Here is a 56,780-nt window from a genome sequence, read left to right as displayed (position 1 = left end):
GCGGGGGATGCTCGGTGGCGCGATGGATGGCAAGCGTCTGTCCGACGCCTCCGCGGCTGTCGCCGAACTGCCCGAGCGGGCGCCGGTGCGACTGAAGGATGTGCTGGTGCGCGTCTCGACCGTGCTGGTCGAGACCCTGGTGGAACATCCGGAGGAGCGGTTGGTCCTCGGTGGCACCGCCAACCTGACCCGCAATGCCGCCGACTTCGTCTTCCCTGGTTCGCTGCGCGATGTGCTCGAGGCATTGGAGGAGCAGGTGATCGTGCTGAAGCTGCTCGCCGCCGCGCAGCATCCGGGTACCGTCACGGTGCGCATCGGCGAGGAGACCCAGGTCGAGCAGATGCGCGGAACCTCGGTGGTGTCGACCGGCTACGGCGCTGCCGGTGCGGTACTCGGCGGTATGGGCGTGCTCGGTCCGACCCGGATGGACTATCCGGGGACCATCGCATCGGTCGCGGCCGTTGCCCGTTATATCGGTGAGGTGCTCGCGGAGCGCTGAGAGGCCCGGTCGCTGATACGCTCGATCCTCCGGCGGATAAAGTTGAGTGCATCCGACTAATGCTGTTGCAAACCAAGGACTAGAGAACTCAAGTGGCACGGGACTACTACGGACTGCTCGGCGTTGCGAAGAACGCGACCGACCAGGAGATCAAGCGCGCCTACCGCAAGCTGGCGCGGGAGCTCCACCCCGACGTCAACCCCGACGAGGCGGCGCAGGCCAAGTTCAAGGAAGTGTCGACCGCCTACGAGGTGCTGTCGGACCCGGAGAAGCGGCGCGTCGTCGATATGGGCGGCGACCCGATGGAGTCCGGTGCCGGTGGCGCTGGCTTCACCGGCGCCGGTTTCGGTGGACTCGGCGACGTCTTCGAGGCCTTCTTCGGCGGTATGAGCGGTTCCACCGGGACGCGCAAGGCGCGCGGCCGGGTGCAGCCCGGCGCGGATTCGCTGCTGCGGACCAGGCTCAGCCTGGCCGAATGCGCGGTCGGTGTGACCAAACACCTGACCGTCGACACCGCCATCCTCTGCGATATCTGTCACGGCGCCGGAACCAACGGCAAGTCCAAGGCGGTGCGCTGCGAGACCTGTGGTGGTGCGGGTGAGGTCCAGTCCGTGCAGCGTTCGTTCCTCGGTCAGGTGCTGACCTCGCGTCCGTGCCCGACCTGTCGCGGTGCCGGTGAGACCATTCCCGATCCGTGCCACAAGTGCGGTGGCGACGGTCGGGTGCGGGCGCGTCGCGAGATCGCCGCGCCGATTCCGGCCGGTGTCGCCAATGGCATGCGGGTGCGGCTGGCCGCGCAGGGCGAGGTCGGGCCCGGCGGTGGGCACGCGGGCGATCTGTATGTGGAGATCGTCGAGCAGCCGCACGATGTCTTCGTCCGCGACGGCGACGATCTGCACTGCACCATCCGGGTGCCGATGGTCGATGCCGCACTCGGCACCACCGTCGTCATCGACACCATCCTGGACGGCCCGACCGAGCTGACCATTCCGCCGGGCACCCAGCCGGGTGAGATCTCGGTGCTGCGTGGCCACGGCATGCCGCGCCTGCGCTCGGGTGCGCGCGGTGACCTGCTCGCGCATTTGGACATTGTGGTGCCGACCAAACTCGACGCCAAGGCCACCGATCTGCTGCGCAAGTACAAAGGCATGCGCACCGGTGAACGCGCCGAGGTGATGTCGGCGCAGTCCGAGCACAACAGCGGCCTGTTCGCCCGGCTGCGAGCGTCGTTCAGCGGGCGATAGTCGTTGGCCGCCACGGTCTTCTATCTCTCCCAGATTCCGGAGCCGGGTGCCATCGCGGTGCTGGACGGTCCGGAGGGACGCCATGCCGCGACGGTACGCCGCATCCGGGTCGGCGAGCCGATCACGCTGTCCGACGGCTCCGGTCTGCTCGCAGCATCGGAAGTCGTTGCGGCGCAAAAGGATCGGCTCGAGCTGAAGGTGCTAGACCGGGTGCTCGCCGCGCCCGCGACGCCGCGGGTGACCGTCGTGCAGGCGCTGCCCAAGTCCGATCGCTCGGAGCTGGCGGTCGAGCTGATGACCGAGGCGGGCGCCGATGTCATCGTCCCGTGGCAGGCCGCGCGCTGCATCGCCAACTGGGAAGCCAAGGCGGGCAAGGCCGTTGAGAAATGGCGCGCCGCCGCCCGCTCGGCCGCCCGGCAGTCCCGTCGCGCCTACATCCCCGAGGTCGCCGACCTGCACCGCACCCGCGACCTGCTCGACAAGATCCGTGCGGTCGTGGCCGCGGGCGGCATCGCGGTGGCCCTCCACGAATCCGGCACCGCCCGCTTCGTCGAGCTGCCTTTCGACAAGGCCACCGAAATCCTGCTCGTCGTCGGCCCAGAAGGCGGTCTAGACGACGCCGAGCTCACCGCCTTCGATGCTGCGGGCGCCGACATAACCCTGCTCGGCCCCACCGTCTTGCGCACCTCCACTGCCGCCGCCGTCGCCCTCGGCGCCTTGGGGGCGTTGACCTCCCGCTGGTAGCGGGGCGGGTCGGTACGGCACTGTGAAGATCGCGAACACGCAGAGTGTCGCGACCGCGAAGCACGCCAGCGCGTACCACAGATTCCCGATGGGGTCGCCATTGCTCGTCGAACCGTCGACGGCGGCGAAGTAATCGGGCAGCGCGCTCACCCACAGCAATGCCATCACGGCCAGATAGACGACGCTGTAAACCCGCACGAATCCGTTCGTGTAATCCGAGCGGTCGTGCCGTAGACGCAGCCACTGTCGAGTAAGAACCGGAATCGCGACGAGGCTGACGATGACCAATTCGGCCGCGTAGAGGAATCCACGCACCGACGTGCTCCCGGCACCGAAAACCGTTGCAGGTATCGGCAATACGCCGGTTCCCAAAGACCCGAGTAGGCCGATGACGACAGTGCGCCACACCAATTGCGGTCCGGAGAAGTTGCGCCCCTGGTCGACGTGGCGACCGACGAACAACTGGACGAAGAACGCCAGCGACATCGGCCACAGGGCGGCAAAGGCCACCACACTCGGCAGCGGTACCGAATCGAACATCGGTTGATTGAGCGAGTTTTCGATCGACCACTCCCACCAGCGCAGTTGCGGTCCGATATGGTCGAAGATCTCATAGAAGCCGTGGTGCACGAAGCCAACGCAGACCGCGCCGACGAGAACACCGTATCGCCGGAAAACGCCGAGCATTCGGACGATTTCGAAGGCCAGTGTGGCCATCAATGGGTAGATCGCGACGATATAGAGGGGTAGTCGACCCCAGAGGAAATCCACGGTGAAGACGTTGTGCGCGAACATCGTGTCGACGTGCGCGTCGATGCCGAAGGCGGCGGGGAAGTACAGCGGCGGTTCGATAATGAACAGGTATGCCGTCGCGCCGAACCAGACCACGAGATTGGTGGGATCGCCGTGCCGACGCAATCGCAGAATCGCATAGACCAGCGCCAGCACCGCGCCGAGAACGATGGTGAATTCGAGGATCGGCAGTGTCCAGTTCTCCAATGCGAAAGGGTTTCGCACCTCGACGAGTCCACCGGCCTCCTGACAGGAAAAGCCGAGCGCCTTCGCGAGTTCGTCGAAGGTGGGTGCGCAACGATCGGACATCAGTCCCCCTGCGCCGCGACGGAATCGGCTGTGTACCAGTACGTTACGTCGTAACCGGCGTTATAGCGTTCGAACCACACATCGGCGAGCGCGGGCAGTTTCTCGTGATCAGGGTTGTGCCTCGGCAATTGACTGCGGATGATGCCGACCAGCGCGATCAGCTGTTCGCCGAGTCGTAGGTCGTCGAATGCGCGCGACATCGGGCCGTTGTCCTCGACGGGCAGCCGCAGCAATTTCCGCAACTTCTGCTTACCCCGGTGCGTCGCGAACATCGCCAGTGCGTCGATGCGGCGATCCTCCAATGGCACATGCTTATTGAAGCCCGCGCAGGCCACCTTGATGACCTTCATGACGTGCCGGAAGATCGACGGCGCCATGCGCATGCGGTAGGCATCGCTGCCGACAATGGAATCGAAGATGATCAGCGCCGAACTGCGATGTTCGACTTCCTCGACGAAATGCCAGATGAACAGCGATGCGACCCGGTCGTCTCCCGGCCGGAACAGGGTCGAATCGTTGTCGAGCATCAGTTTGAATACCGGAGTGAAGGTGGCCTCCAGATCGGCGGTGTAGGCCAGCCGGTATTCCAGGGAGGTGTGCACGGTGAGGCGGTCGAATTCCGCGATTACTTCGTTGAGGGTCTCCTGGAGCCCCGGGTATCGCCGGATCAGACCGTTGGCGTGCTGGCGGTGCGCGGTCGAGTGCTGCCCCTCCTGACGCACGAACGCGTCGGCTTCCTCCGCGACCTCGGTATCGGTTATCCGCGGCATTGCCTCGCGAATCATGTTGACGATCATCTTCTCGAAGCCGATCGCGAGGAAGGACACCGCATTGGCCATGGACGAGAAGGCCGGATTCTGTTCGTTCCACAGGAACGGTACGTCGTAATCCGCGAACGCGAATCGCATCTTTCGGACTTGTAGATCGGTCACTTGGCTGTACCTCGTATTTCGAAAGGGAGCTGTAGCCGTGTTCGGACGCGGCGAAGCGTCGATTCAGTGATCATACACAGATCGGTCCAAGTGTATGATGAGACTGGCTCGAGCTGGGACAACGACGGCCCTGTGGTAGCGTCGAGTCCCTGATCTGGACGGTCGGCCGGGTTGTCCCGCTGTCGATTTCGCACGCGACGGACATGGTTCGAGTCGAGGAAGCGAGCAGTGGCAGGAAGGCGCGGGTGGGGCGGGAGTCCGCCGGATAGCGATGAAGAGGCGTCCCGTCGAATAGTCGCCACCGCGGTCGAGCTGATCGGGCGGACGGGTTCGGAGATCAGCATCGCCGACGTCGCGGAGTCGCTGGGGGTCATCCGTCAGACGGTGTACCGATACTTTCCCAGTGCGGACGCGCTGATGCAGGCCGCGGCGATCGCGTCGGTCGATGGTTTTCTGGATCGGCTGACCAAGCAGGTCAGCGGTATCGAGGACCCGGTCGAAGCCATGACCGAGGCCGTGGTCTACACGCTGGCCGAGGTGCGTCGAACACCCCACCTGGGCATTCTGCTCTCGAGCACATATTCGAATGTGCACCCCGAGAGCCTGACCTCCGAAGAGGCGCAAACCTTCGGCATGACGATGATCAAACGCTTCGACGTCGATTGGGAGCGCTACGGATACGACGACGCATCGCTGCACGAACTCGTCGAATACATCCTGCGAACAATGCAGTCCTTCTTCGTTTCTCCGGGCAATCCGCCACGCAGCGGCGATGAGCTGCGTCGGTATCTACGACGGTGGATGGGGGCCGCGATCATCGCCCAGCCCAGGGCACATGGACGACGCGGGGATTGACCCGTTTTCGACTCACGGGTTCGTGGGGTCTGTATTGCTGGCGATCCTGCGGGCCTCGGCGGCGACACGGGCGTCTATCTCCCGGACGGCACTGCTGCTGTACTCGACCGTGTCGTATTCGTCGTCGAGGCTGGCGAGGGTTTCGGCAAGCGGTAGTTCGTGACCGAAGGCTCGGTGGGACTGCCGAGTGAGCTGACGGGGTGTGAGCGTGCCCGCCAGCAGTTGGCGGGCAAGAGCGCGAACGGCTGCCTCGCGTGCTGATGCGGAGTCCCGGTCGTAGAACTCGAGACCTTGCTCCTCGAGCGCAGCCGGGAGGTGTTCGGACAGGTCGTAGCCAGCGTCATGCAGGGAGATGCTCGCGAGGACCCGCAGCGCCGGACCGTCGAGACCGGCGACCAGTGCGTCACAGGCCGCCATCACCACATCGGCTGCCGAGCCCAGTCCCGCGCTCCAGAGGGCCGTGGTGTCTTGGAGCGCGGTGGTGGCTGGGTGGGTTCGGGTCAGCGCTGCCACCGTTCGTTCGGCCCGCTGGGGGCGGGCGGCTGCCACGGTGCGTTGGGTGCGCCAAGAGCGGGTTGGGGCTGCCAGTTGGTGTTGAGGGCGGGGTGCTGCGGGTGGGCGCTCGGGCCGGGCTGCTGGGGCCACTGGCCGTAGGGCTGCTGACGCTGGGGGGAGCCCATTTTCTCGGCATTGGCGCGTGCGATGAGGTTGGTGACCTGAGGTACCGCGAGCGGTGTCGATGCGCCGCACCAGGTGCATTCCATGTAGTGCTTGTTGCCGAGGGGGAGGATCGGGATGAAGAAGACTGTAAATGTGGTGGCGAGTCTGCGCAGCGCGTGTGCGGCGGGATTGCCGCAGCGGCCACAGACCAAGGTGATCATGGCGAGGGTGTGGAGACGCCTCTGCCAGCCGAAGATCAGCATGTGAAACCCCCGAAGAAAGAGAATCTGATGTCGGTCACGCTAGTAGATCGGCCAGGTGCCCCAGTTAGTTAACAGACGGCCATTCTCGCGGTCGGCCTATTATGTCCAAGTGCTGCGCTTTTACGTGCGGGGTGGCATCCGAAGCCGTTGCTTTCAGATTGCTGGAGCATCCGGAGTTGGTTCAGGCACGTGCATCGGTTCGCTCTCGGCGGCAGCACCGAGACCGTGTTGGCCCGCGATCTCGCGGTCATGAGCGTAGACAGCGCAGGTGACCGCCGGATGTCACGCCGTCGACGTGGCGCACACTTCGGAAGCGGCAAATCTTTCGAATCCGCGACGAGTGTGAATCGTCAAGTACCACACCAGAACTGCGGCAACAACAATCAACGCGCCAACGCAAGCCGCCAGACCGGCCCATCCGCCCTTCGCATATGCGATACCTGCCGTACCGCCGATGATGGCGCTGCCGAGGTAATAGGTGAACAGGTACAGCGACGATGCGGCGCCGCCGGGAGCAATCGCGCCCACCCAGGTACTCGCCACCGCGTGGGCACCGAAAAACCCTGCGGTGCATAGTGTTATCCCTACGATCACGGCGATCAACTGGTCCGGGATGCTGACCAGGACGCTGACCCCCATCACTGCGACCGATGCCGCGAGTACGCGGTGCTTGCCGATGCGATCGGCGCAACGTCCGGCGGCGGCCGAAGCGAGCGTGCCCGCCAGATACAGCAGGAACACCGAACCCGCGACGGCCGCAGGCAATTCGAACGGTGGTCGGGTCAGCCGGTAGCCGAGGAAGTTGTAGATCGATACGAAACCGCCCATCAGAACGAAGGCCAGCCCGAACAGCGCGAGCAGCCCGCCGTGGCGCAACGGCGCGCCGATATCGCCAAGTACGGTGCGCATTCCGGTGGGCCGAGCGACGAACCCACGCGATGGCGGCAGCCCACGCACGAACCAGACGGTGCAACCGGCCGCCGCCACCGCAATCGCGGCCTCGGCCCAGCGCCATGAGGTCAGATCCAACGCGAATGCCGGAAGCAGCCGCCCGGACAACCCGCCGATCGATGTGCCCGCGACATAGACACCCATCGCAGCGCCCAATCCGTCCCCGCCGATTTCCTCCGCCAGATACGCCATCGCGACCGCGGGCACCCCGGCCAACGCCATCCCTTGCAGCGCGCGCCCCGTCAACAGCACCTCGAGCGATGGACTCAGCGGCAGCAGCAGGCCGATGACCGCCGACATCACCGCCGACCAGGTCATCACCCTGGTCCGCCCGATACGCGCGGACAACGCGCTCACCGGCACGATCGCCAAGGCGAGAAATCCGGTGGTCAGCGACACGGCAAGCGCGGCCTGCGCCGGGTCCACCCCGAAGGCCGCCGACAGACTCGGCAGCAATGCCTGCGCGCTGTACATCGACGCGAACGTGGTCAGCCCCGCGGCGAACAGCGCGGTGGTGATCCGCCGTTCGTGCGTGGTATCCGTGCTGGTCATGGCACCAGAATCGGCGCAGGCCCTTAAGAAGGGAAATGAATAGTAATCTGGTTCCTAATGCATCAGAAGCATAAGGAGAGGTCCGCACGTGCTGGGTGACGACCTACTGTGGTTCACGACACTCGCCGAGCTGGAGCGCGTCGGCGCGGCCGCCGAACGGCTGCACATCGCCCAGCCGACGCTCTCTCGCATGCTGGCCCGCCTCGAACGCCGACTCGGTGTCGAACTCTTCGACCGCCACGGAAAACGCATTGCGCTGAACGAGTATGGCCGGATCTACTACGAGCACGCCCGCCGCGCCCAGTCCGAACTCGACGCCGCCGCCCAAGCCGTCGCCGACCTCGCCGATCCCGCGAAAGGTGTTGTCCGCCTGTCGTTTCAGCATTCCTTCGGCAGCTGGCTGATCCCGCAGTTGATCGGCGGCTTCCGGCGCGGTTCGCCCCGCATCTCGTGCACGCTTTGGCAGGGCGCGTTCGATGCGGTCATCGATCAAATAGTCGAGGGCACAGCGGATTTGGCGATCGTCTCGCCCCGTCCTTCGGTCGCGGGCCTCGGCTGGCGCAAACTGCTCGCGCAGCCGCTCGTGCTGGCCGTGCCCGCGGAACATCGGCTCGCCGCCCGCCGACAGATCCGGCTCGCCGATCTCGGCGACGCCGAATTCATAACCATGCATCCGGGTTTCGGTATGCGCCGCATTCTCGACGAACTCTGTGCCGCCGCGAATATCCGCCCCCGCATCGCCTTCGAATCGAGCGATCTGCTCACCGCCGCGGGACTGGTCGCGGCCGGACTCGGCGTCGCGCTGCTGCCGCTGGAAGATCCCACTCCCGCAGCCGGTTCGCTATCGGGCATCGTGACCGTCCCGCTCGCCGATGCCGGAGCGGCCCGCGATGTGGGGCTGATCTGGTCGGCGACCACTCCGCCATCGGATGCGGTGCGTCGGTTTCGTGACTTCACCGAGGATTGGGCACGTCGGCGAGGGGGAATCCAGATGCCGAGACGGTAGATAGCGATCAGCAGGCAATCCGCCCCCGAGGTAGCCGTTTATTCAATGCGTGTTGTCAGTGGGGCGCGTTAAACTTTCATCAACGACGCAGCAATTCGAGACCGGAAAGCAGGCTATAGCCACTTTTGAGAACACAAGGCGAGATCGGCGACCCGACTACACCCACTGCAGGGATCGGTGCGGACAACGGTTCGGGCCCGGCAGCACGCACCGTGCGTTCCAGCATCGAACTCGCTCCCGAATCCGTGTTCCCCTTCCTCGGTTCGGCCGACCAGAACCTGCGTGAACTCGAGCAGTTGCTGGATGCGGATATCCATGTCCGTGGCAATTCCGTCACCCTCACCGGCAAAGCGGCCGATGTCGCGCTCGCCGAGCGGGTGATCGAACAGCTCGTCGCGCTGACCGGTCGCAATCGAGTGGTGACCCCGGAGGCGGTGCGCCACACCGTATCCATGCTCACCGAGGGTTCCTCGGAATCCCCGGCCGAGGTGCTGAGCCTGGACATTCTGTCCCGGCGCGGTAAGACCATCCGGCCCAAGACGCTCAACCAGAAGCGCTACGTCGACGCGATCGACGCCAACACCATCGTGTTCGGCATCGGCCCCGCGGGTACCGGCAAGACGTATCTGGCGATGGCCAAGGCCGTGCAGGCATTGCAGACCAAGCAGGTCAACCGGATCATCCTCACTCGACCGGCCGTCGAGGCGGGTGAGCGGCTCGGCTTCCTGCCCGGCACGCTCAACGAGAAGATAGACCCGTATCTGCGTCCGCTCTACGACGCGCTGCACGACATGATGGATCCGGAGGCCATTCCGAAACTGATGGCGGCCGGTGTCATCGAGGTCGCGCCGCTGGCGTACATGCGCGGTCGCACACTTAACGATTCGTTCATCATCCTCGACGAGGCGCAGAACACCACGGCCGAGCAGATGAAGATGTTCCTCACCCGGCTCGGCTTCGGCTCGAAGATCGTGGTCACCGGTGACGTCACCCAGGTCGATCTGCCCAATGGCGCGCGCTCGGGTCTGCGTGCGGCGAGTGAGATCCTGACCAGTATCGAAGATATCCATTTCGCCGAGCTCACCAGCAGCGATGTGGTTCGGCACCGGTTGGTCTCCGATATCGTCGACGCCTATGAGCGGGCCGAGGCCGAGCGGGTCACCCAGGTCGGACCGCACTATCCGGGCAACCGCGCACAGCGTCGCGCCGCGAGCCGGGGAGATCGGCGATAGTGCGGCGGACGGGTCCGGGCCAGCCGCGCGGTGCGGGCCCGGGCACACCGAATACCCTGTTCAGGTGAGCATCGAGATCGCCAACGAATCGGGTATCGACGTACCCGAAGAAGACCTGGTCAGTGTCGCGCGATTCGTGATCGGCCGGATGGATGTGCATCCGGCCGCCGAGCTGTCGATGGTGCTCGTCGATCTCGACACCATGGCGGATCTGCACATGCGCTGGATGGACCTACCCGGCCCGACCGATGTCATGTCCTTCCCGATGGACGAACTAGAGCCCGGCGGGCGCCCCGACAGCGCCGAACCGGGTCCGTCCATGCTCGGCGATATCGTGCTGTGCCCCGAATTCGCCGCAGGTCAGGCCCGCAAGGCCGGGCACTCGCTCGATCACGAACTCGCGCTGCTCACCGTGCACGGCGTGCTCCACTTGCTCGGCTACGACCACGCCGAGCCGGAGGAGGAGAAAGAGATGTTCGCGCTGCAGGCCCGGCTGCTCGAGGAGTGGTACGAGAGCCTGCGCGAGGCGCAGCGGCGCGCCGAATTGGCCGAACGCGACGCCCGGCTGCTGGGGAAGGCCGGTTTCACAACGCCCGGTGAGGCGCTAGGCCCCGCGTGAATTCGCTGACCCTGATCCTGCTGGCGATTCTGCTCGTCCCCGTCGGCGGGGTGTTCGCCGGAGTCGACTCGGCGCTGAACACCATCTCACCGGCGCGTCTGGACGATATGGTCCGCGCGGAGCGGCCCGGCGCGGTGCGGCTGACCAGGATCGTGGACGACCGGCCGCGGTATGTGAATCTGCTTGTGCTGCTTCGGATTCTGTGCGAGATCTGCGCGACGGTGCTGTTGGCGGCGGCACTGATCCCACTGTGGGACGACAATTGGGCGCTGCTGTTCGCCGCCGCCGTCATGGTGCTGGTGGACTATGTGGTGATCGGGGTCGGTCCGCGCACACTCGGTCGTCAGCACGCCTACTCCATCGCCCTGGCCTCGGCACTGCCGCTGCAGTTCATCGGCACGGTGCTCGGTCCGGTCAGCAGACTGCTGATCCTCATCGGTAATGCGATCACGCCGGGTAAGGGATTTCGCAACGGTCCCTTTGCATCCGAGATCGAGTTGCGCGAAGTGGTCGAGATGGCCAGTGAACGCGGTGTGGTGGCCGACGATGAACGCCGGATGATCCAGTCGGTCTTCGAACTCGGTGATACCACGGCCCGCGCGGTCATGGTGCCGCGCACCGAAATGGTCTGGATCGAGGCGGATAAGACTGCGGCACAGGCGATGTCGCTCGCGGTGCGCAGTGGGCACTCGCGCATTCCGGTGGTCGGCGAGAACGTCGACGACATCCTCGGCGTGGTGTATCTGAAAGACCTTGTGCCGTATTCGGATAGAAGTCGCAAGGTGCAGGTGCGCGATGCCATGCGCCCGGCGGTGTTCATGCCCGACTCCAAACCGCTGGACAGCCTGCTCGACGAAATGCAGCGCCGCAGAAACCATATGGCGCTGCTGGTCGACGAATACGGCGGCATCGCCGGTCTGGTGACCATCGAGGATGTGCTCGAGGAGATCGTCGGTGAGATCGCCGACGAATACGACACCGACGAAACCCCGCCGATCGAGGACCTCGGCGAGGGCCGATACCGGGTTTCGGCGCGGCTGTCGGTCGACGATCTGGCCGAACTGTACGGCCTGGAAATCGAGGAGGAGGACGTCGATACCGTCGGCGGCCTGCTCGCACACGCACTGGGCCGGGTGCCGCTGCCCGGCTCCAAGGCCGTTGTGCACGGTCTGGTGCTGCGTGGTGAAGGCGGGGCGGACGCGCGGGGACGGGTGCGGGTGCACACCGTTGTGGTGCGCAAGGCGTCGGAGAAATCGCATGCCGAGAAGTCCAACGGCAAGGGCAAAAGTAACGGATCCGAGCGGGGAATCCCGTCCGATCGTGATGAGAACGGAGATGGCGAATGACCGAATTGAATGCCGAGGACACCAAACTCGTGGTGCTGGCCAAGGGCGCGCTCGGCCGCACCGGCGGCAACTCGGGCGCGGCCATCCGTGATACCGACGGTCGTACCTACGCGGCCGCTGATGTCGCCCTGGACTCCCTGCGCCTGACCGCGCTGCAGGCGGCGGTCGCGGCCGCGATCTCGAGTGGCGCAGAGGGGTTCGAGGCGGCCGTGGTCGTCGGTGGCAAGCTATCGGATGCGGGTGTCTTCGCGGTCCGCGAGGTTTCGCCCGAGGCGCGCATCGTCTTCACCGATCGCTCGGGTGCGGTCTTCGAGATCGTCGACGATGCCGCGGGCGCGGAGGTGCAGGGTGGCTGATACGACCACCGAATTCCGTTCCGGCTTCGTCTGTTTCGTCGGGCGGCCGAATACCGGCAAGTCGACGCTGACCAATGCGCTGGTCGGGCAGAAGATCGCGATCACCTCTTCGCGCCCGCAGACCACCCGCCACACCATCCGCGGCATCGTGCACCGCGAGCACGCCCAGCTCATCCTGGTCGACACCCCGGGTCTGCACCGGCCGCGCACCCTGCTCGGCCAACGTCTGAACGACCTTGTCCGCGATACGTATTCCGAAGTCGACGTGATCGCGCTGTGCATTCCGGCCGACGAGAAAATCGGGCCGGGCGATAAGTGGATCCTGCAGCAGATCAAGCAGATGGCGCCGAAGACCACCCTGCTCGGTGTGGTCACCAAGATCGACAAGGTGAGCCGCGACCAGGTCGCCGAACAGCTGATGGCGCTGTCGCGACTGCTCGGTCCGGACCACGATGTGGTGCCGGTCTCCGCCGTCAAGGGCGAACAGGTCGAGGTTCTCGTCGACGTCATCGCCTCGAAAATGCCGGAGGGTCCGGCGTTCTACCCCGACGGCGAGCTCACCGACGAGCCCGAGGAAACCCTCATGGCCGAGCTCATCCGCGAGGCCGCCCTGGAGGGCGTGCGCGATGAGCTCCCGCATTCGCTCGCCGTGGTCATCGAAGAGGTCCTCCCGCGCGAAGAGAACGAAGACATGCTCGACGTGCATGCCCTGCTCTACGTCGAGCGTCCGTCGCAGAAGGCCATCGTCATCGGCAAGGGCGGCGCCCGCCTCAAAGAGGTCGGCACCAACGCCCGCAAACAAATCGAACACATCCTCGGTGTCCGCATCTACCTGCACCTGCATGTCAAGGTAGCCAAGGATTGGCAGCGCGACCCGAAACAACTTGGCAAGCTCGGGTTCTGAGGGCAGGGACCCCAGTAATAGGGGCATTCGCGTCCGCTGTGGCGATGCGCCCGCACTGCTATAGTCGGCCCGTTGGCGGCGGCTCTGTGACGACTCCGGGCGACCGCATCGCGTCGGAAGGGTCCTGACGCTGCTCGGCTGGTTGGAGGCTCGGCTGTGGACGTGGGTGCGGTATTCGCCGGGTACCGAATCGAACGTCGGCTCGGGTCCGGCGGTATGGGCACCGTTTACCTTGCCCAGCATCCGCGGCTCCCGCGCAAGGATGCCCTGAAGCTCCTTTCCGACGCGCACACCGATGATCCGCAGTTCCGGGCGCGATTCCTGCGCGAGGCCGAAATCGCCGCGCAGCTACAGCATCCCAATCTCGTCGCCGTGCGAGATCGGGGTGAGCACGACGGGCAACTCTGGATCGCCATGCAGTACGTGGACGGCAGCGACGTAGCCGAGTTGATCAAGCGGGGTCCGGACCGGCTCGGCATCGAGCGCGTCGCCGGAATCGTCGCTGCGGCGGCACACGGCCTCGACGAGATCCACCGGGCCGGCCTGTTGCATCGTGATGTGAAGCCCGCCAATATCTTGATCGCCGAACAGGACGGCGGGCCGGATCGGGTGCTGGTCACCGACTTCGGAATCGCCAGGGCCGCAGACGATTCGACGACACTCGCGGCCAGCGGTGCGACCACCGCGACGTTGGCCTATGCCTCGCCGGAACAGATCAGCGGTGATCCGATGGACCGGCGCGGCGATGTCTACGCATTAGGTTGCACGCTGTTTCAGCTGTTGACCGGCTCGGTTCCATTTCCACGGGACAGCCCGGGGGCGGTAATGTACGCGCATCTGAACGAGGCGCCGCCACGTCCGTCGCTCGTGCGGCCCGGCGTGCCGAGCGCGTTCGATGCGGTCATCGCGACGGCGATGGCCAAGAATCCGGAAGACCGGTACCCGAGTTGTGGCGCGCTCGCGGCGGCGGCGACTCGTGCCGCCCTGGTGAGCGGTGACCTCACCGACCGTATGTCGCAGATCGGCCGCAGCCGCGCTCGGCGGCGGGGTCCGCTGGTCGCGGCGGCAATGCTGGTGATCACCGTTGTGGCGGTGCTGATTTCGACATTCCTCATGGCCGGTGCCGACCCACCGGTCACGACCCCGGCGATCACCACCGACACCCCGCGTCCGACGAGTGTGAATGCCGCCGAGTGGGGCGCCTACGCCTATATCGTGCAGGCATTTCCGGAACTGCTGCCGCCCTCGCCGCTGGCATCAGGCTATCGAGATGCCGCCGGGTGTGTGCCGTTGGATAATGACAACAATGCCGTTTCCTTCGATGAGACCGCCGCACAGGGCAGGATTTTCTGCATCGGGACCTGGGATCCGGTGCGAACCATGGCGGTCACCTGCAACGCCGATCGGTCGCCGATGTATCCGGGACATTTCTTCGCCAGAGTCGAGGGCGACGAGCGTTGGGTGCGCCCCTCCGGTAGCGGCTGGGTGAACTGGGGTACCGATATCGAATTCGACGGCAAAATCATGGGACAGTTGGAGGTGTATTTCGACGATCCGGGCCGCAACTTCTGTGCTGTGCGGATACACGGCGGTACGTCGGGTACCGACTTGCACGACAAGTGGTGGACCGATGCGCCACTGTGACGATGAGCGGAACCGAATCTTGCGGATACTTACTGCCGTGGCCGTTTCGGTGTCCACGGTGGCCCTGATGACCGGCTGCACGATATCGGGTCAACCGACGCGGGAACGACTCGACTTGCGTTCGCTCGTCGGCGGATACAGTCTCCAACCACTCGGCGCGCCGTCGGTCGCCAGCGAAAGTTACGGCCGCACACTCGAATCGGTGCGGATGGGGGAAGCGGCCGTCGATCCACTGGCGGTGGATCCGGCACTGACCTTCGGCTTGAACGGCTTTCCCGCCGTACCGGTGCCGACCCCGGCCATAGCTGTCGCCTTTTTGGCGGCGCCGGTTCGAGCCGTCCTCGAGAAGCGCAGGATGCTGGCCGGTTTCGCGATCGGGGCCAGCGATAGGGCGGCCGATCGCGTACCCGCGGTCGGCGCAGCCCGGTTGCTGACCGTCGTGTTGCTGCGCTTCCCGGATGCCGACGCCGCCAGGCAGGCTGCCGAGGAGATCGACGCCGTCGACGCCGCGGTCAGTCCGGAGAATGTGGCCGTAACCATCCCGGAATATCCGGCCGCGCACGGTCATTGGCGGCCGAATGTGCCGACGATCGCGGCATCGCTGGCCCACGAATCATTCGTGATCACCTTGCTCGCCGGGCATACCGCCGCGGATCTCGGAGCCTTGACGGGTGCGGCGCGCAAGGTATTCGACGCACAGTTGCCACTGCTCGGCGAGTTCGCGGCCACGTCGCCCGTCGAATTCGCGGGACTGCCACTCGATCGCGACGGCATGCTCAGCCGTATGGTGCCGAAAGCGCCGGGACGGTGGCCGTATCCGGCCGTTACCTTCGGCACCCGACAACAGAATGCGGGCTGGGACAGCCAGATTCAGGCCAGTGGCGTCGTATACGGCCCGCGCGCGACGCAGTTGTTCCGTGGCACCGCCAAGCCGGGTGCGCCGGAGTCGATCGCCTTCAACGGGTTGGATGCGCTGGTGCGCTTTTCGAATGCCGCGGCCGCGCGCCAGTCGTTCGAAAAAGGGAAGAAGGCGGATACCGAGCAGGGGCTGCGCGGTATCGCCGGTCCGGCCGGTGTACCCGATATCTCCTGTACGCAGGCGGCCGCGGCCAGTGCCACCTACCCGTTCAACCTGATCTGCCGGATTCTGTACGGGCGTTATGTCGCAACGATTTTCGGTAGGCAATTGACCGACTTCCAGCAGCGGGCCGCGGCACAATACGCCGTCCTGGCAAACAGCGAGCCCGCGACATGACGTTCGTACCGGGCACGGTGTTCGCCGGGTACATCATCGAGCGCGTGCTGGGTGCGGGCGGGATGGGGACGGTGTACGTCGCGCGCCATCCCAGGTTGCCGCGCCGCGACGCACTGAAAGTGCTGTCGGACACGCACAGTGGTGATGGCGAGTTCCGTGCCAGATTCATTCGGGAAGCCGAACTGGCGGCCCGGCTGGACCACCCCAATATCGTCGCGGTGCACGACCGGGGCGTTGCGGAGGGTCATCTCTGGATCGCGATGCAATTCATCGACGGTTTCGACGCGGCCGCGCTCATCCGCCGCGGCGCCGCCGAACTGCCGCCCGAACGGGCAGTGCATATCGTCGTGGAGGCCGCGCGCGGACTGGATGCGGCGCATCAGGCCGGATTGCTGCATCGCGACGTCAAGCCGGGAAATATTCTGCTGCACGCTCAACCTGGACAGCCGGATCGGGTGCTCGTCACCGACTTCGGTATCGCCAGGTCCGCCGGGCAGGCGACGGTACTCACCGAGGTGGGTTCGGTACTGGCGACACTCGCCTACGCCGCGCCGGAGCAGCTCATGGCGGGCGTGGTCGACCACCGTGCCGATGTGTACGCATTGGGCTGCACGCTTCACGAATTACTCACCGGCACAAAGCCTTTCCCCCGTGATAGCACCGTCGCGGTGATGCAGGCGCATATCCAGGACACGCCACCGCGACCGACAGCGATGAATCCGGCACTGCCACCGGCGATCGACGATGTGGTTGCCCGCGCGATGGCGAAGAATCCGGACCATCGATTTCCATCCTGTGGTGCGCTGGCGGATGCGGCGGTAGCGGCTCTGCACGGTCGGCCGACCGAACCGGCGCCCCCGATACCGCCTCCGGCGCGCAAGTCGCGGCGGAAGTTCGCGGTCGCCGGTGTCGTTGGGGCGGTCATCGTGGCACTCGCCATTGTGGGTGCGGTTGCGCTGCGCGGCGGTTCATCCGGCCGATCCTCCGGTCTCGCCGCCCCGGTGCCGAGCACGTCGATGCCGAGCGCTATATCGGCGACCGGAACGGCGTCATGGGGCAATTACAGCTATATGGCTCAGGCGTTTCCGGCACTCCTGCCGTCGAGTCCGTTCAGTAGCGGGTATCAGGGCATCCGATGTGTCGCAGTCGATGCGAACGATAAACCCGTCGACGTGAACCGGCCCGCCGCTGCCGTGGGTCATCTGTCGTGCACCGGTAACCGGGATCCTGTCGTGATGATGTTGTTGTCCTGCAATACGAATCGAGATCCGAGCACCGTGCAGCCGTTCACGGATGCGGTCACGGTCGGTGATGAGCACTGGCAGCGCTCATTCGGGGACGGCCGGTTGATCTGGTCCGATACGACTACCGCGCCGAATGATCCCAACGGCGGTAATCGGCCGATGGGTGTCATGCAGGTCCAATTCGACGATCCGGCCCGCAAGTTCTGCCGGTTGCAGGTCTATGGCGGTAATTCCGGGCGGGACCTGCACGACCGCTGGTGGCCGGACGCACCGATCTAGTGGTAGGTCTCACCACCAAGTATCCGGACGGTGGCACTCCCAGCGAAGTTCTGATTCCAGTTGTGCCGCAACGGAAACCAACAGCGGCTCGGTGTTCGCGGTGCCCATGAGTTGCGCGCCGACCGGTAGCCCGTTGTCGGTGAAACCGGCGGGGACGTTCACCGCGGGCCAGCCGAGTACATTCCAAGGCCAGGTATACGGGCAGGCAGCCGTGATGAGGTCGTTGGTGGCGTTGACTCCGATGCCGTCGATTTCTTCGGCGCGCGGTGGTGGAGTGGCGGTGGTCGGGGCGAGCACCAGATCGTAGTCTCGGAAGAAGCCGCCGATTCGCTTGTGCAGCAACGTTTCCGCCTGCCGCGCCGCGAACAGCGCGGGGCCGCTGAGCGCGCGGCCGAACCAGACGTTCGCCGTGGTGCGCGGGTCAACTTGTATGCCGGGCATTTTGTCGTAGACGTGGCTGACGCCCGCCAGCGAACGCGGCAGGAAGGACGCGCCGATCATGATGCCGTAGTGCAGGTCCGCCACCGTTACCGAATGACCGAGGCGACGCAATGTGGTGGCGATGTGCTGCACCGCGACCTGCACTTCTGGATGCAGTGCGGTTCTGGTGGCGGTGAACGGGATTCGCAGCGAAAGGGCGATGCGCAGTCGGCCCGGATCGCGGCCGACGGCATCGGAGACGGTGAGCGGTTCGGGGGTGTGCAGGTCGCCGGGATGTGGTCCGGCGGCGGTGTCGAGCAGCAGTGCGGCATCGGCGACTGTGCGGGCCAGTGGTCCGTTGACGGTGAGGCCGTGGAACGCCTCGGCCGCTGGCCACGTGGAGATGCGGCCGCGCTGTGGTTTGATGCCGACGAGGTTGGTCCATGCGGCCGGGATGCGGACCGAGCCCGCACCGTCGGAACCCAGTGCGGCGGGTACCAATCCGGCCGCGACGGCGGCCGCGGAACCGCCGGATGAGCCGCCCGGTGTGTATTCGGCACCCCATGGGTTGCGGGTGTGGCCGAAGGCTGCGCCGCTGGTGAACGGCAGTTGGCCGAGTTCGCAGGTATTGGTCTTGCCGACGATCACCGCACCGGCCGCGCGCAGCCGTCGAACCGCTTGCGCGTCTTCGGTTTTCGGCGGGAGATCGCCGCCGCAGCCGAATGCCGTCGGCTCACCGGCGATATCGGTGTCGTCCTTGATCGCGATCGGCACACCCAGCAGGGGGAGCCGTTCACCCGCGGCCAAGCGCTCGTCGGCAGCGGCGGCCTCGGCGAGCGCCTTCTCGCGCCGGACGATGCGGAAGGCGTTGAGGGTCGGCTGGCTCGCCTCGATCCGGTCCAGGGCGGCGCCGACCGCGGCCACCGAGCTGATCCTGCCCTGCGCGAGTGCGGCCGCGAAGTCGGCGAGGCCGAGTTCGGCGGTCTCGAATGGGCGCAGGCTTGCCTCGGGCACCGTCATGTGAGCTCTGTCTCCTTCGATCTTTCGTTGCACGGTAGCGCGGAGCTGGTCAACCGTCCACATCGGCTGCCGAATTTCCACCCCAGGTAGGAGACCGAGGGGTGGACATACATACGGTATGTATGTAATGGTGGACGCACTGCCAACACATGGAGGAACCATGGGAATCAGTACGTCACTCGGGCGCCCGCATGAGGTGGATCTCCCCGGCGGCCGCATTCGGTATCACGACACGGGGGAGGGCGCGCCGGTCGTTTTCGTGCACGGCCTGCTCGTGAACTCCGATCTCTGGCGCAATGTCGTCCCCACCGTCGCGGCGGCGGGTTATCGCTGTCTCAGTCCGGACCTGCCGCTCGGCTCGCACGAAATCCCGGTCCCCGCAGCGGATCTCACGCCCACCGGGGTCGCCGATCTGATCGCCGACTTTCTGGAGCGACTCGACCTCACCGACGTCACCATTGTCGCCAATGACACCGGCGGCGCGATCACCCAACTGTTGCTGACCCGTCGACCGGAGCGGATCGGCCGCGTCGTGCTGACCTCATGCGACGCCTACGAAGCATTCTTCCCGCCTGCCTTCGCGGCGCTGCCGGTATTGGCGCGGGTGCCAGGCTCGCTACGGCCGCTGACCGAGTTGATGCGGATTCGTCCGCTGCATCGGCTGCCGATTGCCTTCGGCTGGGTGACAAAGCGCCCGGTCCCGCCGCAAATCGCCGACTCCTACCTGCGGCCGAGTCGGAATTCGGCGGCGATCCGCAAGGATCTGCGGCGGTTTCTGAAGACCGTGCATCGCCGCTACACCCTCGACGCCGCCACCCGATTCCCGTCGGTGCGGGTTCCGGTGCTGATCGTCTGGGCCCGCGAGGACAAGATCTTCCCGGTGAAGTTCGCCGAACGCCTGGCCGCGGACCTGCCGAACGCGACCCTGAAGTTCATCGATGACTCCTACACCTTCCTGTCCGAAGATCAGCCCGAGTTGCTCTCCGAAACGATTCTGGAGTTCACTCGGGCGCATGCAACGCCGTAGTCAGGAGGATCGCTCCCGTGCCACCAGAGCCGCGCTCGAACAAGCCGGTCGCCGGTTGTTCGCCGAGCGCGGCTTCGCGGCGACCTCGGCCGAGGAACTCGTGACCGAGGCGGGGGTCACCCGCGGCGCCCTGCACCACCACTACGGCGATAAGCGCGGCCTGTTCCTGGCCGTGCTCGAACAGATCGAGGTCGAGACCACGCAGGAAATCGAAAACGCCATCGGCGCAGGGGATCCCGAGGACATTCTCACCTCGATGGCCATCGGCCTGAATGTCTTCCTGGAGATCTGTCAGCGCCCGGAAATGATCCGTATCACGCTGTATGACGGTCCTGCGGTCCTCGGCTGGCAGGCGTTTCGTGAGTTCGAGGCGCGGCACGGGCTGGGCTTGGTCATCGCCGAATTGGAACGCGCCCGCGACGCCGGACTGATCGCGGATGCGCCGATTCCGGTTCTCGCCCAGCTGATCTTCAGCGCGGTCACCGAGGCGGGGTTGATCGTTGCGCACGCCACCGATAAGGCGGCCGCGCAGGCGCAGGCTCAGCAGTCGCTGATGCTGCTCATTGGTGGAATTCTGCGAACGCCCTAGTGGATGGGGAAGTCGAAGTAGGTATTCGGGAAGGGTTCGTTCTTCAGGGTGAAGTGCCACCATTCCTCGGCGAGATTGGTGAAACCGTGCTCGGCCATCACATTGGTCAGCAATTCCCGCATCGCGCGCTGGGTGGCGCCGACCGAGAGGTTGGCCGTGTGGGCCAGCGGATCGAAGCAGTCGTAGCCGGTCCCGAAGTCCAGGCTGTTGTCGCGGAAGCGCTGGTCGGCGGGCAGTGTGCAGGCGCGCAGCGGATCACCGGCGTGATACTGCTCCTGATCGGCGGGCGGCAGCGCGACGATCGTGAGATCCACAGTGCTGCCCCGGCTGTGCCCGGACTTCTCCGCAATGTATCCGTCCCGGAACAAATCGGCCTTGTCGACTGTCGGATAGAACTCGGCGCGCATCTTGGTATCGCCGAGATCCTTTGCCCAACTGACGAATTGGTCCACCGCGCGCTGCGGTCGATAGCAGTCGTAGGTCTTCAGCCCGAGCCCCATCGGCCGCAATTCCCGCTGCACTTCCGCAAGCGCCCCGCCCGTCTCCTTCGTCAACAAGCACTTGGACGCCTCATACCCATTGATCGGCCCACCGATGAAGTTGTGCTCCCCGAAGTACCGCGCATCGACAACGATCGTCGGATCCAACTCCGTCACCGAAACGAACGCCGTCTCATCGGCCGCGGGCGCATTCGGGTCGCCTGCACAACTCGCAGCGGCGACAACCGCCAAAACCACTGAGCAGAACCGAATTCCGCGCATCCGCAGAGCATACCGTGGTGGGGCAGCGATACCGTCCGATCAGTCCGCGATGCCGAGGAATACTACGAGATATCGGTCTATGCGCAGCATGTCTGGTTTCGATGCTTGTCCGATGCGGTGCCTCAGCTTGTCGCGCGGTGCAGTCGTGACCTTGTCGACCATGACGTAACTCGTCTGGCGCAGGCCGTTCTCCTCACTGGGTTCCATCATCACGCGAGCCAAGGGTGCGTCGATGCTGTCTGAGGTGATCGGGCAAACCGTCACCGATGCGGTGCCATCGAAAGCATCGCTTTGGACGATGATCACCGGGCGGGGTTTCCCTGTGTAGCCACTGCCGGTGGCGATGGTCCAGAGCTCTGCGCGCCTCACTCGTCATCCAGCGGATAACTGATGGCGTCGACGAATGCCTGGTCTTCGTGCTCGTACGGATTATCAGCGAGTAGCACTGATTGCCGGTGCGCCTCGTCCAGGAACTGGGGGCTGCGGGTATCCGGGACCCAGATTTGGATAGGCCGGAGTCCTTGTTCGCGCAACCGGTCACGGTGGGCTTGTACCCGATCCTTTGCCGCCATAGGTTACATGTTACGCCGGAAAGGTGGGTGCTCGAATGCGCCGTGCCCGGGGGTCGGGGGTCGGGGGTTCGTGGGAGGATGACGGTGTGCGGTTGTACAGAGACGAGGCGGTAGTGGTTCGCCAGCACAAGCTGGGGGAGGCGGATCGCATTGTCACGTTGTTGACACGGCAGCACGGGTTGGTGCGGGCGGTGGCCAAGGGGGTGCGGCGGACCAAGTCGCGGTTCGGGGCGCGGTTGGAGCCGTTCGCGTATGTGGACGTGCAGCTGCATCCGGGGCGCAATCTCGACACGATCACCCAGGTGCACACCATGGAGGCGTTCGCCGCCGATATCGTCGACGACTATGGCCGCTACACCACGGCCTGCGCGGTACTGGAGACCGCGGAGCGGCTGGCCGGTGAGGAACGCGCGCCCGCACCCAAGCTGCACGCATTGACCGCGAGCGCGCTGCGGGCGATTGCCGCCAAACAGCGCCCGCACGAGCTGATCTTCGACGCATACCTGTTGCGCGCCATGGGTTTTGCCGGTTGGGCCCCCGCGCTGGACGAATGCGCGCGCTGTGCGACACCCGGCCCGCATCGCGCCTTCCACGTCGCCGCCGGTGGCGCGGTCTGCGTGCACTGCCGCCCACCCGGTTCGGCCACCCCGGCCACGGGCGTGCTCGACCTGCTGATCGCCCTGCTGAAGGGGGAGTGGGATTACGTCGAGCAGGTCCCCGAACAGGTCCGCAGGCAGGCCAGCGGCCTGGTCGCGGCGCATCTGCAATGGCACCTGGAACGTCAGCTGCGCACCCTGCCGCTGATCGAGCGGTCGACCGCGGAGTCGGTGACCGCTGGGTAGGTGGGCTGACGGCTCCGTGCTCCGGCGATCAGGTGCGTTGGGTGAGCGCCCATTTCTCTGGCCATTCGGAGGACTCGAACGGGTCTGCCCCGAACACCACACACTTGGGCTGACCTCGGCACAATCTCTCCACAACCATCGGGCAGGATAGTTGCCGTGATCCTCCGTCGAGACTCTGCCGCGCCGACCAGGTCGACCAGCGCACGGTCGGGTGCCGAACGCACCGTCCGTCCGCCGTCGCCGCATCCATCGGGGGCGACGCCGCCGGAACTGCCCGCGGAGTTGGTGCCCAAGCATGTGGCGCTGGTGATGGACGGCAACGGTCGTTGGGCGCAGGAGCGCGGGTTGCCGCGCACCGCGGGGCACGAGCGCGGCGAGGCGGTCCTGATGGACACCGTCGAGGGCTGCATCGAGATCGGCGTGAAGTGGCTCTCGGCCTATGCCTTCTCCACCGAGAACTGGCGGCGCAGCCCGGAGGAGGTGCGCTTCCTCATGGGATTCAACCGGGATGTCATCCGCCGCCGCCGCGACGAGATGCACGAAATGGGTGTGCGGGTGCGCTGGGCGGGGCGGCGACCGCGCCTGTGGCGCAGCGTGATCAACGAACTCGAGACCGCGCAGGAGCTGACCAAGGACAACACGGTGATGACCCTCACCATGTGCGTCAACTACGGCGGGCGTGCCGAAATCGCCGATGCGGCAAGGGAAATCGCGCGCCGGGTGGCAGCGGGCGAGATCGATCCGGAGCGGGTGACCGAGGCGACGGTCGCCAAATATCTGGACGAGCCGGATATGCCGGACGTCGATCTGTTCCTGCGGCCCTCCGGCGAATTCCGCAGTTCGAACTTCCTCATCTGGCAGTCGGCCTACGCCGAATACGTCTACCAGGACACGCTGTTTCCCGATTTCGACAGGCGCAACTTGTGGGAGGCCTGTCTCCAGTACGCTTCGCGTGACCGCCGCTTCGGGGGGACCAAGTGAACGGCGGCAGCAAATGAACGGCGGCACCGAGATGGACGCAGCAGTCACCCCCGAACAAGAGCTACAGGCCCGCGCCGGTGCCTGTCTATCGCTCTATGACGTCGACGTGCGGGTCGACCCGGAGGGTTCACTCGGTTTCGAGTACGAGGGCGCGCTGTGCTCGTTGCGCGCGGTGACCCTGGCGCCCGGCCTGGATGTGCTGACGCTGACCTGTGTGCTGGCCTGGGATCGTCCGCTCAAGCCGCAGCTGCACAAGCGAGTCGCCGAGCGCAACAGCGCGATTCAATTCGGTTCGATCACCCTGATCACCCGCGGCAACCAGGCCGATGTCATGTTGCGCTACACCTTCCCGGCTGCCGGGCTGGACGATCAGGCACTGGCCACCATGCTGCTGCTCGTGCTCTCCGGCGCGGGTAAGGCGAGGCAGGGACTGCTGCCCTGAACCGCTGACCGCATGACAGATGTCATGGCGGGTTCGTGACACTCGTGCGAGGTATCGGACCCCGGTTCGCGTGACCGTTGAGTCATGACATCGACACTGACATCCACGGCCCTGTTCGCCGCGGCGGGCGGCTCGGGCAGGCACCGGGCAATCGAACTACGCGACCTGCACAAGAGCTTCCGACTCCCCGGCGGCGGCGAGGTGCGTGCCGTCGACGGACTCGACCTTATGGTCGCGCCGGGGGAAATCGTCGCTTTCCTCGGCCCCAATGGCGCGGGTAAGACCACCACCATCGATATGCTGCTCGGACTGGCTACGCCGGACTCCGGCAGCGTCCGGGTCTTCGGCGGATTACCGTCGGAAGCGCTTGCGGCAGGCCGCATTTCGGCCGTCCTGCAATCCGGCGGGCTATTGCCCGATCTGACCGTCGCCGAGACCGTGCGACTGGTGGCCACGCTGCACGCGCATCCGCGGGCGGTCGATGAGGTGCTCGCGCGGGCCGGTATCGCCGATATCGGCGGGCGGCTGGTCGGCAAATGCTCGGGCGGGCAGAAGCAGCGCCTGCGCTTCGCGCTCGCGCTGCTGCCGAATCCGGACCTGATCGTGCTCGACGAACCGACCACCGGCATGGATGTGGAAGGTCGCCGCCAATTCTGGAATGCGATGCGCGAGGACTCCGATCGCGGCCGCACCGTCGTGTTCGCCACCCACTACCTCGACGAGGCCGACGCATACGCCGACCGAATCGTGCTGGTGCGCGCGGGCCGGGTGGTCGCCGACGGCAGTGCCGCCGAGATCAAGAACCTGGCCGCGGGACGATCCGTCAGCGCGACCTTGCCCGCTGCCGATCCGGCCCGGCTGCTCACCGTCCCCGGCATCGATGATGTCGAGCTGCGTGGCGACCGAATCATCGTGCACACCAAGGATTCCGATGCCGTCGCGCGCTACCTGCTCACCCAGACCGCCGCGGTCGATCTGGAAATCACCTCGCACAATCTCGAATCCGCATTCCTTGCGCTCACCACCGGAGACAATTGATATGACCATCCTTGCCCCACAAGCCGTTCCGGCGCGTCACCCGCTCGGTGGCTTCAGTCTCGGCTTCCTGCGTCTGGAACTGCGCCGCATGCTGCGCAATCGCCGCACCATGATCTTCACGCTCGTCATGCCGCCGCTGTTCTTCGTCATCTTCGGACTGCAATCCGATTACCGGACAGAGTCTTTCGGCTCGGGCAATGTGACCGGCTATGTGATGGTGTCGATGGCGGTGTACGGCGCGATGCTGGCCACCACCAGCGGCGGCGCGATGGTCGCGATCGAACGCGCACAGGGGTGGAGTCGCCAACTGCGGCTCACTCCACTGCGTCCCGTCGCTTACATCGCCACCAAAGTCGCGGTCGCGATGGTGCTCGGCTTGGCCTCGGTCACCGCGGTCTTCGTCATCGGCGGAATCTTCGGTGCCCACCTGACCGTCACCGCCTGGGTGAGCTGCTTCCTGCTCGCATGGATCTGCTCACTGGTCTTCGCGGCCTTCGGCCTTTTCGTCGGCTACCTGCTGCCCTCGGAAAATGTCATGCAACTGCTCGGCCCCGTCCTCGCGGGCCTGTCCTTCGCGGGCGGCCTGTTCATGCCGCTGCACGGCTGGTTCGAAACGGTCTCGAAGATCTTCCCCACCAACGGCGTCGCCACCTTGGCCCGCATGCCCTTCGGCGACACCGGCGCCGGATCGATCGCCCTGGCCATCCTCAACGTCATCGCGTGGGCCACGATCTTCGTCTTCGGCGCCGCCACCCTGTTCCGCCGTGACACCGCCCGCTGAACTATCTGACGCCTGCCCCGGCCGCCTGCCTTTCATGGGTCGGCGGCTACGCCGGGCGACTCGTTCGGCGCCGGGCGGCTGTGCTGGCCATGCGATGCCAGGCCCACGCGAGGGCGGGCGACCGCGCGGTGCGCAAGCCCGGCGAATCGACCGTGCGGCATGCGGGACTGTGGCGACGATTCAGGGTGGCGGTCGGCCGTGCCGCCCGGGCTGGCCAAACGATGCCCGGCGGCCATGTCGTGCCGTGCGGTCCGGGAAGTCCGGTGCGATTCGACTATGCGGCGCGGGGGGCGTTATGAGGGCGCTGAAGGGGCCGGTCGACGGGGGCCGGTCGTGCGGGGCGACTTGGCCGCGCGATGCCGGGCGGCTGTGCGGCGGCGAATGAGGGTGACGTCATGCGAGTGATTCGGGCTAGGCCAGGGGTACCTGCGGTGTCGGGCGGTGCATGTTCGGTAGCGTCGAGCCTTGTGATCGACCACTGTGCGGGCAATCTGGGCCGAGATTCGGCGTGCGCGCTGTCGGTGTGGGAGTGGGCGTGAAGTCGGTGCTGCGGGGTGGTGTGGCCGCCGAATTGCTCGATCGGGTGGTGCGGGATGGGGGGATCGGGGCGAATGTCAAGCGGCGCGGGTGGTTCGGCGGGTTCATGTCGGTCATCTGGCTGTCGTACATGGTCGGACCGATCATCCAGAGCTGGCAGGACGCCGATCAGCCGACCGCGAGTCTGGCGACCGCGGCGCTGCTCGTGTACGCCGCGCTGATCGTCGGTTCCTTCATCGTTTTCCAGCGCACCAACCGCCCCAGTCCGTTGATAGAGCTGCCGGTCGACCGGCGCATATGGCCGGTGCTCGCCGGTATGACAGCCTGTAGCGCGGGGTTGGTGGCGTTGCTCGGCGCGATCGGGTTGCCGACCTTGATCTTTATCGGCGTGATCGCGATCTTTCATATGCCCTCGCGCGAATCCGGCTATGTCGCGTTCACGGTGACGCTCGCGATGTTGCTCGTTCCGGTGCTGTTGCCTGGGCTGTCCGGGACGCCTTTCTACGTGTCGTTCGTGCCCGCCCTGATCTGGGTGGCCAGGCAGCTGGGCCTGCGCGGCGAGCGGTTGGCCGAGCTGGCCCGGCGGCAGCAGGCCGAACTCGCGATCGTCGAGGAGCGCAATCGGGTCGCGCGTGACGTGCACGATATCCTCGGCCATTCGCTGACCGTGATCACCGTGAAAACCGAACTCGCGCAACGCCTTATCGAGGTGGATCTGACGCGGGCGAAGTCCGAGTTGGCCGATGTCGAGCGGTTGGCGCGCGAAGCGTTGGCGGGAGTGCGAGATACCGTCGGCGGTCTGCGCGAGGTATCGCTTGGCGGTGAATTAGCCAATGCGCGGACCGCATTGGCGGCCGCCGATATCGACGCCGACCTGCCGGATTCCGTGCCCGATACGCGCCACAGTGAATTATTCGGTTGGGTGCTGCGCGAGGCGGTCACCAATGTGATCCGGCACAGTGCCGCACGACACTGCACCGTCACGGTGACCGATACGAGCATCGAGGTAGTCGACGACGGTCGCGGGCTGGGAACCGGCGAATCCGGGTCCGGACTGTCCGGCCTGCGCGAACGGGTACGAGCCGCCGGGGGAACATTGACGCTGTCGTCCGAGGGAGGTGTACGTATTCGTGCAACTGTGCCCGAGTAATCCGGAAACGGGCATGCACTTTTCGCGCCATGATTCGGCCGAAAGTGCCCGCCCATTCACGTCGACGAAGGACCACCTCGCATGATCCGCCTGCTCCTCGCCGACGACCAGGCACTTGTCCGCGGCGCACTCGCCGCACTGCTCGGCCTGGAATCCGATCTGGAGGTTGTCGCGGAGGTCGGTCGCGGTGACGAAGTCCTGGACGCGGTCGCGCGCACCACACCCGATGTGGTGCTGCTCGATGTGGAGATGCCCGGTATGGACGGCATCGCGGTCGCGGCGCAACTGCATACCGCCCATCCGGATGTCCGCATCCTGATGGTCACGACCTTCGGTCGCCCCGGCTACCTGCGGCGCGCAATAGATGCTGGCGCAAGCGGATTCGTCGTGAAGGACACTCCCGCCCGCGAGCTCGCGGATGCGGTGCGTCGAGTCCACATGGGCCTACGTGTTGTCGATCCCGCCCTCGCCACCGAAACCCTGACCGTCGGCACCTCGCCACTGACCGCCCGCGAACGCGAGGTCCTCGCCGCCGCTGCCGACGGTGCCACTGCGGGCGCCATCGCCAAACAGCTGCACCTATCGGAAGGCACCGTCCGCAACCACCTTTCATCCGCCATCGGCAAAACCGGCACCACCACCCGCGCCGAAGCGGTCCGCGCCGCCGAACGCCACGGCTGGCTCTGAAGACCGCTCCCGCACAACCAGTGACTGCCTCGCACAAGGTGTGCCTTATGCGAGGCAGCCACTGGATATGCGACGCCTAGGAATCGACCGGCTGGACGGCGGGCTCGCCATAGGGCAGCAGCGCGGCTACGCCGCGAGCCAAGGTTTCCGGGTTCACATCGCCGACGATCAAGTGCTGCAACATGAATCCCGGCACCAGGCCGATGATCGCCGTCGCGACCGCGTGCACATCGGTATCGGGCGGTAGCCAGCCGACCTCCACCATGCGCTCGGTGTACTCGGTCCACCGATCCCGCATCGCGAGCACGGCGGATTTGACGTATTCGGCCGCCTCGTCGTCCACCAGTGCCAGCGCCCACGCCTGTGGCGCGAGCCGGACATGACCGTCCGGACCGCTGTGCGCGACCATGTGCTCGGCGACGATCCGGAGCACCTGGGCCGGGGTCGGCAGCGGATCGGACCGGATCGCCCTGGTCATGGTGGCGCGTAGCTCGACCGTGGTATCGGTGGCCAGTGCGGCGATGATGTCGTTCTTGCCCTTGAAGTAGCGGTAGACCGCCCCGGCCGACAGACCCGATTCGGTGAAAATGTCCTGCATCGAGGTCTCGTAGAACCCCTTGCGGGCAAAACAGAGCTGCGCGGCGTCGAGAATCTGCTGCCTGCGACGTTCCAGGTGTTCTTCGCTGACTCGGGGCATGGCTCCAAAGTAAAACGAATGCTCGTTCTTGACAAGCGGGATGGGCCGTGCGACGGTATCCACATCGAAAGAGAACGGTCATTCGATTTTCGGGAGAACGTCATGAATACGATCCAGCGGGCGGTCGGTGTCGGCGTCGCCGCGGCCTTGCTCCAGGCATTGATGTTGATCGCCTTCGCCTGGCCCGCAGCCCATATCGCCCCGCGCGATCTGCCCATCGCCGTCAGCGGCCCGCAGGCCGCAGTGGTGGCCGACAAACTGACCCAGCACGATCCGGATGCCTTCGATATCAGCAACCCGGCCGACGAAGCGGCGGCACGCGCGGCGATCGAGAACCGGGACGTCTACGGCGCCATCATCACCGGCGGTGGCGCCCCGCGGGTATTGGTCGCCTCCGGTGCGAGTCCTGTTGTGGCACAACAGCTCACCGCGATCGCCCAGCAGCTGTCCGGTGCGCCGGTGACGCCGGTGGAGGATGTGGTGGCCGCCGATCCGGACGATCCGCGCGGGGCCGCTTTCGGTGCGATGGTCTTGCCGCTGGTGATGTCCGGTATCGCGGCGGGTGTCGTACTCAGCCTGTTGATTCCGTCGGTCGGCGGTAAGGCGATCGGCCTGATCACCTTCGGCATCGCGGGCGGGCTGTTGAGCATCGTGATCATTCAGACCTGGATGTCGGTGGTCCCCGGTTCCTACCTGACGCTGGCGACCGTCGCCGGTCTGGTGTCCTTCGCGGTCTCCGGTACGGTCGTCGGCCTGTCCACCGCGATCGGCCGCGCGGGCATCGGCGTCGCCGCATTAACCATGCTCCTGGTCGGCAACCCGTTCTCGGCCGCGACCTCGGCTCCGGAACTGCTGCCGCAGCCGTGGGGCGCCGTCGGCCAACTGCTGCCGCCCGGTGCCGCCGCCTCACTGCTGCGCTCGGTTGCCTTCTTCGACGGTGCGGCCGCCACCAAACCGCTTGTGGTCCTGACTATCTGGGCTCTCGCAGCCCTGGTCCTGCTGGGTTTCGGCGCACTTCGCGGACGGCGTCCGAGTGCGGAACCCACTCCGGTCCGCTCCGGCGATCCGGTCGCCGTCTGATCCTGAAATCGACTGCAGGCCACCACTACTCGGCAGTGGTGGCCTGCATCGTCGGATGGTCAGGAGATGGTGAAGGAGAAGTTCGGGGCGCTCCCCTCACCCTTGTTTGCGTCGTAGGTCACCACGTAGGTGCCGGTGGCCGGGGACGGAACCACGAATACGACGTAATTCTTCGCGTTGTCGATGGTTTCGTTGGTATTCAGCAGTTCGTTGATCGGTCCGCGGATATCGGCCGGAATCGTTTGGCCGTCCGGGGTCTTCACAGTGAAATAGTCGTAGAAGACATTCAGCCCGCCCGCGGAGATCCCGGGTCCGCCAATGATCTTGATGCGCAACGACAGATCCATCTTGTCGCGCTCGTTCTTGGTGTAACTCGGAGCCAGTGTGCCGCCGGTGATTTCGATCGTCGTCTGATCCTGCACCAATTTGCCGGTGACATTCAGCGTCTTCGGTGCGACACCTTCGACCTGGGCCGAGGCCTTCAGCGGAATCTTGGTCTGGTTATCCGAGGCCTGTCCGTAGATCACGGTAATGGTGTCGAGCAGGTGCTCGGCATCGTGCAGCGTCTTGACCGACGTGGTGACTTTGCCGGTGGCCGAACCCTTTCCGGGCACGGTCGGCGAGTCGAAGCTCGCGCCGCCGTCGACCTCCTTGTCGACCTGCAGGTAGGTGTTGTTGCTAATCGTCTTGTTGTCGGGGGTGGTGTTCTGGTAGGTGATATCGATCAGCACCTTGGCGCCGCCGAATTCGTCGGGCACCACGGTCGCCTTGTCCACCGTGATATCGAAGCCCTCGTACCATCCGGTCTTGCCGATAGCCCGAACGGTCGACTGACCGTTTTTCGCGCCCGGCTGACCCTGTCCGATGGTGCTCTGCGCGGACGCCGTCGTGGTCGGCCCGGACGTGGGGTCCTTGTCGTTGCACGCGGTCATGAGCAGGGCGGAACTGCCGATGAGCACGGCCACCCCGGTTGTGGTGAATTTCCGGCGTTTGTCCGCCGCGAAAATGGTCGATCGCACGCTGCCTCCCAGAAGATTTCGATCTCAGTGCGCGACGCCCGGAACCCCCGGACGTTATGTGAGTCGCAGTGAAATCTTCCTCGGCGCCAGTGCTGTTAACTATGTGACCACGGTCACACTCGGGAGCGGTCCACTTTCGCGCACTCGCAGCAGGTTCCGAAGATCTCCATGGTGTGGCTGACCTCGGTGAATCCGTGCTCGCCAGCGATGGTGTCGGCCCACGCCTCCACCGTAGGGCCCTCGACCTCGACGGTGCGTCCGCAATGTCGGCAGACCAGATGGTGATGGTGTCCGGTGGAGCACTGGCGGTAGACGGATTCGCCGGTGTCGGTGCGCAGTACGTCGACGAGTCCGGCATCGGCCAGTGACTGCAGGGTGCGGTAGACAGTCGTCAATCCGATGCCCTCGCCGCGGCGGCGCAACTCGTCGTGCAACTCCTGCGCGGAGCGGAACTCTTCGATATCACCGAGCAGTGCGGCGATCGCACTGCGCTGGCGGGTACTGCGAATGCCAACCGGCTTTTCCGGCAAGGCCGTCTTATCTGGCACGATCACCCTTCCTCGGCATGGGCCACGGCATCGACCACGATATGCGCCAGGTGGTCGTCGACGAGTTCGTACAACACTTCGCGGCCGGAGCGTTCCCCGTGCACCACGCCCGCCGACTTCAGGATCCGCAGATGCTGGCTGACCAACGGTTGGGTGACACCGAGAACATCGACCAATTCGTGCACGCAGCGCGGCGATTCGCGCAATTGCAGCACAATGGCGATGCGCACCGGGGCGGCGAGGGCGCGCAGCAGCTCGCCCGCGTCCTCCAGCACGCTCCGCGTCGGCACCGGCACCGGCGCGGGTGATCGGTACGGGTTGTGCGGGTGGGCGGTGGCGGTCTCAGCGGTCATCGAACCAACTCCTTATTGGAAAGCGATTCCATTTTGATATGCACAGTTGCGCATGTCAAACGAGCACGCCGACTGACGCCGCAGAACTGACCGATTCGAGTCGGCGAATCACGTCGGCGACTACTAGACGTGTGCGGTGGAAGATCGCTCGGCCCCAGCCGATAAGCTATACCGAATCCTATTAGTTACGGCGTACAGAGCATCGGGCCTGCCCGATCCTGCCGATCCGAATCCGACTCGTAGTGGATGGAGAATTCTCGAGTGGCACCCAAGTCGAAGGTGGACACCGTTGCCAACCTCGCCAAGCGCCGGGGTCTGGTGTACCCGTGTGGTGAGATCTACGGCGGCACCAAATCGGCGTGGGACTACGGTCCGCTGGGTGTCGAGCTCAAGGAGAACATCAAGAAGCAGTGGTGGCGTTCCATGGTCACCAGCCGCGAGGATGTGGTCGGCCTCGACTCGTCGGTGATTCTGCCGCGTCAGGTGTGGGTCGCCTCCGGCCACGTCGGCGTGTTCAACGATCCACTGGTCGAATGCCTGAACTGTCACCACCGGCACCGGCAGGACCACCTGCAGGAGGCCTACGCGCTCAAGCACAAGATCGACGATCCGGACTCCGTCTCGATGGAGCTGGTGGTGTGCCCGGACTGCGGCACCGTCGGTCGCTGGACCGAGCCGCGTGACTTCAACATGATGCTCAAGACCTACCTCGGCCCGGTCGAATCCGAAGAGGGTCTGCACTACCTGCGCCCCGAAACCGCGCAGGGCATCTTCATCAATTTCGCCAATGTGATGACCACCGCGCGCAAGAAGCCGCCATTCGGCATCGCGCAGATCGGCAAGAGCTTCCGCAACGAGATCACCCCCGGCAACTTCATCTTCCGCACCCGTGAGTTCGAGCAGATGGAGATGGAGTACTTCGTCAAGCCCGGCGAGGACGAGGAGTGGTACAAGTACTGGATCGAGACCCGGCTGTCCTGGTACACCGACCTCGGCATCACCCCCGAGAACTTGCGACTGTTCGTGCACCCGAAGGACAAGCTGTCGCACTACTCGGCGGGCACCACCGATATCGAGTACCGCTTCGGTTTCCAGGGCAATGAGTGGGGTGAGCTGGAGGGCATCGCCAACCGCACCGACTTCGACCTGAAGACCCACTCGGAGCATTCCGGCAATGACCTGAGCTACTTCGATCAGACCACCAACGAGCGCTACACGCCGTATGTCATCGAGCCAGCGGCCGGATTGACCCGCTCGCTGATGGCGTTCCTGGTCGACGCCTACACCGTCGACCAGGCGCCCAATGCCAAGGGCGTCATGGAGGAGCGCATCAGTCTGCGCCTGGATCGCAGGCTCGCGCCGGTGAAGGCGGCGGTGCTGCCGTTGTCGCGCAACGCGGATCTGACGCCGAAGGCGAAAGACCTTGCCGCACAGCTGCGCAAGAGCTGGAATGTCGAATTCGACGATGCGGGCGCGATCGGCCGCCGCTACCGGCGCCAGGACGAAATCGGCACGCCGTTCTGCATCACCGTCGACTTCGACACCCTCGAAGACCAGGCGGTCACCGTTCGCGAGCGCGATTCCATGGCGCAGGAGCGGATCGCGCTGGACAAGGTCGAGGGCTATCTGGCGCAGCACCTCATCGGCGCCTGAGTTCGATAACGTCAACGCCCTGTCGCACTGCGGCAGGGCGTTTGTCGTTGGACCGAGATTGCCTGTGCCGCAGGCGAATTCAACGACGGTCCGGTTTCCGGTTGGACTGGAGGATCAGCCCGATCCCGCTCGGGATCAGCAGCGCGCACCCCCACGGGACCGCGACCCAGAACGGCCAGAAGTATCCGGCGCCGGTCGCTAGCCAGATCGTGAGGCACAGTGCGTTCACCGCGACCCATGGAATCCACATGATGATGACCCACTGCGGCACGCGTTGAGCCGTGGGCACCGCTTTGCGCGGCACGGGCAGGTCCGACAGCAGCGGACTCAGCTCGCCATAGGTCTTGGCGGCATACACCTGTTTGAGTCGGTCGTCGTATTCGTGCAGAGACAACCGGCCGTCGTTCATCGCCACCCGCAATTGTTCGGCGATTTTCTCGCGGTCTGCGTCCGATGCCCGCAGCCTTTCCTCACCCACGGGTGTCAGCTTAAGGGCTGACGGCGTCGGTGGCAGTGCGTCTCGAGGATCGTCGGTGCATGGAAATTTCCGACCGGGTTACTCGGTTGACGGCGTATGTCACCGAGTAGGCGGGAGCCGGATATGGCAAGAGCTGTGAAGTTCGATCGTTATGGCGGAATCGAAGAGCTGAAGGTCGTCGAGGTGCCGACGCCGAAGGCAGGACCCGGTCGGGTCGTCGTGGAGGTAGTGGCGGCCGGTATCAATCCAGGGGAGGGATATATCCGTTCGGGTGCGATGCACGAGCGCTGGCCCGCGACATTCCCCTCGGGTGAGGGTACCGATTTCGCGGGTCGCGTCGTCGAGCTGGGCTCCGGCGTAGGCGGGATCGAGGTCGGCGCCGAGGTGCTCGGATTCACCGATGAGCGGGCCAGTCATGCCACGCACGTGGTGGTGCCCGCCGAACAGGTGACGCTCAAGCCAGGGAAACTGGATTGGGATGTGGCGGGATCGTTGTATGTCGCTGGGACAACGGCTTTCGCCGCCGTGCGGGCCGTGGATCCGCAAGCGGGCGATACCGTCGCGGTTTCGGGAGCGGCGGGTGGCGTCGGCTCGATCGTCGTACAACTGCTGCGGGCCAGGGGCGCAACGGTTCTCGGCATCGCGAGCGAGGTCAATCACGATTGGCTGCGCAAGGTCGGGGTGATTCCGGTGGCCTATGGGGAGGGACTGATCGACCGGATCCGTGCGGCCGCCCCGGATGGTGTCGACGCGTTCATCGATACCTTCGGTGCCGAATATGTCGATCTCGCAATCGAACTCGGCATTTCGGTGGAACGCATCGACACCATCATCAACTTTGCGGCCGCCGAGAGGTACGGCGTGAAGACCGACGGCAACGCCGCCGCGGGCACCATCGATGTGCTTGCCGAACTGGCCGATCTGGCCGCCGCTGGCACCATCGAGGTACCCATCGCGGCTGTTTATCCGCTCGACAAGGTCCAGGAGGCGTATCAGGAACTGGAGCAGCGCCACACGCGCGGCAAGATCGTGCTGCACCCCTAGCCGGGCACATCCCAGAATTCGTATTCGTGGCGCATGCCCCGCAGGAATAGCGCTTCCGCGCGCGCAGGGTCGGCACCCGCCTCATCGAGCATCTGCCCGCAGCGGCGGGTGAGCGCCGCGAATCCGGGATCGGCGTAGGTGTCGACCCAGCGCCGGTAGCGCGGTTCCGGCGGCGGATTCTCGGCCAAGATCGCGCCGAGGGTCGAATAGCCCCACATGCACGGGTACAGCGCCGCCAGTCCGTCGGCGTAGGACGCGGCCGACTCCAGCAGGAATGCGGTGTAGGCCGCGCACGGCGCGCCTTTCGTCGCGCCGTCGAGATCCGCGCCGAATTCGGCGGCCAGCGACCGATGCAGGGACAGTTCCTCGTGATAGGTGGCGTGCGCCAGATCCACCAGATCGCCGAGATGTGCCGCGGGCGCCTGCCAAGCCAGCCGGGTGAATACCCGCACATAGTCCAGCAGGAACAGATAGTCCTGTTCGAGCCAGGACCGGAAGACCGGTGCGGGCAGATCGCCGCTGGCGATGCCCGCCACCGTCGGATGCGCCAGCTGGCTCACCACCAGCGGAAAACCCAGCTCCTCGAGATGCGCCGTGATACCGATGTGTGCCGCGGGACTCATGTGGGCAGTCTCTCTCAGTCCGAGTGACTTCGGGTTTGCGCCCCGGTGGTAGTTGCCGCACGCTGACCCATGTGTTGTGGGATGAGGAGGTTTTGGTGCGGGTGTTGGGTGCCTCGGAACAGCGTTTCGTGCGGGCGGGGACCTACACCGGACGATCGGTCACGGTCGTCGGTGATCTCGATACGAGTGCCTTGGGGGCGGCCTTCACCGCGTTACAGCATGCCTATCCCGTAGTGACCTGCCGGATCGGCGAGGATGCCACCGGCCGCGGCTATCTGCTGCGACGCGGCGAAACCCCGGAGATCGGTATGACGGCGAGTCTCGGTGATCCGGATCCCATTCGCATTCCGGAGCCGATCGATCCGGCCGGACAGCTGGCCTACCTGGATGTCGTGTACTCCGAGCGGGGCCGCGCACGCGTCACGCTCTTCGCCCACCACAGCATCGCCGACGCGGGCCACTGCGTCGAACTGCTGTCCCGACTATGGGACTTCTACACCGATTACGTCGAATCCGGGACGACAACCGTTGTGCCGCATGACTATCCGCAGTCGCTGGAATGGCATGTATCGGCACGTGGGATCGTCCGCTCTTCGGTCTCCGGCTTCGAGGACGTGACCAAGCCGCTGCAGCCCGTGGTCATTCCGCCCGCACCCGCGATCCCCGCACCCGCCGCGCTGGACCGGCCGCGGCGCATCGTCTTGGACGAGGAGGCCAGCGCCCGCATCATCGGCCTCGGGCGCTGTCCGGGGGTGACGGTGAATGGTCTGATCACCGCCGCCCTGCTGCGCGCCTTCGCCGAGCAAAAGGCCAACGCCACCGGCGATCCGGTGCCGCTCGGCTGCCTGTATCCGGTGGATTTGCGCAGCCGCCTCGACCCGCCGGTCGCGCGTGCCGAGGGCACCAATATGGCGGGTCTGGCCTCTTTCGCCGCGGCGGTCGACCTCTGCGCCGACATTCTCGAACTGGCCCAATACATTTCGGCCCGATTGCGTCACGATCTGGCCGAGGGCATCGTCCAGCAATCGGTGCTGCACTTCCCGGATTACTTCGGCCCCAACCGGATCCACTCCCTGGCCGGGCACATCGCGGTGACGAATACCGGTGCCGTGCCCGCCTTCCGCATCCCCGCCAATATCGCGCTGACCGACTACGAGATCGTTTACGTCTCCGCCCATCCGCGCCCGTCCGCGGGTGCTTCGGCGGCAATCACCTTCCTGGTCTACACCTTCGAGGGTCGACTGACGGTCGGGGTGCTCGGCGGCGATGCCGACCGGCTGGTGTCCGCGGTGCGCGACGAATTGACGGCTCTGGCCGGGGAGGCCGTCAACTCCTGAGGCCGCTATTGGTAGGTGGCGTGCGTCGGACGCATGACGAGCACGACCCGGCGCGGATGGTCGGCGACCGGACGCTGATACGGCAGGTCGTAGCGGCGTGCGAGCACATCGAAGAATTCGCCGTTCGGATCGGGTTCGATGGCCTCGATGACGCCGCGGACCTCGAGGTAGCGGTAGGGCTTGTCCGGATCGTTGATGCTCACCGCGACTTCGGGATTCTGCTTGGTGTTGACCGCCTTGCGCCGATCGATCGTGGTGGTGAAGCGCAGGCGCCCGCCATCCCACACCTGCCACACCGGCGTCACCTGTGGAGTGCCGTCCGGGTTGAGCGTGGCGAGATGGGCGAACAGCGGCCGGGATAGCAAATCGGCGTGGCTCTCAGGGATTACGGGATTGTCCATACTCCGAAGACTATCAAGGCTTTGATAGTTCAGCTATCTTTGACACTTATGAAGTTGCCCGCGGAGCAGCGGCTCGGTCTGGACCTCAAGCGCGCCGAGCAGGAGCTGATGGCCGTCAAACACGAGGCCGTCAAACCGCTTACGGTGCCGCAGTACGCCGCGCTCTACGCGCTGTCGGAGCATCCGGGCATCTCCGCCGCCGCCCTCGCCCGCGAATGTCTGGTGACACCGCAGGCGATGACAGTCGTGCTGAAAAACCTGCAGGAGCGCGGTTTCGTGGAACGAACGCCGCATCCCTGGCATCGCGGTGTGCTCGAAACCCGCCTGACCCCGGCGGGTCGCAAAGCATTCGCCAAGGCCGATGCCAAGGCCGCCGCCATCGAGCGCCGAGTGGCCGCCGCCTTCAGTGCGAAGGAGCGCGAACTGTTGCGAGAGTTGTTGGCCCGGTTCACCGAGGCGCTGCGGGAGTGAGGCGCGGTAGGTTCGTAGCGAATGCACGGTTGTGATCGAGGAAAGCGGGTGTTCGAACGGTGCGAACGAACGGAGAACGCCGTGGCGCGCTCAGTGCCGCCGCGATCGGCATCGGGGCGCTGGGTGTCGGCGAGTTGATCGCGGCCTCGCGCGGTGATTCGCTGATCGATGCGATCGGCCGGGTCATGGCCGACACCGCGCCGGTGCCGGTGGTCGAGACGACCGTCGCACTGTCCGGCAAGCACGACAAGGCCGTGACGCGCCTCGGTGTCGGCGCCGGTGCGGTCGCCGCGACGGCTGGGCTCGGTGCGCTTTCCGATCAGGCGCGAACGCCCGCCGTCGCCGCTTTCGGCGCTGCCGCAGCCGCATTGGGATTCCGTCGACCGACCCGATCGCCCGCCACCGTCGCCGGTGCGGCCGCAGCCGCGGGTGTGCTCGGTCTCGGGCTGCGCAGGCGGCCCCGTCGGCCGTTCGGTGCGCTGCTGTGGGCGGGTGCAGGTGCCGGACTGCTGACCGGGGCGCGGGCGCTGATTCGTGACTACGACCGCAGGCAGCGCGATGCGATCCGTCGGGTCGGCCCGCTCGGTGGGATTTCCATGGTGCCGCAGGACGGGTTGGAGGGCGAGCCCGGTCTGTCGCCACTGATCACCGCGAACCGGAGTTTTTATGTCGCCGACGTCAATCTGAGTCCGCCGCGGATCGATCCGACGCGCTGGCGGCTCGCGGTCACCGGCAAGGTCGCCCATCCACTGCGCCTGTCGCTGGCCGAATTGGCCACGGACGCAGTGGAATTCGATGCGGTCATGGTGTGCGTGCACAACCGTCCCGGTGAGCGCCGCGCGGGTAACGGCCGCTGGTACGGGGTGCCGCTGGCCGAATTGCTCGAGCACGCGATTCCCGAAACCGGTGCCACCCGGCTGGTGACCAGGGCCGTCGACGGGTACACCATCTCACTGCCGGTGGAACCGCTGCGCTGCGGTGCCTGGCCCGGATATCTGGTGATCGGCGTGAACGGTGAGCCGCTCGCCCCGGAGCACGGATTCCCCGCCCGCGTGTTCGTGCCCGGGCTCTACGGCCAGTACACCGGCGCCAAATGGCTTGCCGAACTGGAACTCACCGACGACAGCCACATCGACTACTGGTGGAAGCGGGGTTGGCCGTCGGAACCGATCTGGGTGACACCCCAGGCCCGCATCGATGTCACCGCGCCGGGCCGGGCGGCCGCGGGCAGCACCACCATCGCCGGTGTCGCATGGGCGCCGCCGCACGGCGTCGAAGCCGTCGAGCTGCGCATCGATGAAGGCGATTGGCGCCCAGTGGATCTCGGCACCGAACTCGCCCCGGCTGCCTGGCGCCGCTGGCGCACCACCGTCGACCTGCCCGCAGGCGAACACACGATCCAGGCCCGCGCCATCAGCCGATCCGGTGAGATCCAAGACGGTATCTCGCGCTCGCCGTTCCCCTCCGGGCCAACCGGCTTGCACAGCGTCACCCTCGAGATCTGAGCGCCCAGATAGCTTCTGCCGGGTGGCCGCACACCATTCTTCAGAACCGGCCGCCCTGGCTGATGCGGCGGGATCCGCTGGAGCCGCCGTACGAAGCGGGTGTGTAGCCGCCGGAGCGTTGGTGGGTGGCGTCGCGCAGCAGTCCCTCGATCAGGATTCCGCCGAGTACCGCACCCGCCTGCGCGGTGCCCGATGGCGGCTGGCTGTTCTCCCAGGCGCGCACGCTGGCCTGCGCCGCTTGTAATGCGCGGCCACCCAGGTCGGCAGCTGCCTGTGCACTGGCCAGTGCTTGGGCGGGGTCGGTAATGGAAAGTTGTTGTGCCGCATCGAGATTGCGCTGTGCCTCGGACAAGCGGGTACGTGCCTGTGCGTCGATACCGCCGCGGCGGGTGCTGATGTAGTCGGATGCCGCGCCGATCCTGGCGCGGGCATCGATGAGGGCCCGGTCCAGTCGGCGCTGGAGGTCTTCGGCGGCCAGTTTGCGGTCGGTGGCGGCGGCATTGGCGAGGTCCAGCGCATTGTCGGCGGCGACGGCGTTGTGGAAGGCGTCCAATGGGTCGCTGGTCGCGGTGGCGGTGGCGATGGTCAGCGCCGTTTCCGCCGCGGTGATGGCGGCGTGCAGATCGACACCGCCATAGCCCGACAGGTCCTTCGCGGTGGCGATATCGGCGCGCAGTTCTTCGAGTACGGCGGGCAGGCCGTCACTCGCCTGCTGGATATTCGTCGCCGCATTGTCGACGGCGTCGAGCAGCGTACGAGCCTGTCCCACAGCCGCCTCCGCGGCCCGGATCGCGGCGACCGCGCCGCCCTGTTTGCCGACCGGCTGAGTGAGGGCGGCGCGCCCCACATCGATGTTCTGCTCCGCGAAGGTGATTCGCTCGCGGGCCATGGTCACGTTGTCTCGGATCGGGGCGAGCACGCTGGCCGGATACGCTCTGGTGAGCCGGGTGAGTTCGGCTTCCGAACCCGGCACGCGCCCCGTCAACTCGACCAAATCCCGTGTCAGCCCGTCCAATCGATCGGGCGCATTGATCAGCAAATCGCGCATCGCATCGAATTCGGCTACCTGAGCGTCGAGTTCCCGATCGGCCCGCCCGACCGTGCCGATCAGATCGACCAGCATGGTGCGCTGCTGATCCGCTGTCTCGGGAACAGCGTCATCGAGCCGCTGTCTGATCGAGAATGCTTTGGCGGCAGCCGATTTCGCATTCGCCAGCGCGGTGCTGAAGCGGGTGACCGCGGTATCGCCGAATTCACCGGTCGCCAACTCCAACTCCTCGGCGCTGGTCCGCATCGCATTATCGATCTCGACCAGCACCTCCTTCGAACGGTCCTGCAACGCATCCAGCGATAATGCCGCGAGCGCAGCGGAATTACCGGGATCCACCTGCCGTGCCGCCGTCAACTCCGCACGCTTGCGATCGGCGCGCCGCTTGCGCGAATACAGCACCAGCCCAACGACAATCAGCACGATCATGAGGGCAACGAACAGCAGCGTCCGCAGGCTGACCCCACCGCCGCGCATCGCCGAATCCAGCCCATCGGCCATCGCGACCCCGGCATCGGCCCACTGGCCGTTGCGCAGCGCGGGCTCCACCTCACGCGTCAATACGCTGTCCAACTCGGAATCGCTGACACTGCTCGGCAACTCGCCGTTGAACCAATACGCGCGATCCTCGGTGGCAACGGCCAGCAACAGATCACGCCCACCGAATCCGGACATCGTCGCGGTGCGACCGGCCCACCCCTGTGGACTCATCCCGTTGAAATCGTGCACATAGACGACCCAGAGCCGCATCTGCTGATCGGCGTAGAGGTCGTCGATCGCCGCTGACACCCGATCGAGTTGCCCTTGATCGAGCACCTGCGCCGAGTCGACGACATACGTTCCCATCCGCAGGGGTGGCTCGGCGCCGACCGAGCCTGCGGCCAGCACGACACAGACGAACGCTGCCACTACGGCGACCCAGCGGATTCGACGAATCGGCGCTATCGACGGCATGGGATGAATGTAGCTGGCTAGCATCGAACTGTGATCACGATCGACCTGCCGTACACCGGTCACGTGTCCCCTGGATCGAATCCGCAACAGCGGGACGTCCCCGGTGCCCGCATAATCAAAATGTCCGTCGGTGGCATGGACAACAACTGCTATCTAGTGCAGTGCACCGCCACCGGCGCGGCACTGCTCATCGACGCCGCCAATGAAGCCGACCGCATCATCGAACTCGTCGACCAGGAGACGCCGGGCCGCGTCGCCCTGGTCGTCACCACCCATCAGCATCGCGACCATTGGTGGGCCTTGGAAAAGGTCGCGGCGGCCACCGGCGCACCGACCGCCGTGCATCCACTCGATGCCGAACCGCTCCCGGTGCGTCCCTCCCGATTACTCGCCGACGGCGACCTGATCGAGATCGGCGAGCTGGCCTTCGAGGTCGTCCACCTGCGCGGACACACGCCGGGCTCGGTTGCCCTCGCCCTGGTAGACGGCCCGGGCGTGCACCTGTTCACCGGTGACTCGCTTTTCCCGGGCGGTGTCGGCCGCACCACCAACCCGGCAGATTTCAACTCCCTCTACACCGACGTCACCAGCAAGCTCTTCGATCGCTATCCGGACGACGCCGTCGTCTATCCCGGTCACGGCGACGACACCACGCTCGGCGCCGAACGCCCGCACCTCGGGGAATGGCGCGAACGCGGCTGGTAGCCCTTATGCGGCGCGCGGGTTGAGACTTTCGAACATCCGCTCGCTGCTGTCCGCACCGTAGCCGTCGGCGACTTGGCGATCGACGAGATTCTTGATCGCGCCGACGACGTCCAGGTCCACACCCGCATCGCGGCTGGCCGACACGATGGCATCCACCGCGGCCTTGGTGAAATCCAAGGGCTGCAACGGTTTCGAGTAATCGCCGGAGTCGATGGTGGCTCCGGCCCTCGACAGTGATCCGGTCATCGCCGCGATCCAGCCGGACGCGCGTTGTCCGAAGTCCTCGGCCGACATGCCGATCGCGCGAACCATCGCCGCGCCGTGATAGAAGCCCGCGAACATGGCGTACATCCCGGCGAGCAGGGCGAAGTCGACCAGTGCCGCCTGCCCGGCGTCGGTGCCGAAATACTCTGCGCTGCCGAGTAATTCGAGTGTGGCGCGATGGTCGTCGAAGAGCCGGCGGGAGCCGCTGTAGAGCACCGACGAGCCGGGCCGGCCGATCATCGGCGGGACGGCCATGATGCCGCCGTCGAGGAAGTCGATGCCGTGGTCCGCGGCCCATTCGGCCAGTTCACGCGATCCGCGCGGCTCGGTGCTGGTCAGGTTGACCAGCGCGCGACCGGCGAGGACATCGGTCACCGGATCGAGTACCTCGTGCACGGACCGATGGTCCAACAGGCACGCCACTACGAGATCGCTCGCGGCGACCGCCTCGGCCACCGTCTGGGCCGACTTCGCCCCTGCCGCAACGAGTTCCGCGTCTCGACCGGCACTGCGATTCCAGACTGTAGTCGGATGTCCGGCTCCTACGAAGGCCGCGGCCAGCGCCTGTCCCATCGCGCCGAGCCCGAGAACCGTCACGGATGTCGTCATGTATCCACTCCTGAAAGGTATGAGATTTGGATTGGCGCCGGATCCATTCTCGATTCGTTGCTGCATAAACGACAAGTACTGACTAATAAGTTCAGTACTAACCAAAAGGTAAGCATCGCCGATCGATATCCGCCGGTTACGTTCTCGTCGTGGGTGACCTGGCAAACTTGATGAGGTGAATTCGGCGACCCTGGCCTCGGCTACCGGATCCGGCCCGTCCCGCGGCGTCGGAGGCGGGCTGGTGCGCTGGGCGCGTCGGCTGGTCCTCGGCGCGATCTTGATGGGGGCGGTGCTGGTCGGCGGCACCGCATTCCGGGTCTGGCAGGTGGCGCGAATCGACGACTACAGCAAGGCGGATGCGATCGTCGTCCTCGGCGCCGCGCAATACTCCGGCACACCGTCGACGGTGTTCGAGGCACGACTGGACCAGGCCTACAAGCTGTTCAAGGCCGGTGTCGCACCCAAGGTGATCACCGTCGGCGGTAAGCAGGAGGGCGATCTGTACACCGAGGCAGCCTCGGGCAAGAACTACCTGGAGGAGCGTGGCATACCGAGCGACCGGATCCTCGCCGTGGAAACAGGTTCGGACACGCTGCGCAGCATCGAGGCGGTCGCGACCGCCATGAGCGCCCGCGAGATGTCATCGGCGGTGCTGGTCAGCGATCCGTGGCATTCGCTGCGCACCAGAACCATGGCCCGCGACGCCGGGCTGGAAGCCTGGACCGCGCCGACCCGGACCGGCCCCGCCGTCTACACCAGGGAGTCCCAAGCGCACGGAATCGCAAGGGAGACCGGCGCTTTGCTCTGGTATCAGCTCACGCACTTCTCATCGGACTTCAAATACTCAGCGGGACAGTGAGATTCGATGTATACCGAGCACGACCGCGAGCGCATGGTGGTGGAGGGCGCCAAGACCGCCGGACTCGGCCCGCCGCGCAGTGAATTCGAAACCGGTCACCGCACCGAATTCGCCCGCGACCGAGCCCGCGTGCTGCACTCCGCGGCGTTGCGCAGACTCGCCGACAAAACCCAGGTCATGGGTCCGCGTGACGGTGACACTCCGCGCACACGCTTGACCCATTCGATCGAGGTGGCCCAGATCGGGCGCAGTATCGCCGACGGTCTCGGCTGCGATCCGGATCTGGTCGACCTGGCCGGATTGGCGCACGATATCGGTCACCCGCCCTACGGCCACAATGGCGAGAAGGCCCTCGACATTTTCGCCGACGCGTACGGCGGATTCGAGGGCAATGCGCAGAATCTGCGCATTCTCACCCGGCTGGAACCGAAGGTTCTGGATGCGGACGGCACGAGCGCGGGTTTGAATCTCACCCGCGCCGCACTCGACGCGGCCATCAAATACCCCTGGGGCAGAACAGGTTCGGGCACCAAGTTCGGTGCCTACGATATCGATCTGGATCGGCTGGAATGGGTGCGCAAGGATGCGCCGGACCGTCGCAAGAGCCTCGAATGCCAGATCATGGACTGGTCCGACGATGTCGCGTACTCGGTGCACGATGTGGAGGACGGTGTAATCGCGGGGCGTATCGAATTGCGCGCGCTCGCCGATCCGTCCGAACAAGCGGCACTGGCCGAACTCGGGCACGGCCAGCACCCATCGCTCTCGGTGGACGACCTGATCGGCGCCGCCCAACGCCTGTCCGAACTGCCCGTGGTGGCCGAAGCCGCGTCCTACGACGGCACCATCGCCAGTTCGGTTGCGCTGAAGCGCCTCACCAGTGAACTGGTCGGCCGCTTCGCCACGGCCGCGATCATGGCCACCCGGGAAGTCGCGGGGGACGGGCCGTTGTCCCGCTATGCGGCGGATCTAGAGGTTCCGCCGATCGTTGCCGCCGAGGTCGCGATGCTCAAAACCGTAGCCCTGCGTTACGTGATGTCCGATCTCGTGCACAAGCAGCGGCAGGCCGTGCAGCGCGAGCGAATTCAGGCGGTCGCGACCCGATTGCTCGCGACGGCGCCGCACGGGCTGGATCCGCTGCTGCTCCCGTGGTGGCACGCCGCGCCCGACGACACCGCGCGGATCCGGGTAATCGTGGACCAGATCGCCTCCTATACCGAGAGTCGGCTGGAGCGGGTAGACCCGTGACCAGCCGCTGGGCGTGTCGAGGCCGGACTAGCCTAGACTGACCGCCGTGGCCGGACGACTCCCAGATCGCGATATCGCGGCAATACGCGAACGCGTCCGGATCGAGGATGTGGTGGGGGAGTACGTCGCGCTGAAGCGGGCGGGTGCGGACTCCATGAGGGGCCTGTGCCCATTCCACGACGAGAAGTCGCCGTCGTTCCACGTGCGGCCCAACCACGGCCTGTACCACTGCTTCGGCTGCGGTGAGGGCGGCGATGTCTTCGCCTTCCTGCAGAAGGTCGAGCACATCGGCTTCGTCGAGGCGGTCGAGCAGCTCGCCGATCGGATCGGCTACCAGATCAACTACGAGGGCGGCGGCACCTCGGTGCAGCGCGACCGCGGCACCAGGGCCAGATTGGTCGCCGCCAATGCCGCCGCGCACGAGTTCTACATGGCCAAACTGCGCGAGCCCGACGCCGAGGTGGCGCGCAAGTTTCTGACCGACCGCAACTTCGACGGCAATGCTGCCCAGCAATTCGGCTGCGGCTACGCTCCGGCGGGCTGGGATACGCTCACGAAACATCTGCTGCGCAAGGGTTTCGACTTCAAGGAGTTGGAGGCGGCCGGGCTGTCACGGCAGGGGCAGCGCGGCCCGATCGACCGCTTCCACCGGCGGCTGCTGTGGCCGATCCGCAATCTCGGCGGTGACGTGATCGGCTTCGGCGCGCGCAAGCTCTTCGATGACGACACCATGCCCGGCAAGTACATCAATACGCCGGAAACCTTGCTGTACAAGAAGTCTCAGGTGCTCTTCGGTCTGGACCACGCCAAGCGCGAGATCGCCAAGGGGCATCAGGCGGTGGTGGTCGAGGGCTACACCGATGTGATGGCCATGCATCTGGCCGGGGTGAAAACCGCCGTCGCCTCCTGCGGCACCGCCTTCGGTGACGAGCACCTCGCCTTGCTGCGCCGACTGCTCATGGACGACAATTTCTGGCGCGGCGAAATCATCTACACCTTCGACGGTGACGCGGCCGGACAGGCGGCGGCGCTGAAAGCCTTTGCGGGCGACCAGAAGTTGGCCGGGCAGACCTACATCGCCATCGCCCCCGACGGCCAAGACCCGTGTGAACTGCGTCAGCGCTCCGGCGACGGCGCCGTACGCGATCTGGTGGCCCGGCGAACCCCGTTGTACGAGTTCGTGATTCGCGGCCTGCTCGCCGACCACAACCTCGATACCGCCGAGGGGCAGGTGGAGGCGCTGCGCCGCGCCGTGCCGGTGGTGGCGCAGATCAAGGACAACGCGCTGCGCAAGGCGTACGCGACCAAGCTGGCGGGCTGGGTCGGCTGGGACGATATCCAGACCGTGGTGCGGCGGGTCGGTGAGGAAGCCAAGCGCAACCGCAACGGTGGGCGTCCGAACGGCCGTGGACCGGTGTCGCCGCAGCCAAGTGCGGTCGTCGCCGGACATCCGGCCGCGCGTCCCAACCCGAACGACCCGACGCTGCTGCCGCAACGGCAGGCACTCGGTGCGGCACTGCAATATCCGGCGATGGCCGGTGCGGTTTTCGATTCGATCGAGACCGAGGCCTTCACTCATCCGGCCTACGCCGCCGTTCGTGCCATGATCGCCGACGCCGGTGGCACCGCCTCCGGGCTCAGCGGCGCGGAGTGGGTCAATGCGGTGGCGGACGGGACCGATGATCTGACCATGCGTGCGCTGGTCTCCGAGCTGTCGGGTGAGCAGATGCCGGTGAAGTCGGCCAACGACATTCCCCGGTTCATTACCGGCGTGCTGGCTCGGGTCCAGGAAGCCTGGGTCGGTCGTCAGATCGCGGAGCTGAAGTCGAAGCTGCAGCGGGTGTCGTCGACCGAGCAGGCCGAGGCTTATATGGCGCTGTTCGGTGATCTTGTCGCATTGGAGCAGTACCGGAAGAGTCTGCTTACCCAGGCGATGGGGAATCACGACGACTTCGCACCGGCCTGACCAGCTCCGTTCGGTAGTCGCTGCGTGCGATTCCTCGTCCGGCGTATGTCGTAACCAGCGGACTAGCCCACTGACTGCCAGCCGCTGCGGTGCGCTTCGACGATCAGGTGCACCTCTTCGACGGCTAACCGGCAGATGTCCGGCTGGGATCCCGCGAATTCAGCGGCGCAGCTGATCCTGCGGCACCAGAACGGTGGTCCGCTCATCCAGCGGTACCATCGGCTCCAACTTCGCCTGGGTGCTGAGCTTGTCCGACAGCTTCTGCCGCCCGAAGAGAACCAGCTTGCGAGTCACCGGACTCCCGGTGACCGCGCGGGTCGCCGCACTGATCTGTTCATAGCGACCCCGCCCGGCCTTCGTCCCGAGCACATATCCGGCCGCAATGCCGATGATCAACCGCAGCATCTCGTAGAGCTCCTCCCAAAGTGCCTGTGCGCGGCTACCATCCTGCCCGACGCCGGGTACGCCTGTCGATCCGGATCCACCCCCACCGCGCGCCACCCCCAGACACGCCGAAGCCCCCGCATGTCTCCAGGTAGAGACGCGATTTGGGAAGGCGCGCGCCGATACGCTAAAGTTTCACCTCGGCCCGCCCAATACGGACGAGCCAAAGGATAGTCCCCTATAGCTCAATTGGCAGAGCAGCCGACTGTTAATCGGCAGGTTTCTGGTTCGAGTCCAGATGGGGGAGCAAGAATAAGCCCTTGACCAGGAAATATGGTCAGGGGCTTCATTCGTTTGGTCCACTGATCGGTCCCTCACCAAGAAAACGCCAAGATTTCGCACCGAACGTTTCGTCGACCGGTCGTGTCGAAACCTGACCGAGTCGTCCAACGGCGTCACTGTGATGATTCCGAACAGTGCGCGTTCGTCCCGGTTTCGTCGGTTGTGCGGTGCTGAGGCTCGGCCCAACCCACGCTCCTGCCGATTTCAGTCGATTTCGCGAAGCTCGGCCGTGTGGTGGCCTCCGGTCAGTCACTGCATACGCGACGGGCTGCGTTTCGCCTGGTGTTCGGAGCGCGGTCACGCGAACGCTTGGGCGTCCTCGGCCGTGTAGTTCTCCCGCAGTGAGAACGCCAGGGGTGAGGGGCCATTCGCACGCAGCGCTTGCAAGCGGGCCAGCGCATCGTCCAGGGTCGGTATCTGCCCGGCAGGTATCCACCACAGCACGATCATGTCCTCGCGGGGACGCTCGAACCAGTCGCTGCGCCGACGCAGGAATTCCAGATGGCCACTGCGATAGACATAGTCCCAGAACGCTTCTCGCGTCTCCCACGTCGACAGGTTGACGATGACGTTCTCGCCGAGCGGGCGCATGGAGGTGGCGTCCACCCCGGAATCGTCCACCATGCGCCATAGATAGCCCGGTGAGCGCTCGGCGAGAGCATTGATCGGCTCGAGCATGGAGGTGAAGCCGGCCATGCGTGGGTCGTCCAGAGGGTGCTTGAGGATGGCCGTGTTCAGTTCGGCGAGGTGGTAACCGGTCATGCGGTCACTTCACCATGCCCGGAACTCTATGTCAATCTTCATTGATTTTAGAGAGTTCGACGGCGGCGCAGCAGATTCCGGGGCGGGCGTCGATGCGCACATGCACCTCCGCCGAGTCCCCGAACAGACCCTGCAGCAAGGCGAGGTTCATGCCGCACACCAGGGGTGGATACGCCTCGGCGAGGGCATGGAATGGACAGTTACGCATGCGCAGGGTGTCATCGTCGGCGAAGGGCTCATAACCGCGAGCACGAAGTAGATCGGCCACTTCGGACAGGTTGTGCACGGGTTCGCCCCGTGCTGCCCACCCTTGTTCACGGGCCGCCTTCTGCAACTCGACATCCAAGCGTGCCTCCTCGGCGACCTGAGCCAAAAGGCCTGCGGCCGTCCGATAGTCGCGCGGTGGCAGCGAGACCTGATGTTCGGCCACCGCCCGACGGTAGAGCTTGGCGGGCCGTCCCGCGCCCGGCCCCGACCGGCCGGACAGCCGCCGGCTCTCGGTCTCGAGCAACCCCGCCTCGACCAGCTTGTCGAGGTGATGCGCAGCCAGCGTGCGCTGAATCCCGGCCGCGGTCGCGGCCTCATTGCGACTCACCGGCTCACCACGAGCCGCGACATAGTCATACAGCCGCCGTCGAACCGGGTCCTGCAGCACGCCTATGGCACCGATGTCCTTCACCTGCCCATTCTAAGAACAATCGACATCCGAGATAGAAGGCCCCGCCCGCCGCGGGTTCACCCACCCGGAACGTGTAGTCGCGGATTCCACTGGGTGCAGGGCAATCCGTACTTCCCCAGCGCAGCGTGACATACGGCAGACAGTCGCAGGTTCCCCCGTTTTACGCAGCCTGGACCGAAGCGATGCCACGATCAGCTACCCAATCAGGAGCTGACCGACGTCCGCTCATGGCCGCCGAGCGCGCGTTCGACCGGGAAATCAGGGGCACGCAACGCCGTGTCGGCTGCGCCCCTGATCGCTTGCCGGGCAAGGCTTCCCGTGTCTCGGCAATGCGCGGTGTTGCCGACGAGCGTGTGTTGGTCGGCGAGATAGTCACCATCCTGGCTGTTGCGGACTGGGTGCGGATGACGTCGAGGGCCCTACTCCGGCTAACTCATAGATCGCTGAAACAGCACTCCGGCGAGTGCGCCCGCGATGACGGTTATTCCGCCGAACTCGGACAGTGCCAACCATAGGTGATCGCCGACAGCCTGGTTCAGTAGTAGCGCCCGCAGCGCGTCGACGGCCTGGGTTACCGGCTGGTTGGCGAGCACGACCCGTAGCCAACCGGGCATCGTGGCGGTGGGAACCAGTGCGCTGCTGAAGAATACCGGCAGCACGAGGACCGCGCCCAACTGCTGGGTGACCTCGAGGGAGCGGCCGAGCAGCCCGATCAACGCTGCGAGCCAGGACATTCCGAGTGCCACCAATGTCAGCAGGATGACCGCAAGGATCCACCCGCCGAGGCCGGCATGCGGCCGGAAACCGATCGCGAGGCCTACCCCGGTAGTGACCCATCACCCCGAACACGCTGCGTATCAGGTCGGCAACGACATGGCCGGCGATGACCGAGGATTTGGTCATGGGCAGGGTACGAAACCGGTCGACGACACCGTCGTGCATGTCGGCGGCCACGCTGGTCGTGGTGGTCACCGTGGCGAAAACGATGGCGACCATGAGGATCCCGGGCATCACGAAGTCGATGTAGTGCTCGTGCCCGCGGGTGCTGATCGCCCCGCCGAGTAGATAATTCATCAGGACTACGGTCAGCACCGGCTGCAGCGTCACATTGATCAGCTGTTCGGGATCGTGGCGGATATGGCGCAGACTGCGCCGCACCATCTCCCAATAGTCGCTGAGTGCCCAGGTGAACGAGGCTCGGATCACGGGAATCGAGACGACGGTCATGCCGCATCCTTCAGCTCGGGTCGGCGGTGCCCGGTGAGTTGGAAATACACATCGTCGAGATCCGGCTCGCGCACCGCATAGTGCGCGATGTCACCGGCACCCAGGGTGGCATCGAGCATGGCCCGAAGTTGTTTCAGGCCGTCGGTCCCGGTGGCGGGCACCGCGATTCGCACGGTGCGCTGCTCGAGGTCGGTGACGGCCGGATAGCCGTCCAGGCTGGCGGTCAACCGTGCGGCGGCCTGCTCGGAGCTCGCCGTGAGGATGAGTTGTGTGCTGCCCGCGCGGGCCTTCAATTCTGCCGGAGTGCCAGTGGCGACCATCCGGCCGGCGTCGAGGAACACGATCGAATCGGCCAGCGCGTCGGCCTCGTCGAGATACTGTGTGGTCAGCAATACTGTTGTGCCCGTGCGGATCAGGCCGCGCAGTACCTCCCACAATGCGTGCCGGCTCGCAGGATCCAGGCCGGTGGTCGGCTCGTCGAGGAATATGATCGTCGGTTCGCCGATCAGGCTCAGGGCCAGATCGAGCTTGCGGCGCATCCCGCCGGAATAGGTCTTGACCGCCCGCTTGCCGGCCTGGGCCAGGTCGAACAGCTCGAGCAGTTGCGTCGAGCGCTCCCGCACCACCGGCCAGGGCAGTCGTTGCAGGCGGCCGAACATTCGAAGATTCTCCGGCCCCGAGAGCTTGGCGTCGACCGCGACCGACTGTCCGGTCAGGCCGATGTGGGCTTGCACCTGCTCCGGTTCGCGCAGCACGTCGTGCCCGGCGACGCGGGCGGTGCCGGAGTCGGGACGCAGGAGCGTGGACAGGATTCGCACTATCGTGGTCTTGCCCGCCCCGTTGGGGCCGAGTAGCGCGGTCATGGTGCCGGCGGGAACATTGAAGTCGACACCGTGCAGACCGGCCGCGCCGCCGAACTCCTTGGTGACTCCGATCACCGAGATCGCGACCGGGCCTGTCGCGCGCACCGTTACTCCCCGTGCCCGACGCGGCGGGCGATGTATTGCTGCAGGCCCACGAATACATGCGGGGGCTTGGCGTGCCGGCGCACGGCGGTGGCGTTGGAATTCCATCGGGCCGTCCGAACGGCGGCGGCAGCGTTCGCGGTGGTATTCCAGCGCTGCGCTCCGGCCCGACCCGCGGCGTTGACGGTCGTGTTCCAGCGTGCCCCGCGGGTCCGGCCGGAGCGATTGGTTTTGAGTTCCTCGGCCCGAGCATGGTCCGGAAAGCCCGGCAGTCGGTGCATGGCCTGGTGAAGACGCTCCGCGGTGGAGTGGTTGCGGGTCATAATCGTTCCTATTCGTACAACATACGCTCTATTCGTATGTAATACGAAAACCTTATTCGTATGCTGTACGTATGTCAACGCCGGAGTCTGCAGCGGAGAACGCACCGATCTGGGCGCGCCCCGAGCCTGCCGGGCGCAAACCGCGCTTCACCCGGGATCAGATCGCGGCAGCGGCGCTGCACATCGCCGACACCGAGGGCTTCGATGCCGTCACTATGAAACGCATTGCGGCAGAGCTGGGTTCGGGCACCATGACGCTGTACTACTACGTGCGCAACAAGGCCGACATCGTGGCGCTGATGCACGACGCGATCCTGGCCGACGTGCTCGTGCCCGAGGCCGAACTGCGGGCGGGCTGGCATCCGGCCACCGCCGCCATCGCCCGCCGCACCCGCAAGGTGCTGCTGGCCCACCCCTGGTCACCGGCTGTGCTCGCCGATGCCGCGTTCGGCCCGAATGCCATGCGGCACATGGAGCAGAACCTCGCCGCCCTGGCCGAGGTCCGGCTTACCAGGCGGGAAAAATTCGAGCTCATCGCGACGGTCGACGCCTACGTGCTGGGCGCCGCACTGGCGGCCATCGAAACGTTCTCCCGCGCCGCACAGGCCGCTCTCGATCCCGATGCCGCGGCCGCAGCGGTCGAATACGGCATGCAGCTACTCGGCACAGGGGAGTTCCCGCACCTCAACGCGCTCAACGAGCCGCAGACAGCGGACGATTCGCCGTGGCCGCCGGCGGACGAGGACGCGTCGGCCGAGCAGTTCGAACGCGGCCTGGCCGCCCTGCTCGACGGCCTGGCCACGCAACTGAAACTCGACCGAAACTGACTGTGCGCCTTACGGTTCGCAGAACTTCCGCACCCCGGCGGGACAATCACCGCAATTGGCGGTGATGCAAGCATCCAAGGTACGACGAGCGTTCTTCCGGCACGCTGGCTACACCCGACACAAGTACACTGAATTGCCGCTGGGCGTGCGCAGGATGCAGCGAGATCGCCCGCGGTGGTGAGCGTCTGCTCACGCCGAATGCCGTCTACGCGGTTCGGTATCAGATCCGGAAGCCTTCGAGAAGTTCCACACCTGGACGGATGATGACGTCCTACGGACCGCCGTGCGACTTTTGCATCAGGTGCTTCGCGAAGACCTCAGGCTAGTTCGGAGGCCGATGGGACAGGGCTTGGGTCGCGACCGACGTCGCGGCTTGGCAGGCCTGCCCGGGTTCGGTCTGGGTCGGGAGGATGACCTGGGTGTAGAGCAGTTCGCTGAACGCCTCGTCGGTGGCCGAACGATGTTGGCCCGGCCAGGTGTCCCAGCGCTTTGTCGTGAAGCCAAGCGATGGAAAACCCCGGCGCTCAGCCTAGTGCTGCCGTTGAATGTCGGACTCGGCAGCCTGACCCAGGATTTTCCTGAGGGCTCGCCTGTGCCCGGCCGACCCGTATGCCGCGCTCCTGACCAGCGCTGGGGCAAACGTCCTGTCATGCCGCGACCAGGGTGGTCCGCACTGGTAATCGTGTTCATGCTGAATATGGGTTCCTCAACGGATATCGACGTCACCTTCGCTGGTGACGACCTCGTTCTCCGGCTGGTCTGCGCGGCCTACCTTGCCGCTACACCGGCAGCTCCCGCATCCACTGCACTTCAGACCTGCGCCTGTACTTCCGATGGTGTATCGACCTTGAGCTGACGCGGCTGACCATGGTCCGGGCCGAGGTCGAACGATACGTGCAATGGATGCAGGAGCCCCGCCGATTCAAAGCCCCTCATCATCGAAGGGGAACGGCAACCAGATGGTTCAATGGACCCAGTGAATAAGGATTGCTATGCCAGCTAAGTACGAGCTGATCGCCGACAGCTTGCGACAGCGCATCCAGTCCCAAGAGCTACGTCCTGGCGACCGTGTGCCGATTGAAACCGCGCTCGCAGACGACTATCGAGTAAGCGTCCCCACCGTCCGACAGGCATTAGCAGTGCTGCGTCATGAGGGTCTCATCGGGGCCAAGCACGGTGTCGGCACCTATGTCAGGGCACCCCGCATCAAGGTCCGGCGAACCGATGAGCGGCACCAGTGGGAAAAGAACCGTGTGCGGGAACCTGAGTCGGTCCGAAGGTTAAATGGTGCAACGGAGTACGACACCGGTCTCTCTATGCCCGACCTTGCTTTCAGCGCCCGATACAGGACGGCTGAAGCCGCTGACGACTTAGCGGATGCCTTCGGTGTACCAGTCGGTACGAAGCTCCTCCAGCGCGACTACCGAACCCAGTACCGAAGCGAAGACGCACCATTCAGCCTCGTTCGCTCCTACCTCGTCTACGAAGTGGCTGAGGCGAATCCCGATCTGCTTGATGACGATAACGAGCCGTGGCCAGGTGGTACCCAACATCAGCTCTCAACGATCGGCATCGAACTTGCTAGCATCACCGAAGAAGTACATACCCGAATGCCGACGGCAAGCGAAGCAGACGAGTTGGGTATACCGACGACCGGAGTAGCTGTCTTCGATTTGCGCCGCATCGCGATCGATATGAACGGTCGTGTGGTCGAGGTAGCCGATATTGTCCTCCCAGGCGACCGTAGTGAACTTGTGTACACCACTAAATTGAGTCGATGGAGCTGAGATGGATCGCCTTATTTCAGTCATCACACCTGTCTACAATCCGGACCCTGACCACCTGAAGGCAGCATGCGACTCGGTCATGTCCCAGGATTTGCCTCCCGGATGGTCTCTCGAATGGGTTCTACAGGAGGACGGTAACTCTGGCGCAGTCAGCGAACTTCTACGTGGAGTTGACGACCGCATTCGGGTGGGCACTGGCCGCCGCGGTGGAGTCGCACTTACCAGAAATCTCGCTCTCGCCAACTCCAGGGGAGAACTCGTCAAGAATCTCGATGCAGACGACATTCTCACACCTGGCGTTCTCGCCAGGGATATCAACACTCTCACGTCTCACGACGAAATCGCCTGGACCACATCGCGATTGCTCGATCTACTGCCCGACGGCTCCACTGTTGGCTTCGACAACGACCCGCCGCACGGCAAGCTGATTCCGGGCTTCGTCATTGACCATTGGCGTCGCAACAACTTCAGACTTCCTGTCCATCCAACGACAATTTGTATTCGCCGCCGTCTGGTCGTCGCACTCGGTGGCTGGATGGGCGTCCCTGGCTCAGACGACACGGGCATGCTTATTGCTGCTAGCATCCTGGCAACCGGCTTCTTCAACAGCGAGATCGGCCTGCTCTATCGAAAGTGGCCGGGCCAGGAAACCGCCAAGCAAGAGCACAACCTCCGGGATGAATGGAATGCGCGCATGTCGCTCATCAACGAGCGAGCCGAAGCGCTCCTGTCGATGATCGCCGCTGGCAGCTCACATCCATTGGATCACTAGCCACCCCTGTATGTCGTCAATCGCGGCTGTAGCCGTGGAGCCGTCGAGACGAGCGGAGCGAGCAGCCTCAGCCGACGACTACTTGGGTGGAAAGTATCGGCGGCAGGTGAAAAATGGAATGGCGTGCCGTTGACAATCCGCCGCTATCTCGGATGATTGGCGTAGCCTTGCCTCTGCACGTCGATCAGGTCCGGCTATCCTCCCGACCAGCGGGGTCGGATAGGCGTTCCCTTCGAGAGCCTCGAAATTTTCCGATGAAACGGTCCAATTGTCGACGCAGTTTTCTATGCCGAACAGAGGTTGAGCCATGACGGAACGGACGAGATCGTTATCGGTCGGCGAGTTCGTCGACAAGTTGCGGCGGGATGACCTGAAGGCACCATTGACGTTGACCGGTATGGTCAAGCTGGCCGAAGACTCCTCAACCCAGCTCATGTTCGCGGCCGGGACTCGCTGTGACAATTGGATATCGGTAGAACTCAATGCGATTGAAAATGTCGAGATACTGGACGTCGTGCCTTGCGACGACCATACCCATCCACTGGTGACCCTGACGTTCAAGGCGCCTGAGTCACCGGAAGGGGCAATGTACGCAGCGCTGTTGAGCGGCGCTGCTAGACGCCAGGGCACCAACTTGCGCGTTGCGCAACCTCTAGACAGGGGCGTTGGAAGGCCGATACTTGTTCGTTCGGCGCGCGGCAGCGGAGTCCTTACAACGACGTTATCCGGCCATTGCACTGACGTGTGCGCCACTTATGAGATCGATGAAGCCGGACAGGTTTTCGAGTTGTATTCCTGCCGGGACTATGGCGGCGGGGTCTACGGCTGCTACTACCAATGACCAGAAGAAGGCCGCGCTTTCAAGCCGTATCTATGCGGATCCTCTCAATGGATTTTGAGTTCGCGACCGGCATCGGTCCGTCCGTAAAAGCGCTTACGATTACTCGAGCCGCCAACCATCAGTTGCCACCGGTCCAGAAGACTCAGTAGGCGGCGCCACCTTGTAGCTGGGTTCGATCACCCCGTCTTCTTTCCGGCCTGGCACAGCCGGTTGCCACCAATACGTGCCGACATGCTTTTCCACACCGCCATGGCCAAACCTGCACTTGGCGCTGGCTCACCATCGCGCTCCGGCATAGTCCATTCGATCCACATCGAATCGAACGGCAACCGGCAGCGGCCCGCAATTCGTCGCAAAATCCCATCGGGGCCCCACTCGAAACTCGTTCACGGACGCTTTCAGTCAGGTAGGCACGCGGTGAAGTCGGGTTCTTCGGTCGGTTATTCGCGGTTCCCTCCGTGCTCGATCAAACGGCG

General features: G+C 65.3%; 59 protein-coding genes, 1 tRNA gene and 2 pseudogenes (1 of these 62 running past the window's edge). 37 read left to right on the top strand and 25 right to left on the bottom strand.

Features of this window, described 5'->3' with window-relative positions:
- From hrcA to NA5_RS27935, 3 genes are all read left to right on the top strand, one after another.
- A protein-coding gene (gene hrcA, locus NA5_RS27945; RefSeq protein ID WP_062991277.1) for a heat-inducible transcriptional repressor HrcA crosses the window boundary here: on the top strand, positions 1–499 show its end. The gene continues 533 nt to the left of window position 1, outside the view; only the last 499 of its 1,032 coding nucleotides appear in the window; the start codon falls outside the window, past its left edge; the stop codon is at positions 497–499.
- 92 nt (positions 500–591) lie between these two features.
- Complete coding sequence (dnaJ, locus tag NA5_RS27940) at positions 592–1,743, top strand: molecular chaperone DnaJ (RefSeq protein ID WP_062991275.1); 1,152 nt, start codon at positions 592–594, stop codon at positions 1,741–1,743.
- Between the two features lie 3 nt (positions 1,744–1,746).
- A complete protein-coding gene (locus tag NA5_RS27935) occupies positions 1,747–2,487 on the top strand; it encodes a 16S rRNA (uracil(1498)-N(3))-methyltransferase (protein WP_062991273.1) in 741 nt (246 codons plus the stop codon).
- On the opposite strand, the pseudogene NA5_RS27930 reads toward NA5_RS27935, so the two are convergent.
- Positions 2,455–3,588, bottom strand: a pseudogene (locus tag NA5_RS27930) (hypothetical protein); the annotation flags it as partial. The gene NA5_RS27935 and the pseudogene NA5_RS27930 sit on opposite strands and share 33 nt — an antisense overlap.
- On the bottom strand, positions 3,588–4,520 hold the full coding sequence (locus NA5_RS27925; RefSeq protein ID WP_062991271.1) for a metal-dependent hydrolase: 933 nt from the start codon (positions 4,518–4,520) through the stop codon (positions 3,588–3,590). The gene NA5_RS27925 and the pseudogene NA5_RS27930, both read right to left, overlap by 1 nt.
- Before the next feature lie 228 nt (positions 4,521–4,748).
- Between NA5_RS27925 and NA5_RS27920 the strand changes: the two genes are divergently transcribed.
- The gene (locus NA5_RS27920; RefSeq protein WP_062991269.1) at positions 4,749–5,375 is read left to right on the top strand and encodes a TetR/AcrR family transcriptional regulator; all 627 of its coding nucleotides are present in this window, start codon (positions 4,749–4,751) and stop codon (positions 5,373–5,375) included.
- Positions 5,376–5,387: 12 nt separating this feature from the next.
- Here the strand turns inward: NA5_RS27920 and NA5_RS27915 are convergent, their stop codons facing one another.
- From NA5_RS27915 to NA5_RS27905, 3 genes are all read right to left on the bottom strand, one after another.
- Complete coding sequence (locus tag NA5_RS27915) at positions 5,388–5,888, bottom strand: hypothetical protein (RefSeq protein WP_218020170.1); 501 nt, start codon at positions 5,886–5,888, stop codon at positions 5,388–5,390.
- Positions 5,876–6,256: a zinc-ribbon domain-containing protein gene (locus NA5_RS27910; RefSeq protein ID WP_218020169.1), complete on the bottom strand. Its 381-nt coding sequence runs from the start codon at positions 6,254–6,256 to the stop codon at positions 5,876–5,878. Before NA5_RS27910 ends, NA5_RS27915 begins: the two co-directional genes overlap by 13 nt.
- Positions 6,257–6,580: 324 nt before the next feature.
- On the bottom strand, positions 6,581–7,801 hold the full coding sequence (locus tag NA5_RS27905; protein ID WP_062991268.1) for an MFS transporter: 1,221 nt from the start codon (positions 7,799–7,801) through the stop codon (positions 6,581–6,583).
- Between the two features lie 88 nt (positions 7,802–7,889).
- Here NA5_RS27905 and NA5_RS27900 point away from each other — a divergent pair, with 88 nt between their 5' ends.
- The 9 genes from NA5_RS27900 to NA5_RS27860 all read left to right on the top strand — a co-directional run bounded on the left by NA5_RS27900 (position 7,890) and on the right by NA5_RS27860 (position 17,686).
- Entirely contained in the window at positions 7,890–8,807 is a 918-nt protein-coding gene (locus tag NA5_RS27900) for a LysR family transcriptional regulator (RefSeq protein ID WP_062991266.1), read from the top strand.
- 173 nt (positions 8,808–8,980) lie between these two features.
- A complete protein-coding gene (locus tag NA5_RS27895; protein ID WP_062991362.1) occupies positions 8,981–10,039 on the top strand; it encodes a PhoH family protein in 1,059 nt (352 codons plus the stop codon).
- 64 nt (positions 10,040–10,103) lie between these two features.
- Entirely contained in the window at positions 10,104–10,658 is a 555-nt protein-coding gene (gene ybeY / locus NA5_RS27890; protein WP_062991264.1) for an rRNA maturation RNase YbeY, read from the top strand.
- Complete coding sequence (locus tag NA5_RS27885; protein ID WP_062991262.1) at positions 10,655–12,004, top strand: hemolysin family protein; 1,350 nt, start codon at positions 10,655–10,657, stop codon at positions 12,002–12,004. The genes ybeY and NA5_RS27885 overlap by 4 nt, the downstream gene beginning before the upstream one ends.
- A complete protein-coding gene (locus NA5_RS27880; protein WP_062991260.1) occupies positions 12,001–12,360 on the top strand; it encodes a cytidine deaminase-like protein in 360 nt (119 codons plus the stop codon). The genes NA5_RS27885 and NA5_RS27880 overlap by 4 nt, the downstream gene beginning before the upstream one ends.
- A complete protein-coding gene (era, locus tag NA5_RS27875) occupies positions 12,353–13,264 on the top strand; it encodes a GTPase Era (protein ID WP_245672428.1) in 912 nt (303 codons plus the stop codon). The genes NA5_RS27880 and era overlap by 8 nt, the downstream gene beginning before the upstream one ends.
- Before the next feature lie 156 nt (positions 13,265–13,420).
- On the top strand, positions 13,421–14,908 hold the full coding sequence (locus tag NA5_RS27870) for a serine/threonine-protein kinase (protein ID WP_062991256.1): 1,488 nt from the start codon (positions 13,421–13,423) through the stop codon (positions 14,906–14,908).
- 37 nt (positions 14,909–14,945) lie between these two features.
- A complete protein-coding gene (locus NA5_RS27865) occupies positions 14,946–16,163 on the top strand; it encodes a DUF7373 family lipoprotein (protein WP_157110672.1) in 1,218 nt (405 codons plus the stop codon).
- Complete coding sequence (locus NA5_RS27860; RefSeq protein WP_062991252.1) at positions 16,160–17,686, top strand: serine/threonine-protein kinase; 1,527 nt, start codon at positions 16,160–16,162, stop codon at positions 17,684–17,686. Before NA5_RS27865 ends, NA5_RS27860 begins: the two co-directional genes overlap by 4 nt.
- A gap of 9 nt (positions 17,687–17,695) precedes the next feature.
- Here the strand turns inward: NA5_RS27860 and NA5_RS27855 are convergent, their stop codons facing one another.
- The gene (locus tag NA5_RS27855; RefSeq protein ID WP_062991250.1) at positions 17,696–19,126 is read right to left on the bottom strand and encodes an amidase; all 1,431 of its coding nucleotides are present in this window, start codon (positions 19,124–19,126) and stop codon (positions 17,696–17,698) included.
- A gap of 160 nt (positions 19,127–19,286) precedes the next feature.
- Between NA5_RS27855 and NA5_RS27850 the strand changes: the two genes are divergently transcribed.
- Together NA5_RS27850 and NA5_RS27845 are read left to right on the top strand one after the other, a co-directional pair.
- The gene (locus NA5_RS27850; protein WP_062991360.1) at positions 19,287–20,153 is read left to right on the top strand and encodes an alpha/beta fold hydrolase; all 867 of its coding nucleotides are present in this window, start codon (positions 19,287–19,289) and stop codon (positions 20,151–20,153) included.
- Positions 20,140–20,742, top strand: coding sequence for a TetR/AcrR family transcriptional regulator (locus NA5_RS27845; protein WP_062991247.1), 603 nt, complete (start codon positions 20,140–20,142; stop codon positions 20,740–20,742). Before NA5_RS27850 ends, NA5_RS27845 begins: the two co-directional genes overlap by 14 nt.
- Here NA5_RS27845 and NA5_RS27840 read toward each other — a convergent pair.
- The 3 genes from NA5_RS27840 to NA5_RS27830 are packed head-to-tail and all read right to left on the bottom strand — an operon-like array spanning position 20,739 to position 22,075.
- Positions 20,739–21,503 (bottom strand): M15 family metallopeptidase, encoded by a 765-nt coding sequence (locus NA5_RS27840; protein ID WP_062991245.1) that lies wholly within the window; start codon positions 21,501–21,503, stop codon positions 20,739–20,741. The genes NA5_RS27845 and NA5_RS27840 overlap by 4 nt on opposite strands.
- A 39-nt stretch (positions 21,504–21,542) precedes the next feature.
- A complete protein-coding gene (locus tag NA5_RS27835; RefSeq protein WP_062991243.1) occupies positions 21,543–21,872 on the bottom strand; it encodes a type II toxin-antitoxin system PemK/MazF family toxin in 330 nt (109 codons plus the stop codon).
- Positions 21,869–22,075, bottom strand: a complete 207-nt coding sequence (locus tag NA5_RS27830) for an antitoxin MazE family protein (protein ID WP_062991240.1) — start codon at positions 22,073–22,075, stop codon at positions 21,869–21,871. Before NA5_RS27830 ends, NA5_RS27835 begins: the two co-directional genes overlap by 4 nt.
- An 86-nt stretch (positions 22,076–22,161) precedes the next feature.
- On the opposite strand from NA5_RS27830, the gene recO reads away from it, so the two are divergent.
- The 7 genes from recO (at position 22,162) to NA5_RS27790 (ending at position 28,533) form a co-directional block, all read left to right on the top strand.
- Entirely contained in the window at positions 22,162–22,917 is a 756-nt protein-coding gene (recO, locus tag NA5_RS27825; protein ID WP_062991238.1) for a DNA repair protein RecO, read from the top strand.
- Positions 22,918–23,076: 159 nt separating this feature from the next.
- Complete coding sequence (locus NA5_RS27820) at positions 23,077–23,898, top strand: isoprenyl transferase (RefSeq protein WP_157110677.1); 822 nt, start codon at positions 23,077–23,079, stop codon at positions 23,896–23,898.
- 13 nt (positions 23,899–23,911) lie between these two features.
- Positions 23,912–24,340, top strand: coding sequence for a CesT family type III secretion system chaperone (locus NA5_RS27815; RefSeq protein ID WP_084484470.1), 429 nt, complete (start codon positions 23,912–23,914; stop codon positions 24,338–24,340).
- A gap of 84 nt (positions 24,341–24,424) precedes the next feature.
- Positions 24,425–25,378 (top strand): ABC transporter ATP-binding protein, encoded by a 954-nt coding sequence (locus tag NA5_RS27810; protein ID WP_062991233.1) that lies wholly within the window; start codon positions 24,425–24,427, stop codon positions 25,376–25,378.
- Position 25,379: 1 nt separating this feature from the next.
- Positions 25,380–26,159 (top strand): ABC transporter permease, encoded by a 780-nt coding sequence (locus NA5_RS27805; protein ID WP_062991231.1) that lies wholly within the window; start codon positions 25,380–25,382, stop codon positions 26,157–26,159.
- 535 nt (positions 26,160–26,694) lie between these two features.
- On the top strand, positions 26,695–27,846 hold the full coding sequence (locus tag NA5_RS27795) for a sensor histidine kinase (RefSeq protein WP_245672427.1): 1,152 nt from the start codon (positions 26,695–26,697) through the stop codon (positions 27,844–27,846).
- A gap of 81 nt (positions 27,847–27,927) precedes the next feature.
- A complete protein-coding gene (locus NA5_RS27790) occupies positions 27,928–28,533 on the top strand; it encodes a response regulator transcription factor (protein ID WP_062991224.1) in 606 nt (201 codons plus the stop codon).
- A gap of 76 nt (positions 28,534–28,609) precedes the next feature.
- Here NA5_RS27790 and NA5_RS27785 read toward each other — a convergent pair whose 3' ends face one another.
- Positions 28,610–29,230 carry a TetR/AcrR family transcriptional regulator gene (locus NA5_RS27785; RefSeq protein ID WP_062991356.1) on the bottom strand — a complete coding sequence of 207 codons (621 nt, stop codon included), beginning with the start codon at positions 29,228–29,230 and terminating at the stop codon, positions 28,610–28,612.
- A 102-nt stretch (positions 29,231–29,332) separates the two neighbouring features.
- Between NA5_RS27785 and NA5_RS27780 the strand changes: the two genes are divergently transcribed.
- Complete coding sequence (locus tag NA5_RS27780; RefSeq protein WP_062991222.1) at positions 29,333–30,310, top strand: hypothetical protein; 978 nt, start codon at positions 29,333–29,335, stop codon at positions 30,308–30,310.
- 59 nt (positions 30,311–30,369) lie between these two features.
- Here the strand turns inward: NA5_RS27780 and NA5_RS27775 are convergent, their stop codons facing one another.
- From NA5_RS27775 to NA5_RS27765, 3 genes are all read right to left on the bottom strand, one after another.
- Positions 30,370–31,329: a hypothetical protein gene (locus tag NA5_RS27775; RefSeq protein WP_062991220.1), complete on the bottom strand. Its 960-nt coding sequence runs from the start codon at positions 31,327–31,329 to the stop codon at positions 30,370–30,372.
- Positions 31,330–31,442: 113 nt separating this feature from the next.
- Entirely contained in the window at positions 31,443–31,877 is a 435-nt protein-coding gene (locus NA5_RS27770) for a Fur family transcriptional regulator (protein ID WP_062991354.1), read from the bottom strand.
- A 2-nt stretch (positions 31,878–31,879) separates the two neighbouring features.
- Entirely contained in the window at positions 31,880–32,230 is a 351-nt protein-coding gene (locus NA5_RS27765) for an ArsR/SmtB family transcription factor (protein ID WP_062991218.1), read from the bottom strand.
- 261 nt (positions 32,231–32,491) lie between these two features.
- On the opposite strand from NA5_RS27765, the gene NA5_RS27760 reads away from it, so the two are divergent.
- Positions 32,492–33,883, top strand: a complete 1,392-nt coding sequence (locus tag NA5_RS27760) for a glycine--tRNA ligase (RefSeq protein ID WP_062991216.1) — start codon at positions 32,492–32,494, stop codon at positions 33,881–33,883.
- Positions 33,884–33,962: 79 nt separating this feature from the next.
- Here the strand turns inward: NA5_RS27760 and NA5_RS27755 are convergent, their stop codons facing one another.
- Positions 33,963–34,361, bottom strand: a complete 399-nt coding sequence (locus NA5_RS27755) for a DUF1707 domain-containing protein (RefSeq protein WP_062991214.1) — start codon at positions 34,359–34,361, stop codon at positions 33,963–33,965.
- A 123-nt stretch (positions 34,362–34,484) separates the two neighbouring features.
- On the opposite strand from NA5_RS27755, the gene NA5_RS27750 reads away from it, so the two are divergent.
- On the top strand, positions 34,485–35,405 hold the full coding sequence (locus tag NA5_RS27750) for an NADP-dependent oxidoreductase (RefSeq protein WP_062991212.1): 921 nt from the start codon (positions 34,485–34,487) through the stop codon (positions 35,403–35,405).
- Here the strand turns inward: NA5_RS27750 and NA5_RS27745 are convergent.
- Complete coding sequence (locus tag NA5_RS27745) at positions 35,402–36,028, bottom strand: TenA family protein (RefSeq protein ID WP_245672426.1); 627 nt, start codon at positions 36,026–36,028, stop codon at positions 35,402–35,404. The genes NA5_RS27750 and NA5_RS27745 overlap by 4 nt on opposite strands.
- A 71-nt stretch (positions 36,029–36,099) precedes the next feature.
- Between NA5_RS27745 and NA5_RS27740 the strand changes: the two genes are divergently transcribed.
- Positions 36,100–37,365, top strand: a complete 1,266-nt coding sequence (locus NA5_RS27740) for a phthiocerol/phthiodiolone dimycocerosyl transferase family protein (protein WP_245672425.1) — start codon at positions 36,100–36,102, stop codon at positions 37,363–37,365.
- A 5-nt stretch (positions 37,366–37,370) separates the two neighbouring features.
- On the opposite strand, the gene NA5_RS27735 is transcribed toward NA5_RS27740, so the two are convergent.
- Complete coding sequence (locus NA5_RS27735; protein ID WP_062991210.1) at positions 37,371–37,766, bottom strand: PPOX class F420-dependent oxidoreductase; 396 nt, start codon at positions 37,764–37,766, stop codon at positions 37,371–37,373.
- A 48-nt stretch (positions 37,767–37,814) separates the two neighbouring features.
- Between NA5_RS27735 and NA5_RS27730 the strand changes: the two genes are divergently transcribed.
- Positions 37,815–38,237 carry a MarR family winged helix-turn-helix transcriptional regulator gene (locus NA5_RS27730; protein ID WP_174555279.1) on the top strand — a complete coding sequence of 141 codons (423 nt, stop codon included), beginning with the start codon at positions 37,815–37,817 and terminating at the stop codon, positions 38,235–38,237.
- A gap of 59 nt (positions 38,238–38,296) precedes the next feature.
- The gene (locus tag NA5_RS27725) at positions 38,297–39,742 is read left to right on the top strand and encodes a molybdopterin-dependent oxidoreductase (RefSeq protein ID WP_062991208.1); all 1,446 of its coding nucleotides are present in this window, start codon (positions 38,297–38,299) and stop codon (positions 39,740–39,742) included.
- Between the two features lie 40 nt (positions 39,743–39,782).
- Here the strand turns inward: NA5_RS27725 and NA5_RS27720 are convergent, their stop codons facing one another.
- Positions 39,783–41,744, bottom strand: coding sequence for a TPM domain-containing protein (locus NA5_RS27720; RefSeq protein ID WP_062991345.1), 1,962 nt, complete (start codon positions 41,742–41,744; stop codon positions 39,783–39,785).
- Between the two features lie 30 nt (positions 41,745–41,774).
- On the opposite strand from NA5_RS27720, the gene NA5_RS27715 reads away from it, so the two are divergent.
- The gene (locus NA5_RS27715; RefSeq protein WP_062991206.1) at positions 41,775–42,449 is read left to right on the top strand and encodes an MBL fold metallo-hydrolase; all 675 of its coding nucleotides are present in this window, start codon (positions 41,775–41,777) and stop codon (positions 42,447–42,449) included.
- 3 nt (positions 42,450–42,452) lie between these two features.
- Here NA5_RS27715 and NA5_RS27710 read toward each other — a convergent pair whose 3' ends face one another.
- The gene (locus NA5_RS27710; RefSeq protein ID WP_062991204.1) at positions 42,453–43,322 is read right to left on the bottom strand and encodes an NAD(P)-dependent oxidoreductase; all 870 of its coding nucleotides are present in this window, start codon (positions 43,320–43,322) and stop codon (positions 42,453–42,455) included.
- A gap of 175 nt (positions 43,323–43,497) precedes the next feature.
- Here NA5_RS27710 and NA5_RS27705 point away from each other — a divergent pair, with 175 nt between their 5' ends.
- From NA5_RS27705 to dnaG, 3 genes are read left to right on the top strand one after another with little or no spacing between them, the layout of a single operon-like run.
- The gene (locus tag NA5_RS27705; RefSeq protein WP_062991202.1) at positions 43,498–44,181 is read left to right on the top strand and encodes a YdcF family protein; all 684 of its coding nucleotides are present in this window, start codon (positions 43,498–43,500) and stop codon (positions 44,179–44,181) included.
- A gap of 6 nt (positions 44,182–44,187) precedes the next feature.
- The gene (locus NA5_RS27700) at positions 44,188–45,429 is read left to right on the top strand and encodes a deoxyguanosinetriphosphate triphosphohydrolase (protein WP_062991200.1); all 1,242 of its coding nucleotides are present in this window, start codon (positions 44,188–44,190) and stop codon (positions 45,427–45,429) included.
- Between the two features lie 46 nt (positions 45,430–45,475).
- Entirely contained in the window at positions 45,476–47,395 is a 1,920-nt protein-coding gene (gene dnaG / locus NA5_RS27695; RefSeq protein ID WP_062991198.1) for a DNA primase, read from the top strand.
- A 159-nt stretch (positions 47,396–47,554) separates the two neighbouring features.
- Here dnaG and NA5_RS27690 read toward each other — a convergent pair whose 3' ends face one another.
- Complete coding sequence (locus tag NA5_RS27690) at positions 47,555–47,800, bottom strand: hypothetical protein (protein ID WP_040688111.1); 246 nt, start codon at positions 47,798–47,800, stop codon at positions 47,555–47,557.
- Positions 47,801–48,013: 213 nt separating this feature from the next.
- Between NA5_RS27690 and NA5_RS27685 the strand changes: the two genes are divergently transcribed.
- Positions 48,014–48,086 (top strand) — tRNA-Asn (locus tag NA5_RS27685).
- 332 nt (positions 48,087–48,418) lie between these two features.
- On the opposite strand, the gene NA5_RS27680 is transcribed toward NA5_RS27685, so the two are convergent.
- The 6 genes and pseudogenes from NA5_RS27680 to NA5_RS40700 all read right to left on the bottom strand — a co-directional run bounded on the left by NA5_RS27680 (position 48,419) and on the right by NA5_RS40700 (position 52,077).
- A complete protein-coding gene (locus NA5_RS27680) occupies positions 48,419–48,883 on the bottom strand; it encodes a DUF3291 domain-containing protein (protein WP_062991196.1) in 465 nt (154 codons plus the stop codon).
- Between the two features lie 31 nt (positions 48,884–48,914).
- The gene (locus tag NA5_RS27675) at positions 48,915–49,562 is read right to left on the bottom strand and encodes a helix-turn-helix transcriptional regulator (RefSeq protein WP_062991194.1); all 648 of its coding nucleotides are present in this window, start codon (positions 49,560–49,562) and stop codon (positions 48,915–48,917) included.
- A 428-nt stretch (positions 49,563–49,990) separates the two neighbouring features.
- Entirely contained in the window at positions 49,991–50,371 is a 381-nt protein-coding gene (locus NA5_RS42920) for an ABC transporter permease (protein ID WP_084484468.1), read from the bottom strand.
- 94 nt (positions 50,372–50,465) lie between these two features.
- Positions 50,466–50,723: pseudogene (locus tag NA5_RS43300) on the bottom strand (ABC transporter permease); the annotation flags it as partial.
- 62 nt (positions 50,724–50,785) lie between these two features.
- A complete protein-coding gene (locus NA5_RS27660) occupies positions 50,786–51,757 on the bottom strand; it encodes an ATP-binding cassette domain-containing protein (protein WP_062991187.1) in 972 nt (323 codons plus the stop codon).
- 2 nt (positions 51,758–51,759) lie between these two features.
- Complete coding sequence (locus NA5_RS40700) at positions 51,760–52,077, bottom strand: hypothetical protein (protein ID WP_062991185.1); 318 nt, start codon at positions 52,075–52,077, stop codon at positions 51,760–51,762.
- A 71-nt stretch (positions 52,078–52,148) separates the two neighbouring features.
- Between NA5_RS40700 and NA5_RS27650 the strand changes: the two genes are divergently transcribed.
- The 4 genes from NA5_RS27650 to NA5_RS27635 all read left to right on the top strand — a co-directional run bounded on the left by NA5_RS27650 (position 52,149) and on the right by NA5_RS27635 (position 56,304).
- A complete protein-coding gene (locus NA5_RS27650) occupies positions 52,149–52,904 on the top strand; it encodes a TetR/AcrR family transcriptional regulator (RefSeq protein WP_062991183.1) in 756 nt (251 codons plus the stop codon).
- 992 nt (positions 52,905–53,896) lie between these two features.
- A complete protein-coding gene (locus tag NA5_RS27645; RefSeq protein ID WP_062991181.1) occupies positions 53,897–54,691 on the top strand; it encodes a GntR family transcriptional regulator in 795 nt (264 codons plus the stop codon).
- A gap of 1 nt (position 54,692) precedes the next feature.
- Positions 54,693–55,463, top strand: a complete 771-nt coding sequence (locus tag NA5_RS27640; RefSeq protein WP_062991179.1) for a glycosyltransferase — start codon at positions 54,693–54,695, stop codon at positions 55,461–55,463.
- Positions 55,464–55,770: 307 nt separating this feature from the next.
- On the top strand, positions 55,771–56,304 hold the full coding sequence (locus NA5_RS27635; RefSeq protein WP_062991177.1) for a hypothetical protein: 534 nt from the start codon (positions 55,771–55,773) through the stop codon (positions 56,302–56,304).
- The last annotated feature ends 476 nt before the right edge of the window (positions 56,305–56,780 follow it).

The sequence above is a fragment of the Nocardia anaemiae NBRC 100462 genome (assembly GCF_001612725.1).
Taxonomy (GTDB): domain Bacteria; phylum Actinomycetota; class Actinomycetes; order Mycobacteriales; family Mycobacteriaceae; genus Nocardia; species Nocardia anaemiae.
Note: the sequence above shows the minus strand (reverse complement) of the source record. Positions and strands in the feature narration are given on the sequence as shown.

Bases quoted from the DNA above. Each gene is read 5' to 3' on its own strand.
- NA5_RS27645 (WP_062991181.1), top strand. From the start codon at position 53,897: ATGCCAGCTAAGTACGAGCTGATCGCCGACAGCTTGCGACAGCGCATC.
- NA5_RS27850 (WP_062991360.1), top strand. From the start codon at position 19,287: ATGGGAATCAGTACGTCACTCGGGCGCCCGCATGAGGTGGATCTCCCC.
- NA5_RS27790 (WP_062991224.1), top strand. From the start codon at position 27,928: ATGATCCGCCTGCTCCTCGCCGACGACCAGGCACTTGTCCGCGGCGCA.
- NA5_RS27690 (WP_040688111.1), bottom strand. From the start codon at position 47,800: ATGCTGCGGTTGATCATCGGCATTGCGGCCGGATATGTGCTCGGGACG.
- NA5_RS27680 (WP_062991196.1), bottom strand. From the start codon at position 48,883: ATGACCGGTTACCACCTCGCCGAACTGAACACGGCCATCCTCAAGCAC.
- NA5_RS27910 (WP_218020169.1), bottom strand. From the start codon at position 6,256: ATGATCACCTTGGTCTGTGGCCGCTGCGGCAATCCCGCCGCACACGCG.
- NA5_RS27745 (WP_245672426.1), bottom strand. From the start codon at position 36,028: ATGAGTCCCGCGGCACACATCGGTATCACGGCGCATCTCGAGGAGCTG.
- NA5_RS27750 (WP_062991212.1), top strand. From the start codon at position 34,485: ATGGCAAGAGCTGTGAAGTTCGATCGTTATGGCGGAATCGAAGAGCTG.
- NA5_RS27880 (WP_062991260.1), top strand. From the start codon at position 12,001: ATGACCGAATTGAATGCCGAGGACACCAAACTCGTGGTGCTGGCCAAG.
- NA5_RS27830 (WP_062991240.1), bottom strand. From the start codon at position 22,075: ATGGCGGCAAAGGATCGGGTACAAGCCCACCGTGACCGGTTGCGCGAA.
- NA5_RS27765 (WP_062991218.1), bottom strand. From the start codon at position 32,230: ATGACCGCTGAGACCGCCACCGCCCACCCGCACAACCCGTACCGATCA.
- NA5_RS27730 (WP_174555279.1), top strand. From the start codon at position 37,815: ATGAAGTTGCCCGCGGAGCAGCGGCTCGGTCTGGACCTCAAGCGCGCC.
- NA5_RS27855 (WP_062991250.1), bottom strand. From the start codon at position 19,126: ATGACGGTGCCCGAGGCAAGCCTGCGCCCATTCGAGACCGCCGAACTC.
- NA5_RS27710 (WP_062991204.1), bottom strand. From the start codon at position 43,322: ATGACGACATCCGTGACGGTTCTCGGGCTCGGCGCGATGGGACAGGCG.
- NA5_RS27805 (WP_062991231.1), top strand. From the start codon at position 25,380: ATGACCATCCTTGCCCCACAAGCCGTTCCGGCGCGTCACCCGCTCGGT.
- NA5_RS27720 (WP_062991345.1), bottom strand. From the start codon at position 41,744: ATGCCGTCGATAGCGCCGATTCGTCGAATCCGCTGGGTCGCCGTAGTG.
- NA5_RS27785 (WP_062991356.1), bottom strand. From the start codon at position 29,230: ATGCCCCGAGTCAGCGAAGAACACCTGGAACGTCGCAGGCAGCAGATT.
- NA5_RS40700 (WP_062991185.1), bottom strand. From the start codon at position 52,077: ATGACCCGCAACCACTCCACCGCGGAGCGTCTTCACCAGGCCATGCAC.
- NA5_RS27650 (WP_062991183.1), top strand. From the start codon at position 52,149: ATGTCAACGCCGGAGTCTGCAGCGGAGAACGCACCGATCTGGGCGCGC.
- NA5_RS27840 (WP_062991245.1), bottom strand. From the start codon at position 21,503: ATGCGCGGAATTCGGTTCTGCTCAGTGGTTTTGGCGGTTGTCGCCGCT.
- NA5_RS27635 (WP_062991177.1), top strand. From the start codon at position 55,771: ATGACGGAACGGACGAGATCGTTATCGGTCGGCGAGTTCGTCGACAAG.
- NA5_RS27815 (WP_084484470.1), top strand. From the start codon at position 23,912: ATGAACGGCGGCACCGAGATGGACGCAGCAGTCACCCCCGAACAAGAG.
- NA5_RS27780 (WP_062991222.1), top strand. From the start codon at position 29,333: ATGAATACGATCCAGCGGGCGGTCGGTGTCGGCGTCGCCGCGGCCTTG.
- NA5_RS27640 (WP_062991179.1), top strand. From the start codon at position 54,693: ATGGATCGCCTTATTTCAGTCATCACACCTGTCTACAATCCGGACCCT.
- NA5_RS27860 (WP_062991252.1), top strand. From the start codon at position 16,160: ATGACGTTCGTACCGGGCACGGTGTTCGCCGGGTACATCATCGAGCGC.
- NA5_RS27810 (WP_062991233.1), top strand. From the start codon at position 24,425: ATGACATCGACACTGACATCCACGGCCCTGTTCGCCGCGGCGGGCGGC.
- NA5_RS27905 (WP_062991268.1), bottom strand. From the start codon at position 7,801: ATGACCAGCACGGATACCACGCACGAACGGCGGATCACCACCGCGCTG.
- NA5_RS27845 (WP_062991247.1), top strand. From the start codon at position 20,140: ATGCAACGCCGTAGTCAGGAGGATCGCTCCCGTGCCACCAGAGCCGCG.
- NA5_RS27735 (WP_062991210.1), bottom strand. From the start codon at position 37,766: ATGGACAATCCCGTAATCCCTGAGAGCCACGCCGATTTGCTATCCCGG.
- NA5_RS27700 (WP_062991200.1), top strand. From the start codon at position 44,188: ATGTATACCGAGCACGACCGCGAGCGCATGGTGGTGGAGGGCGCCAAG.